The following is a 46493-nucleotide window of genomic DNA, read 5'->3' as shown; positions in this document are numbered from 1 at the left end:
AATCAGACTTATTGAAAAATCTTCTTTTCTATCGACAATTGAAAACAAATATTCATTTAAATAATGTCTGCGTTCTTCTTCATTATTAGAATTTAAAAAATCACTGATTTGTTCAATACTTATATCTTTTGAAACAAGAAAAGCATAAAATATTTTTTCTAAGTTTCTTAATTCATAAATTACATTTGATTTTTGATTTAGTTCATTTCTATATGAAATAACATCTATACCTTTTGTATCTAACTCTACTAAATAATTAACTCTAAAAGCATCAAATAATTGGGTGTAAGCATTTATTACATTGCCATAATTGTGCTCATTTTTTATAAGTTCTTCAAGATTATGAATAGTTTTGAAAGATTCCTCAATGTCATCAGATAAATTACTAGTTAGTTTAATGGTGACCAACTTTTTCAAGTAATCATATATTTCTGAAGAATATAAATCGACTTCATAATTACCCTCTGAATTATTCTTAATAATTCCTTTTTTTTCTAATTCAGAATATTTTTTTAGTTCAATAGAATCGATTAAAGTTTCCCTAGTCTGGAAAATATGTTTGAATAAATTTTCTAACTGTTTTAGTTGTTTCATCTTAAAATTATAAAACCTCAATATCTTTCTAATGTGAAGAGTAATTGTTAAATTAACATTGTTAAAATCAAAAAATATTAAATTTATTTAATTAATATTTACTTCGTATATAAATTATTCCCCTTTTGATTATTGATTGTAAAAGGGTAAATCTAAAAAATCTTCTTTTAAAATATTGTCTTAGTTTGTTCTAATTTTATAAAACTTTTAAATTAGCAATGCTTTTTTACTTTTTTATCCAACTAATGTTTTCCAAACATTGGATTGAGTTCTAACGCAAAGATTTTTTCTAGTATGTAGAGGTATTGGGTTTCATTAAGGTCTAGTTCTAGGATGTTCAAATAAATTTTTTTACCACTATTAATTGCCCATTTATTAAGTTTTAATCCTTGGGTTGATTCTACGCTATATAATCCGTAATGATGGTAGATTCTGCCAGAAATTCTACTAAAAGTTTTCTCCCTTTTATACTTTCCTCCTTGACGTACTCCTAAGTATAATACTTTGCTTAAATTACCATTGATAGGTGGTACTGCGATTAATTCATTTCTTTTGTTAGTAAATAACGTTTTTATTTCTTTTGCTTCTTCTAATGTTTTGCATTCAAACCAATATAAGGTAGGTGAACTAATTTTTTGGAAAAAATTGAACTGCGCTTTGAATTGTTCATCTAAGCTTAAATCTAAGTCTAGTTCTATTTGGGTTGTTTTTACGTTATTAATAGCAACCTCAATTTTTTTTAAATGTGATAGCGCATCCATTTACCTGTTTTTTAAATTTAGTATATCAGTAAAGCCTTCTTTTTTTAAGTGTTCTATGGCCATATAGGTTGTGAATATTGTAGGATTTGGATCTAATTCTGTATTGTTTATATAGGTATTTGCATAAGAAATAACCAGTTTACAAGGATATAATTTATGGTTATGTCGCAAAGCCCAGACTCTTATTTTGCGTTTTGGATTAAAATTAATTTCTGCATCAATTCTTTCGATAGCTTTTAAAATATGTACTTTTTTGATATTGTTTAGTATTGACATTTTTGTTTGAAATTATTTGACTTATTCTACTTTTCTTGCTTTTAAATTTTAATTTATAGTAGTTTTAATCACTGCCATTTAAACCATTATAATTTTATAGGCTTAGTTAAGTATCTCTTTTATACAAATTTAATCAAAGAAAAATGGTTACGATTACGGAAAACCGCAACGGAACTATGAAAAAAAAGTGTATGAGGTAGGGTATTGCTTGATTTTTTTTAAACAGCTGTTGTTTTACCGTTCTTTTTAATCTCTTTTAGTTTCGTGGTAATGACACTAAAAATACCTACAAACACTAAAAATACCATGATTTTAAGGAGTAAAGTAAGGAAATAGTTGGATGGATAAATGTCTAAATCATTATACATGGTCCAGGAACTAGGGAGGTAATCGCGATGAAAACTAGTGATAATAATTACCATTCTTTCAATAGAACACATCAAGAAAATGCTACTTACTAATGGGATAAAACATTTTTTTGAACGATAGGGAATCGTAACAATTGGGTTAGGAATACCCATAATAAGGGTTGTGTCCAAAATGCTACCCAATATTTGCCAAACATTCTGTTTAAAAGTGCGGTTTTGTCTTCTGGGGTTAAAATAGTTAGTTCTACAATTAATCCCGTTATCCATACTATTAAATACACAATTCCTGCAAAGGAAATAAAGGCAGTGGCTTTGTCATCCACTTTTTTGAGGACTGGATTTTTAGTAAAAATCGATACGAATAAATAGAGAAAAGTATATAATCCAAAAGCCGTAAAAAAGTCGATTTGGATTAATTGTAACGTAAAAATTATGTTTTCGGTCATGGGGGGAATTTCATTTTGTTTTTCCTATGAAGATTATGCTGGGTTAAATATAGTCTTTGTTAAACAATTTATGATCTAGTAATTCAATAATCTAAACACTTACTTCCCAATACAAAAATTTAAAAGTGTTTATTTATAAGGGTTAATACGTTTTTAGTTTTAAAAACGTTGCAAAATAATAAAATTTAAAGCAAAATAAAGTAAACTAAAATCAAGAAGTGTAGCTATAAGTTGTAAGCCTTTTATCTCCAGATTTAATTAAAATAGTATTTTCGACTCCCCATTTTAAGTCTCTACTAGCGGTTGCTTCACTTATTTCTTTGAAGTGTATTAGATAGTCTTTTCTACTAAATGGATTCGATTTAATAATTTCTTTGAAGAGGTTAATTCGGTCTATGGCTGTTAAGTTATTATTTTGCGTTTTAAGAAGGTTGTCTAAGGCTTGCAGGAGTATGTTAAGCATAAACTCAATAAAAGGCGTAGAACTTCCTATTTTATCTGATTTCGATAAGACAGCATAATATTCTGCTTGATTATCTTTTATTAAGGCTTCAACAGGTAAATACTCAAAAACGGGATATTGTTGCATCAGTAACAAAGTTTGCCATAATCTTCCCATTCTTCCATTACCATCAATAAACGGATGTATAAACTCAAATTCATAGTGAAATACGCAACTTTTGATTAAGATTAAATCATTGTCTTTATTAAGATATTCAAATAGGTCTTTCATCAATTGGTTTACCATTTTTCCACTTGGAGCAATATGTTCGACTTTTGAACCTTTTACAATCCCAACATTAGTTGTTCTTAATTTACCAGCTTGCTCAATCAAGCCTTCCATTACTATTTGATGCGCTTTTTCTAGGTCTTTTAATTTTAACGGATTAAATGTTTTGAGTTGGTCATATACTTTTATAGCATTTTGTACTTCTAAAATATCCTTTTGAGGTGCTAAAACTCTTTTGTTTTCTAATAAAGAGGTTATTTGTTCTTCTGTAAGGGTATTCCCTTCAATTTCTAAAGAAGACTGAATAGTTTTGATACGGTTTTTCTTTCGTAATTCTGTGGCGGGTTTGTATAAATGGGTTGCGTTAATGGCTCCAATTCGTTCTGATATTGAAGTAATTAATTTTAAAATTTCGGATGTAATTTGATAGGGTGGTTTATACATGATAGTATCATTTGATAGTATCAAAGGTAATAAATGTTATTATTTCCCAATACAAAAGTTTGCAAAGATATTGCCTAACAATTCATCGTTAGTTACCAATAAAACTTTTATTTTTCAGGTTTTTGTTTGGTACTTTTAAAGGTAATTATTTCAATAGATTTCTTACTCTTGTTTACTCTATATACCATATAATTATTCTTGTCTATAATGGCTTTGTGTACATTTTTATTTTTAGAAGAATTGGGAAATAATTTTGGATGAATAATGATTTGACGAATAACCTGATTTATATTTTCTTCTAATTGAATTATTTCATTTATTGTCCAGTTACTTTCTAAGTAATCTAATACGTTTTCTAGCCCTTTTTCGGCTTGTAATGTCCAATAAATTTTTAATGCCATTTTTTAAATTTATTCATTACTTCTGTGTGTGCCGTGAGTTCATTATTATCGGCTTGTTTAAGACCAATTTCAATTTCTTTTTGTTCTTCAATAGATAGTTCGTCAAACCAATCTTTTTGATTTGTTTTTAGAAATAGTTCAAGTTTTTCTAATAGATTTTCGTCAATAGAGCTTAACTCTTGAATGAAATTATATTTTCTTGCTGCTAAATCCATAATTACTTGATTTTTGTCTAAACAAATTTACCATTTTTATTTTAACTCTTTTGCATTACAAAATACTACTTTAGTATGAAACGAGAAGGATTACTTACTTGCCAATACAAAAGTTTGCAAAGATATTGCCTAACAACTCATCGTTAGTGACTTCACCTGTAATTTCTCCAAAATAGTATAGGGCTTGGCGAATATCTATGGCCATCAAATCTGAAGGCAAACCTTGTTGCATGCCCCATTGTACTTTTTGAATTTCTTCTAGGGCTTTGAGTAACGAATCGTAATGACGGGTATTGGTTATAATCGTTTCGTTGTTGCGCAGGGCACCTGTGTTTACAAAGGATAATAGGGTGTTTTTTAACTCATCGATACCTATTTTTTGTTTTGCAGAAATGAATAAACAATTTGAAATTTGAGATTTGATGTTTGACATTAATTCGGTTGGCATCAAATCCATTTTATTGAAAATTGTCAGTAACGTTTTTTGAGGGTATTTGTTTTTAATTTGTTCTATTTCATTTTTAAGTGAATCTAAACTGTTGACTATTAGCGGTGAACTGTCAACTAAAAATAGAACCACTTGCGCTTGTTCGATTTTTTCAAAGGTTTTTTGGATTCCTATGCTTTCTACGACATCTTTTGTTTCGCGTATGCCTGCGGTGTCTATAAAACGAAAGCCTATGCCGTTGATGACTAGTTCGTCTTCGATGGTATCGCGTGTGGTACCGGCAATGTCTGATACTATGGCGCGTTCTTCGTTTAATAGGGCATTTAATAGGGTCGATTTGCCCACATTAGGTTCGCCTACAATGGCTACGGGGATTCCGTTTTTAATCACGTTACCTACAGCAAAGGAGTCGATTAAGCGTTTTAAAACAAATTCGATGCGGTTTAATAAATCTATAAATTGACTTCTATCGGCAAATTCTACGTCTTCTTCGGCAAAATCCAATTCCAATTCAATTAAGGAAGCGAAGTTTAATAATTCCTCGCGTAGTTTTGCTAATTCGTTGCTAAAGCCGCCACGCATTTGTTGCATGGCAATTTGATGACTGGCTTCGTTGTCCGAGGCAATCAAGTCGGCTACGGCTTCGGCCTGTGAAAGGTCCATTTTTCCGTTTAGGAAAGAGCGCAGAGTAAATTCGCCTGCTTGTGCCATTCGAGCGCCTTTGCGAAGTAGGAGCTGGATGATTTGCTGTTGTATGAATGTAGAGCCGTGGCAGGAAATTTCTACGGTATCTTCGCCCGTGTAGGAGTTGGGGCCTTTGAATAAGGAAAGAAGGACTTGATCTAGAATTTTATCTCCATCTACAATATGTCCTAAATGTAGCGTATGGGATTTTTGTTTGGCTAAGTCTTTCTTTTTAATGGATTTAAAAACTTGTTGTGCTTTAACAATTGCCTCTTTACCTGAAATACGGATTACAGCTATGGCTCCCGCTCCTGATGGAGTAGCAAGCGCTACAATAGTGTCTTGATTCATGGATGTCTTAAAAAATTTAGTGGCAAAGTTAACTATATTTTTTAAGAATAAATGAATGCTAATGATCTATTAAAAAAGATGAATTAGATAATTTTTTTTATCACTCTTAATTTGTGTGTATGTTTATTTTGTTCGGCATTGTATATTCCTAAATGGTCTAAGCGATCTATCCTAACTTTTCCACTGGCATGTATGATATAATTGTTTTCCATTATGATTCCTACATGAATAATATTGCCATCTTCGTTGTCAAAAAAGGCTAAATCACCTGGTTCGCTTTCTTCTATAAAACTTAGAGCATCACCTTGTGCGGCTTGTTGGGAAGCATCTCTGAGTAGTTTATAGCCGTTTAATTTATATACCATTTGAGTGAAACCGGAACAATCTATTCCAAAGGGTGTTTTCCCTCCCCATAAGTAGGGACTGTGTAAGTACATAAAGGCTGTATTAATAATTTCGGCTTTTGATTTTTGTCCTGTTACTTTTAATCCTTCAAAATGATAGTTTTCTGTATTTATGGTCGGCAGATCTAAAAAACGTAGAGAGGCTCCAAGCGGAATAGACATTAGTCCCTTTTCAGAAGATGTAACATATTCTATAAAATCGCCATTTAGTAGTAAATCCGAGTTTTCAAGTATTTGATAGGTTTGAGCTGTTATAGGTTTAAATTGTTTATTGTCTACCCATCCTTCATACGCATCAAAGGCTAATTTTATTTTAGACCATTTTGGGGTTTCTTCTAGTATCTGAAAATGCTCACCAAATAAAACTTGTGAAACGAGTTCACTGCGATCACTGGGTTCAAAACGTAAAGGAATATTAGCTAAATTACAAATGCCAAACATTTTATGTATTCTATTTTTTAAATTATGAGTTATGAAAAAATCCTTTTTTAAGGACTTTGCTCATAACTCATAGGGATTTTATTATTAGATTTTTTCTATTACAATAGCAGAGGCTCCTCCTCCACCGTTACAAATGGCTGCTGCTCCTATTTTTGCATTGTTTTGCTCTAATACGTTCAATAAAGTAACAATGATTCTAGCGCCAGAACATCCTAATGGATGACCTAATGAAACGGCTCCTCCATTTATGTTTACTTTTTGATTATCTAATCCTAGTATTTTAGCATTTGCTAATCCTACTACTGAAAAAGCTTCGTTAAATTCAAAAAAGTCTACTTGATCTAAGGTTAGACCTGCTTTGGCTAAGGCTAATGGTAATGCTTTAGCTGGGGCTGTTGTAAACCATTTAGGTTCTTGTGCGGCATCCGCATATCCTTTGATATAGGCTAATGGTTTTAATCCTAATTCATTTGCTTTTTCTTCGCTCATTAAAACTAATGCGGCCGCTCCATCGTTAATTGTTGAAGCGTTTGCAGCTGTAACGGTTCCTTCTTTTGTGAATACAGGGTTTAATGCTGGGATTTTATCTAGTTTTACATTTGTATATTCTTCATCTTTAGAGACTACAATGGGTTCTCCTTTTCTTTGAGGAATTGTAACGGGAATAATTTCGTTATCAAATTTTCCTGCCTCCCAAGCAGAGGCTGATCTTTGATAGGATTGGATCGCAAAATGGTCTTGTTCTTCACGGGTAATATTGTGTTCTGTTGCGCATAAGTCTGCACATACTCCCATAGCATTATTATCGTAAGCGTCTGTTAATCCATCTTTTTGCATTCCATCTATAAATGTGGTAGGACCAAATTTTACACCATTGCGCATGTGTACATAATGAGGAATTAACGACATATTTTCCATTCCTCCTGCCACAATAATATCTGCATCACCACACATAATGGCTTGTGCTCCCATCATAACCGCTTTCATACCTGATGCACATACTTTGTTTACAGTAGTACAAGGAACCTCATTTGTAAGTCCTGCAAATAATGCTGCTTGTCTAGCTGGGGCTTGTCCTACTCCTGCTTGAATAACATTTCCCATATATACCTCATTTACTAAGGCTGGATCTAAATTTATCTTATTTAAAGCACCTTTAATAGCAACAGCACCTAGTTGTGGAGCTGTAACCGTTGATAAAGCCCCCATGAAACTTCCTATTGGTGTACGGGCAGCTGATACTATAACCACTTTTTTCATTACGAATAATTTTCTAAATTAGTTTGTGCGAAAATACTAATTTAAAATAGAAATAATAAACTCTTTTAATGATTATTCACATAAGAAACTTAGGAGTAATTTTTGTTTTATCTTCTTGGATTTTAATTTCTTTTATGATGAGTGTTCTTATTTTTTGATTTCGTTTATTTTTAACCTTACTTTCTGTTGGGAGTATAAAACTAAAAGATTGCTAACATTTTTTACTAGAACTAAACATTTCATGTTTAAGACGTTATGTTTCTAAATCCAATAGTCTTCGTTTTTTTTTAAAAAAAAACGAATAAATACTTGTAAAAACACAATCTTATTATATCTTTGCAACCGCAAAACGAAATAAAAGTTCTTATAAAAATCGTTGGAGAGGTGCCGGAGTGGTAACGGAGCAGATTGCTAATCTGTCATCGGGTAACCGATGCCAGGGTTCGAATCCCTGTCTCTCCGCTTTTAGAAAGCTTTTCGGGGTGTAGCGTAGCCCGGTCATCGCGCCTGGTTTGGGACCAGGAGGTCGCAGGTTCGAATCCTGCCACCCCGACAAAGAAAAGTTAGATTTTATCTAAAGGGTCCAATAGCTCAGCTGGATAGAGCAACTGCCTTCTAAGCAGTAGGTCTCAGGTTCGAATCCTGATTGGATCACAAAATTGACTTAAATAGGTCGAAAGTTCATTAAAATATTTAAAAACTAAGGAGAGGTGCCGGAGTGGTAACGGAGCAGATTGCTAATCTGTCATCGGGTAACCGATGCCAGGGTTCGAATCCCTGTCTCTCCGCTTTTAGAAAGCTTTTCGGGGTGTAGCGTAGCCCGGTCATCGCGCCTGGTTTGGGACCAGGAGGTCGCAGGTTCGAATCCTGCCACCCCGACAAAGAAAAGTTAGATTTTATCTAAAGGGTCCAATAGCTCAGCTGGATAGAGCAACTGCCTTCTAAGCAGTAGGTCTCAGGTTCGAATCCTGATTGGATCACAAAGCAAATGTTTTATTTTATCAAGACTCACAAATCATTCTATTTTAGAGCTGTGGGTCTTTTTTTTTACCCCCTTATCTCTACTAACATTCCAGAATCAAGCCTAAAAGTTTGATTAGATAATACTCATGACTGGTTATTGAAGGAAAAAAAACTCTTTATAAGGTTTATTATTTAAGTTAAACCTGGAGTTATCCTTACTAAATCTTTTAATATATTTTTTTTAGGAGTAAAGTATTAAAAAAGATTGACAACAAAAAAGGAATGCCTGAGTTTTGTTTAATAGTTTGTCTTTTCATTAAGAAAATAGAAGAAAAAAAATACTCCCAACCACCAAGTTTAGTATTTAAGACTCTCCTTTCTACAAAACAATCAACTCTAGACATTCCTAAAATAATACATTCCAAACTCGCATTAGCAAACCTAAAATTAAAAACTAAAAAACTAAAAAACTAAAAAAAACTAAACTTAAGCTTAACGAACAACAATACATAAAGGCCAGAAAAGCTATTCGTATTTTTTTATTTTAGGCGTTATTAATTAGCGATTCAAAAGCAAAATCTATGCTTATTTCAAAATATATTATTTAAATACAATCATAATATCAAATATAGAATAACTTGAACTAGTAAGTTTAGTACTACTCCAATTAATAACCAGAATACACAGTTATTGCACATAGTTATTTTTTTTATAAATTTCATATAGAATTTAAATATTAATACAGAATACACTTCATAGTCCCAACAAGTGTTTTACCTTTTAGCTCTACTTTATTTTCTTTAATACCTTCATATTCCATTCGTTATTTTAGTGTATTCTTTTATTTATTACGGTTTTATTTTCAAAGAAGAAGATTTTTATTTATTTCTTATTCTTAATTGAAACGCCTTTATTCTTTCGTTTTTTACTTAGCAAGATGCTTGCTTTTAAAACTTCTTTTACAGATTACAGGCTGAATTAGTTTATCTCGTTACTAATTATGATCGATTAAATAATAACTCGAAAACTAGTTCTATTTTATCACAGATTTCTTCACTTACATTCCTAAAATGCCAAAAATCAAATATTTTTGATTCTGGTATTTCGGGGTAATAGTTTTGAATAACCGCCTTGAACGCATCAAAACTTCTAAATCCTTTGTTAAAAAAGCACATCAAAAGACTACTTGAACGCTGAATTATCTCAATACGTTTTAATGTAGTTAGTTCTCTCTTCTTCATCGTATTTTTAGAATCAACTGACATAACTTTTGTATATTTGTTTTTAATGTATACACAAACTATTTACATAAGTAGTTTGTGTAAACTATGTGTGAAAATCAGCAATACAATTTACACGCATAAACTAGATGTGAAAATTAGATATACAAATATATAAAATATTTGATACTAAACAAATAAAAAATCAAATAATTTATAAAATAATAAACAATGTTAAAATTAGACAAAAGCATAAGGAAATCTATGACGCCAGAAGAATTAAAGATTGCTCGAAAAAGGAAAGGTTTGACTCAAAAGGAAGTAGCTGATCTAATAGGTGTATCCTTTCAGACGTACAACGGATATGAAAATGGAAAGAAAATTCCAACGACAAAATATCAAATTTTAGAGAATGTCTTATATTCTTTCAATCAGGTGAATGAACCTTCTGCAATCTATTTTACAGAAAATGGTCATGATAAAACTATTAAACATTTGAATGAGTTGATTGTTCAACGTGAGGAAATTTTAAAAATTCTAAATCCAAATTCTCTTGATTACTACCATAATTTAGAAATGATTCAGATGTACAAGGATAGGATTAAATATATTAATGTGGCAAAACAGGAGGGTAGGAAGTAATTTTTTGCCTTATAGTTAACTCCTCCCTCCTATTTCTTTAGGGATGTTTTACTAAGTAGTTTAAAACCAGAGTATTCATTAGGTTTTATACTATTTAAACTTAAAATATACTGGATTAAAAGTAAAGTTCTCGATACGTTTTTTTTTCATTTTAAAAACAGCTCGAACAGACGGTTGAGTATATAATTGAAAATCATCGTTCGTTCGAGCGCGAAGCGCATCGAGAACCAACACTACTATTTGTTGCTTTTGTAGATGTACTATTTTTTTAAAAAAAATTCAAAGTTTAAATGGTATTATACTATAAGATAAAAGGGTAAAGAAGATAAAAATATGTGATTTTTTTCTGTAAGCTATTTATAGTTTTGCAAGATTGGGGGATGGAGTTACTTTCTTAGTCTTAAATTACTTTTTATCTGTAGTAAATTTCTAATGCGTAATCTGGGTTAAAAGTGATGCAGATTAGTAATGGATGGGTTTGTATAATATATCTTTGGAACTTTGGTGGGTATTCTTTTTAGAATTATGGTTCCATGGGGAGTAATGAGTTATTTTTTTACTCGATCTGAATAAATTGTTTTTAATCCTTATCTGTAGACTTTTTACTGTGTCTGTTCCTAAAATATTTTTTAGATGCGTTAGGGTTATTGTAATTTTCTTAAAAACTCAATTGCTCTTTTATTAAATAGATGGGCCTGTTCTACATTTACAACGTGTCCACATTTTTGAATAATGGTTAATTTTGCTGATTTATAATGCAAGTCTGCTACTTTTTTTACGGTTGGTAAAAACATATAATCTTCTTCTCCCATAATATACAGGGTTGGTATATTTAGTTCTACTTGTCTGAACCATCTCAAAACGGGATTTATTTCTGTTGTTAGTCTAAACCATTTTAGAAATTCTTTTTGGTATAATTTTTTTGCTTCATTTATAAACATTAAGCGAGATTGTTTATGATTTTCTTTAGGCATTATAATAAATGCAAATAGTCTATAAAGAACTAAATAAGGCAGTATGTATTTAAAAATATTTCCTAATTGCATTAATATCTGTGAACGAAAATTCATTTTTAGAATTGCGCCTCCCATAATCATACTTTTAACTCTTTCTGGATACATTTCTGCTAATTGTCTAATGACTATAGTTCCTAAGGAAATTCCGATGAAATGGGATGATTGTATCTTTAGAAAATCTATAACTTCTAAGACATCATGAGCTATGGATTTGAAGGTGTATTTTTTAGCGAATCCTGTTTTTTTAGAATCTCCATGTCCTCTTAAATCTAACAGTAGAACATTAAAGTGTTTTTGAAACTCCCTAATCTGTTTAAACCATATTGAAGAACTTCCTCCTGCTCCATGTACAAAAGTAACCCATTGGCTAGTGGAGGTGTTTTCATAAATGGTATAGTGTATCATGTTTTTAATGTAAATATAGAGTTTTAGTGTGAATGTGTATGATGTAAATGCTGTTCACCAATACGCAATCGCAATTTTTTAAAATAATCAAAGGCTTTAACTAGTCTTGAGCCGTACCAAGAAAACATTTCTCCATCAACAAAAACGGTTTTTGCATGATGCGAATACCTCCCTAATTCGAATGCGTGTTCATCTTTAAATGGATAAGGTTCTGATGATAGAAAAATGAGATCAGGATCGCCTTGAATTCGCATTTTTTGCACAACAACTTCTGGGTAACGCTCAGGATATTTTTCATTAGCTGCGTATATGTTTTCTAACTTATTTAATTCTAATAAATGATTGATAAAGGTATTTCTTCCTGCTACCATATAGGGTTTACCCCAGATAAAATAGGCTACTGTTTGCGCTTCGTACTCCTTAATGAAATTAAGAAAGTCTTCTTTTGCAAAATTGATTTTGTTAATCCATTTTTGCGCTTCTGTACGAACATTAAATAGCTTCCCGAAGTCTTCTATCATTTTGTTATTATCCTCAATAGTATAGATATCTGTTACCCAAACTGGGCAAATAGATTCTAGCTGTTGTACTATTTCTAGTGTATTTTCTTCTTTATTACAAATAATCAGATCGGGCTGTAGTGCTTCTATCTTTTCTATTTTTATATTTTTAGTTCCCCCTACGCTAGTCTTAGTGGTTTTAAAATGAAAAGGGTGTACACAAAATTTTGTAATACCTACAATTTTTTCTTCTAATCCTAAATCGTATAATAATTCTGTTTGCGAAGGTACTAAAGAAACTATTCTTTTAGGAGTTGTTTCTAATTTGTGTTGATTTCCTATTTGATCTGTATAAATCATTTGTTTCTGTTTATTATTCAATGCTTTATTTTATCACTCTAGATCTTATAATGCAGCATTTGAATTTAAAATATCTTCCATTTCTTTTTGTAATTTCAGGGCTTCTTGTCTTGCTTTTAGATAAAAGTCTTCATTAGTAGAAGCGTATATGATTCCTCGAGAAGAGTTTACTAGGAGTCCTACTTTGTCGTTCATTCCGTATTTACAAACTTCTTGTAGGCTTCCTCCTTGTGCCCCTACCCCTGGGACTAATAAGAAGTTGTTGGGTATTATTTTTCTAATTTCTTTAAAATATTCTGCTTTAGTTGCTCCCACTACGTACATTAAGTTTTGAGAATTTTTCCAAGTTTTAGAAGTTTCTATTACTTGTTTGTATAATTCTTTTCCGTTGACACTTAATGTTTGAAAATCAAAGGCTCCTTCATTAGATGTTAGAGCTAACATAATTGTATGTTTGCCATCAAATGATAAAAAGGGTTCTACTGAATCCTTTCCCATATAAGGCGCTACTGTAACTGAATCAAATTGTAAGTCTTGAAAAAATGCTTTAGCATACATATAAGAAGTATTACCTATATCGCCTCTTTTAGCATCTGCAATGGTAAAAATTTCAGGGTATTTTTCATTGATATATTGAATTGTTTTTTCGAGTGCAACCCACCCTTTAATTCCGTAGGCTTCAAAGAAAGCTATATTAGGTTTGTAGGCTATGCATAAATCGTGTGTAGCGTCTATAATGGCTTTATTAAATTCAAAAATAGGGTCTTCTTTTGTTAATAGGTGCTGTGGAATTTTTTCTAAATCTACATCTAAACCTACGCAAAGGAATGATTTTTTTTGTTGAATTTGTTGGATTAATTGTTGTGTTGTCATCTTTTTGTTTTGTGGTACAAAAATAAAAAAAGGATGTTCAAATTGAACATCCTTTTAAGAAATATATTAATCTTAGAATTGATAGGAAATTCCTCCGTTTAAAATTCCTTTATAACCTAATCCTACTTCTGCGCTGATTCCTAATTTTTTTCCATACCTAAATCCTATCCCTGTGATTTGAAAATTAAATCGGTTTGAATTGTCAAAGGATAATCCTTCTGATGATAATTCATTTGTTTTATTACGTATCAGGGTATATCCTACTCCTAGTCCTGAATATAATCTAAAGTTATCGTTTGACAAATAGTTATAATTAGATTTTAGGGCTAAAGTAATGTCTTCTTCATTTTGCTTATTAATAACTTTTCCATTAGATAGTATGTCTGATTCAAAAGTTTCATAAGCTAGATCCAATCCTAAATTTAATTTATTAAGTATCGCATAATTATATTCTAGGGTAAATACCCCTGTACTGACTTTATTGTCAATTTCTATTGTTCCTAAACTTGCTGGTGCGGTTAGAATATTAGTAACGGTATTAATAATGCCATTTGTAGAAACTATTCCGTAGCTCTTAATTCACTCGTTCCTTTTTCTTGAGCTGTGGTAGAAAAAAATGAGCTTAATAGTACTATTAAGCTCATTTTTTTAAAATTTATTTTTTTCATATTGTTCTTTCGTATGATTTAACAATGAACAATATACGAAAAATAGGTAAATTATTCAATAATTAATTTTACTTCTACTCTTCTATTTAAAGCTTTTCCTGCTTTTGTTTTATTAGAAGCAATTGGTTTTGATTCTCCATAGCCTATAGCTTTTAGTCGTGATTTATCAATACCTTTACTCACTAGATAATTCATAATAGCAGATGCACGAGACTCTGAGAGTTTTTTATTAACTTCTGCTTTCCCAACACTGTCAGTATGTCCTTCTAATGAAAATTTAGCCATAGGGTATTCATTTAACAAGGCTGACATAGCTTCTAAAACTGGATAAGTAGAAGATTGAAAAGTGTTTCTTCCTGCATCAAACAAAATTGTTTTTGCATAATCGTTTAATTTTTTAACAACTGCTTGTGTAACTTCTGGACATCCATTATTTTTTATTGTTCCTGGAACGTTTACACATTTATCGTCTTTATCTAAAACCATGTCTCCATCAGTATCAGGCCAAGGGCAACCGTTGTTTTCAGCAGGACCTACTACTGTTACACATTTATCTTCAGGATCTATAACACCATCATTATCCGTATCTTTATAAGGACATCCACCATTTTCTTTAGGTCCTTTTTCGTTGATACATTGATCTACGTTATCTAATAACCCATCATTATCTGTATCGGGTATTATTGTTTCTTGAACTACAGGTGCTGGCTCAGATTTTTTGATTTCTTTTGGTTCTTTTATGCGTTTTTCTCCTTTATAAATAGGTACCTTTAGACCTACATACGCATCAATTCCTTTAGATTCTGATGATACTAAATTACTTAAAATAGATCCTGAACCTAGGAATAGAGGTCCTAAGCGCAAACTAGTTCCTACATTTAGTCCTCTATATTCTAAATAATTAATAGGTATTGCAAAACTAAACCATTTGCTTTCGTAACGTGGAGTTACAATATAGGTGTTTGCAATTGATGTTGTATTTAGTGCTTTTTTATCATTTAGATTAAAATCTCCATTAATATTTAAATAAAATTTTCTAAAAAAATTCCAATCTATATTAGCATGTAAGGCTGTTGGTAACATTACTTTTTGTGAAGAATAGACTTCTGGGCTTGTATCAAATAGGGCTAATATCTTATCTAAATCGCCTGCTGAATCTACTAATACTTGATTTACGGTGATGCTATTAAATTCGTAATGGTTTTCAGTATTTGTTTTATAATTAATAGACCCTATATCCGTTACAGATGCTCCAAATTTCCATTTATAATTAGGCCCATACTTTTTTTGCTTTTCTTGATTTTTTATTTCAAAAACAACCCCTAAATCAGCTCCAACACCGCTGGAATTTGGATTGTATTTTATTTTTTCATCTACTTTATCAAAATCTCTAGTACCTCCATAAACAAAATCACCTGTAGCTGTAATTTTTTGATTTTTAGTAATATTTTCTGCATCAAAAAATAAGCTTATGTTTTTTCCGTAGGCATACGAGTTAAGAACACCTTGTAAGTATTTTAGAGATAAACCTCCTTTTAATGTATATTGATCGTTATTTAATATAATGGCTCCATAAGACAAACCTAACTCTGCCCAAGCGTTCATCACCATATTAAAATCTCCTTCATCTATGTTGTAGTTTTTGGTGTCTTTAAAATTATTTTCAAATTTATCAAATAAGGTTCCATTTAGCTCATGTACATTAAAATTGGCTCTAGCTCTGGAAAAGAATCCAATAGAGTGTTTTGGTGCAATATTAAACATAAATGAAGGACCTAGTATGTCTGCATTTACCATTATATTATTATTTGATGAAGCAAATTTTTTAGATTGTAAATCTATGTCAAAATCTTTTTTTAAAAGATCTGTAATTTTTACACCAAAATAATCATTGCCCAGCAAGGCACTTCCTGAAACTAGATTTAAATCTAAACGATAAGGAGATCCCACTACAGTAGCTGGATTATAAATCATACCATGTACACCACTATAATTATCGGGTACAAATCCTATATAGGATTGTGCTTCTATTTGTTCTGTACAAAGAAAAAAAGAAAATAATGCTAGAACTTTTTTCATTTAAAATTATTTGATGGTTAATTTTTTTAATCATTAGGGTGTCTGAAAAGTCAAAATCAAGGTCTAGTCTATCACTTCAAAGATAGGAGAAATCACATTATCAGCATTATCTGATTTGTCTGTTCTCTTCGTTCGAGCCTTCCTTTTGGTAGAAATAACAAGATTGTAACCTTTTCGGAGGACCTCATTAATATACTTCTGATTCTTTTAATTTTTCAGTATTGGCTACTAATTGTAATTCGTCTATAAATTTTTGAATTTTTCCGCTCATTACACCATCCATATCAAAAATATCCATTCCTATTCGGTGATCTGTTACTCGTCCTTGCGGAAAGTTATAGGTTCTAATTTTTGCGGAACGGTCACCTGAACTAACTTGTGAATTACGTTTTTTAGCGTCTTCTTCTTGTTTTTTAGCTAGTTCCATTTCATATAAGCGGGAACGTAGTACTGATAAGGCTTTATCTTTATTTTTATGTTGGGATTTTTCGTCTTGACATTGTGCCACTAATCCTGTTGGAATATGTGTCATACGAACGGCTGATTTGGTTGTATTTACGGACTGTCCTCCTGGTCCTGAAGAACAGAATAAATCTATACGCACATCGTTCATATCTATGTGTACATCAAACTCTTCTGCTTCTGGTAACACCATAACAGTAGCTGCTGAAGTATGCACACGTCCTTGAGTTTCTGTTTGAGGTACACGTTGTACACGGTGTACACCTGCTTCATATTTTAAGGTTCCATAAACATCCTCGCCTGTTACTTCAAAAATAATTTCTTTAAATCCGCCAGCTGTTCCTTCGTTTAGATCTACAACAGAGGTTCTCCAACCTCTGGTTTCACAATATCTAGAGTACATTTTATATAAATCTCCTGCAAATAATGAAGCTTCGTCTCCACCTGTTCCCGCACGAATTTCTACCATCACGTTTTTAGCGTCTTCTGGATCTTTAGGAATAAGCATGAACTTAATTTCTTCTTCTAATTGAGGAAGTCTTTGTTGCGCTTCTTCTAATTGCATTTTAGCCATTTCCACCATCTCGGCATCAGAACCATCTGCTAAAATTTCTTTGGCTTCATTAATATTTCCAACAAGATTTACATACTCTTCGCGTTTTTCAACTAAAGCTTTTAAATCTTTATATTCTTTATTTAATTGCACATAACGTTTCTGATCAGCAATAACATCGGGTTGGATGATTAGGTCTGATACTTCGTCAAAACGTTGCTTTACATATTGAAGTCTTTCTAACATATTGTAATTCTTCTATTTTGGATTGCAAAATTACAATTTTTGTTTCAAGAACCAAGAATTAGAGATTCAAGTTTTAGGATCTGGGTTAAATATATCTTTTCTTTATTAAAAAAGATAGACTTGTAGTCTACCTGAATATTATAAAATAGGCATTGTTATTAAAATTAAGATTATAAAAATGATTCCATGATTTTTGTTGCTTCTTTATTGAATGCCATATTTACTTTTATATTTATCGTTTAATTGAGTTTGATGAGATTGTAAAGAAATTTTTCTTCCTTGTATGTAGGCGTACGATAAATTATTGGTGCGCATATCAAGTGCGTCACCTTCTGATACAAATAGAGTAGCATCCTTACCTGTTTCTAGAGAACCACAAAAGGAATCTATTCCTAGGATTTTAGCTGTATTTAGAGTAATTAACTGTAAAGCTTGTTCTTTTGTTAATCCGTATGCTACTGTTGTGCCTGCTAAAAATGGCAAGTTTCTTATATTCATTCGCTCCATATCACCACTATTTTCTAATCCTACTAAAACGCCTTTATCTATTAAAAGTTTTGCTAGTTTAAAAGGCTGATCTATATCATCATGATCTAAATTGGGCAAACTGTGTACTCTTCCTAGTAAAACTCCTATATTATTTTGAACTAAAAGAGGTGCTACTTTATCTGCTTGATACCCTCCTATTATTACGCTTTTTTGTATTTGATTTTCTTTTGCTATTCGAATAGCGTCTATGATTTGTTTTTCTTCGTAGGCATTTATGTATAGTGTTTGGGTTCCGTTAAAAATGCCTCTTAAGGATTCAAAAACAGTATTTTTTTCTATTGGTTCGCTCTTCAAGTAGGCTTTAGCTTGTTTTAAAAAATCAGAAAATTCAGTTACTTGTTTTGAATACTCTTTGTTTACTTCTATAATTCCAGGTTCGGCCCACCATCCTGATTTTTTAAATGTAACTGGAAAATGGCAATGAATTCCATCGTTTTGTTTAATTACCGCATCTTCCCAAGTCCACGCATCCATTTGTACTATAGAAGAAGTTCCTGCTATATACCTTCCTCTAGGGGTGATTTGAGCTGTTAAAACTCCATTAATCCGTGCAGTTTCTGTTATTTTTGATTCTGTATTGTAAGCTATAAGACTCCTTATATTAGGGGTAAAACCTCCTATTTCTCTTTCATCATCGGTAGCCTTTACGGCATCAATTTCAACTAACCCTATAGTGGAATTAGGCGCTATAAAACCAGGGTATAAGTGTTTGCCTTCCGCGTGTATTACCTCATCATAAGAGGTTAAATCAATACGTGTAAGAGAGGCGTCAGCTACTAAATTTAGTTTACCTTCTTTAAATCCTATAGCACTATTTTTTATTAGCTCTCCATTCCCTAAATGAGCTACAGCATTTATAATAAGTATTGATTTGGTTTGTTGAGGAGCTGGTGTTTGTTGAGCATACATTCCTGTTATAAACAATAGGGAACATAGAAATTTTATATATCTTTTCATTTATTGAAATATTTACTGTTTATCATGACGTTTTTTACTCTTCCATTGTATCGCAATGGTAGTGTCTTTTTTCTGTTTTAGCTACTGGTCGTGTAGAGGCTCCTTGATTTTTTTGCTGCAACATTTGATTTATCAACTCTATTTTTTCTAGCTGAATCGACTGTCTGTGTTGCTGGTCTAGTATTCTATCATAATATAAGGTTCCTTCGATTATGGTCTTGTCTACTTTTGCATATACTGATAATGGGTTATCATCCCATAAAACTAGATCTGCGTCTTTACCTATTTTTATACTTCCTATTCTATCATCTAAATGGAGTAATTTAGCTGGATTTAATGTTACCATCTTCCAAGCTTCTTCTTCTGATATACCGCCATATTTAACTATTTTTGCTGCTTCTTGATTTAATCGTCTTGACATTTCGGCATCATCAGAGTTTATTGCTACAAGCACTCCTTGTTTATGAAGAATGGATGCGTTATAGGGAATGGCATCATTTACTTCATATTTATAGGCCCACCAATCGGAAAACCTGGAAGCTCCTGCCCCATGTTTTTTTATTTCATTAGCTACTTTATATCCTTCCAAGATATGAGTAAAGGTATTTATCTTAAAATTAAATTTTTCAGCTACTCGCATTAAAGATAAAATTTCAGACTGAACGTAAGAATGACATGAGATGAATCGTTTTTTATTTAAGATTTCAGCTATTGTTTGTAATTCAAGATCAATACGTGGTTCTTTTAATTTACCTGATTTTCCTTGTGTGTGGTAGAGTTTCCACATTTTATCATATTCTAATGCTCGGGTAAAATAATCTATAAATACTTGTTCTACTCCCATACGGGTTTGTGGAAAACGGGTTGGATTTGAAATTCCCCAATTAGATTGTTTTACATTTTCTCCTAAAGCGAATTTGATAAATTGAGGTGCGTTTTGAAAAATCATTTCATCGGGTGGTAATCCCCATTTCCAACGTACTATAGTTGAACGCCCACCAATAGGATTAGCTGAACCGTGTAGCAATTGAGAGGTAGTTACTCCGCCTGCTAAATTTCTATAAATATTAACATCTTCAGAATTAACTACATCTTCTATTGTTACTTCTGCTGATGAATTATGTCCTCCCTCATTTACCCCATTGGATATTGCTATATGCGAATGCTCGTCTACAATCCCAGTTGTTAAATGTTTGCCTTTTGCATCTATTACTTCAGCTGTCGTCTCATTAATAGACTTTCCAATTGCTACTATTTTTCCATTTTTTATCAAAACATCGGTTTCTGGTAGAATTCCATCTTTTTCATTGGTCCAAACGGTGGCTTTTTTAAACAATAGGATTTTATTTTTTGGTTTTTGAAGATTGCCGTAGGGCAAATTAGGATAGGTTACAGGAAAAATTTTATTTGCCTCTTTTTGGGGTAATTCTTCTTGATTTGGTACAAAAACATCTGTTTGTTTAGCTTCCCAAATAGATTCTAATCCTTGAGCTGTTACTACTTTTCCTGTAATTTTTTTGGTATCTGAAATAAAACCTGTTAGTCTATGAAATTCTGTTTTAGTGGTATCTGCTGTTTGCAATAGGATATTCATCCAATTATCGGATATTGTTAATTTAGAATTTACTTTTTTGTTTTCTTTTGTTTTAATTTCTACTTTAGGAGCATTTATTTCTCCTTCGATTTTCATTTTGTAATTTTCGTCTCTAAAAGTTAGATCATAATTTCCTCTAACATCTTTAGTTTCTAAATTGTTTATTACATACTTTTTACCATTAACCCAATTTTCAAATAAGGTAGTTTTTACATCAAAAATATCTCCTGAAGTAATTAAAAAATTGGCATACGCTCCTATTTTTAAACAACCTACTTGATTGGTTTTTCCTAATAATTTAGCAGGAATGGTAGTTAGTGCTTCTAATGCTATTGTTTTATTTAAGCCATATTTTATAGCTTTTAATAAATTGGTTTTAAAGTCATCTATTTTCTTTAATTTGTCTGTTGTTAAAGCAAAAACTACGTCATTATCAGCTAATATTTTAGGATTTAAGGGGGCTTGATTCCAAAATCGTAAATCAGCCAATTCCATTTGATTGGCTATATAAGGATCTGATACGTCATAAGCTTCAGGAAAATTAATTGGAATAATAAATTTAGAATTATATTTTTTTATTTCGTCAATACGTTCAAATTCATTACCTGACCCTTTAAAGATATAATTAACACCAATTTGTTTTCCTATTTTAGCTATTCGCAAACTGTTTAATTTATCTTCTGTGGCAAAAATTTGAACTAATTTTTCATTTTTTATCAAAGATTCTAAAGAAGTATCTTTATACTCTGAATTTCCTTTTTTATACCAATTAGCATCGTGATACATCTGCTTCAACAGCGCTAATGTTCCCATTAATGAAGATGGATACGCTTGATTAGAAGATGTACTTCTCTTTAAAGAGAAATGATGAGTTATTGTTTTTTCTAAAAAATGATGGGTTTCTTTTTCATTATTCAAAAACACTAAAGCGCCTGTACCCCTAGCAATTCCATCTGGAATATGGGTACATAAAAGACCAAATCCTGCTTTTAAAAATTCTTCTGCTCTTTGGTTGTCATACTTATAAACTTCAAAAGCATTATTTTCTGTTTTAATGTGTTCATTCCAATAATATCCTTTTCTTTGGGTATCATACAAGGGATTATCATTTCTATTGGTATTAGATTTTGTCGTTGTTTCGATTCCAAAATTAGTATACAAATCAATAAATGAGGGATAAATAGTTTTTCCTTTTAAATCAATAGTAATAGTTGAATTAGGAATTAGGCAGTTTTTACCAACTTCTGCTACTTTCCCGTCTTTAATTAATAATATTCCATTTTCTATCACTTCTGAAGGAGTAATATAAATTTTTGCATTAATAAAAGCAGTCAAATTAGAGACTTTATTTTTTACGCTTTCATTATTAGGAAAATACTCTTGCGCATTTATTGTATGCAAAAACACTAAATTTAAGAGTAAAAACGCCTTTATTTTTTTCATCATTGAAGCTTTGTTTTATTCTTGAAAATTAAAAATAATCACTCAATATATTTTATTTTAATTAATTTTTAACAAAAAATTAAGTTAAAAACAAACATTTTTACTCTTTTTTCATTAATTTTATTAAATATAAGCCTTTAAAATAATTTAAGCCATGTTAGTAAAAGTATTTGGAAGCGCTGTTTTTGGCGTAGATGCTACTACTATTACAGTAGAAGTAAACACAGAAAAAGGGATAGGTTATCATCTAGTAGGATTACCCGATAGTACCATCAAGGAAAGTTGCTTTAGGATAGCAGCTGCTCTTAAAAATAATCATTATCAATTTCCAGGAAAAAAAATAATCGTCAATATGGCTCCTGCTGATTTACGTAAGGAAGGATCTGCTTATGACTTAACGATTGCCATTGGCATTCTAGCGGCTTCTGGACAAATCAACAAAGATAAAATAGAGCAATATGTTATAATGGGCGAACTTTCCTTAGATGGAAGTTTGCAACCTATAAAAGGGGCTTTACCTATTGCTATAAAAGCTAGAGAAGAAGGTTTTAAGGGGTTTTTCTTACCTAAACAAAATGCTAACGAAGCCGCTATTGTATCTGATTTAGAAGTATATGGAATTGAAAATGTGAGTGAAATTATTGATTTTTTTGAAAATAAAATACAACTAGAACCTATAAAAATAAACACTCGCGAAGATTTTTTTAAAACTATTGATTTTCCTGAATTTGATTTTGCAGAAGTAAGAGGTCAAGAATCAATTAAAAGGTGTATGGAAATAGCAGCAGCTGGGGGACATAATATTATATTAATTGGTCCACCTGGAGCAGGCAAAACCATGCTAGCGAAACGATTGCCCAGCATTCTACCTCCTATGACGTTAAAAGAGGCATTAGAAACAACGAAAATACATAGCGTTGCAGGAAAATCAAAAGATTCAGGCTTAATCAATCAGCGTCCTTTTAGGGCTCCTCATCATTCTGCCTCAAGTGTTTCTCTTGTAGGTGGAGGTAGTTATCCGCAGCCTGGAGAAATTTCCTTAGCACATAATGGTGTTCTTTTTTTAGATGAACTCCCTGAGTTTAAGAGAGAAGTTTTAGAAGTAATGCGGCAACCATTGGAAGATCGAGAAGTAACTATCGCTAGAGCTAAATTTACAATTACCTACCCTTCTTCCTTTATGCTTGTTGCCAGTATGAATCCTAGTCCGAGTGGCTATTTTCATGATTCCTCTTCTAAATTAAGTTCAAGTTCTAATGAAATGCAACGGTATATGAACAAAATATCAGGTCCTTTATTAGATCGAATAGATCTGCATATAGAGGTAACACCTGTTCCTTTTGAAAAACTTTCAGACAATCGTCCCTCCGAAAGTAGTTTAGAAATTAGAAAAAGAGTCTGTAAAGCACGTGATATTCAGAGTTTAAGGTTTGAAAAATATGATTATTTACATTACAATGCTCAAATGACTACGAAACAAATAAGAGAATATTGTTCTTTAGATGATGATTCTCTTCATTTATTAAAAACAGCAATGGAACGATTAAGTTTATCCGCCAGAGCTTATGATAGGATATTAAAAGTATCTCGTACTATTGCTGATCTTGAAAATTCAGATGATGTACATGCTCATCATATAGCGGAAGCTATTCAATATAGGAGTCTAGATCGAGAAGGTTGGCTTGGCTAGATCCTATAAATTTAAAAAGAGAATATTCAAAAAATATGATATTCTCTTTTTATATAAATCTATAACAACTAAGATTATCCAAAAGTTCAAAACCTTATCCATTTAACTTAATCAACTATCTTTATTTGAATGATTAAAGACATCGTTGAACAAAATAAAAGACAGAAATAAAGTATCTAATTTTTACAATATTATTTATGTGACTAAAGTTTTTCTTTTTGGAAATTTAATTTTTTAAACAATAAAAATTAAACTAATTGTTTTAATGCTATTTCAAAAGCTCTTGCGCTTATATTCTTTTTATCAGAACTTAAATCAAATGTTTTTTGGATAGCTTTTTTAATAACATCTGAAGTATCATTAAAAATAGCTTCGTCTGTCATTTGTACTTTTCGTTCCATAAAGTATGCAAAAACACGAGCCATACCACAATTTGAAATAAAATCAGGAATTAAACTTACTTTGCTATCTGTTTCTTCCATAATAGGACCAAAGAAAATTTCTTTGTCTGCAAAAGGAACATTGGCTCCACAAGAAATTACTTCTAATCCTGAAATAATCATGCTTTCAACCTGTTCTTTTGTGACTAAACGTGATGCAGCACATGGTGCAAAAATATCTGCTCCTATAGACCAAATTTTTTCATTAATTTCAGTAAAAGGAATCATATTATCCGTTACCAGTTTATTCCCTTCTTTATTAAGGAATAATGTTCTGATTTCTTCAAAACTAAAACCATTTTCATTAATAAGCCCCCCTTCTCTATCTATAATACCTACGATTTTAGTCCCCATTTCTGCTAAATAAAAAGCAGCAGCTGACCCTACATTACCAAAACCTTGAACAATGGCTTTTTTACCTACAACACTCCCTCCATAAATATCATAATAATGTCTAACCGCTTGTGCCACTCCATACCCTGTAATCATATCTGCTACAGTGTATTTTTTATGAATATCGGGTGAAAAAGTAGTATTTTCTATCACTTTTACAACTCCTTGGCGTAATTGTCCTATACGGTTTATTTTATCGGCTTCAGTAGGTTTAAAATGCCCATTAAACACTCCTTCTTGTGGATGCCAAACACCACATTCTTCAGTCATTGGTATTACTTCATGAATTTCATCTACATTTAAATCGCCACCTGTTCCATAATAACTTTTCAACAAGGGAGATACCGCTTTGTACCAACGTTGTAGAACTTCTTTTTTTCTAGGATCATTTGGATCAAAATTAATTCCTGACTTTGCTCCACCTATAGCTGGTCCTGAAACTGAAAACTTAACCTCCATTGTTTTAGCTAAGGATAAAACTTCGTTCATATCTAATCCTTTACGCATACGAGTTCCTCCTCCAGCAGCACCTCCACGCAATGAATTAATTACGGTCCATCCTTCTGCCTCTGTTTCTGGATCTTTCCAATGAAATACTACTTCTGGTTCTTTATTTTCAAATTTCTTTAAAAGTTCTTTCATGCTGTTTTATTTAAATTTAGATGTGTATTTTACAAAAAAAGTCGTGCAAATGTAAATATTTTGCACAACTTTTTTAATGACTTATGTTTTTTTAATGTCTTCCTAAAAGCTCGTTCTTTAAATCTTCATCCGCTGGTTCTTGTGATAACCAAATGCCGAAAAGAGCCTTTTTAAAATCTTTCCCTTCTACTTTTCCTTTTAATTTATCATTTTTAGTAACTGAAATAGTTTCATCTTTGGGATTGTATGATAAAATATAAACATCTCCTTTTACTATTTCATCCGAAAGTAATGCTTTAAATTGGTTGATTTTAGGCATCATGACGTTCAATCTTTCTCCACATGATTTTTCAAACCCTTTTTCCATTGCATTGGTTAACTTACGAGACGTAACCATTTTTGAAATAATTTCAATACGGATAGCCATATCGGTCTCACTGTCCATAATTATTTGCGAATCTTGGGATAAAGCGGTTAAATATAACGCTTGTACATATACATCAACCCAAGCTTTTGATCGCGTTCCAAATCCATTTAATTGAATTTTCTTTCCTCCATTCACTTCTATAGTTCTAGGAACAATTACACCATCTGTCTCAAATTGCGTTTGTGCATTAGACAAGAACGTCGTAAGCATAAGAGTCGTAAAAAATAATTTTTTTAGTTTCATATATTTGAATATTTTAGGGTAATACAAATGTATTATATTTAAATATGATTCCAAAAATGAACTTTTTATTGTTATTTTATTCTATAAATAAAACCTGCCGAATGATCTTCAAAAGCTCCAGTAACACTTGACAATACATTTATTTTATTTTCTAATTTTAGAACTCCTAAAAAGGCAAAAATTAGTGCTTCTTTGAACTCAACTATTTTTTTATCAGGTACTATAATTTCTATATTTGGGTTATATTTTCTAATTCTTTCCACTAGATCATCATTATAGGCACCCCCTCCAGTGACTAACATTTTTCCTGATTTTGTTAGCAATATATTTCTAATTTGGATAGCAATATGTTCTGAAAACGTACATAAAGTATCTGGGATACTTAAACTACTAAATTTATTAATTATAGGGATTATGTGGCTTTTTACATATTCAATCCCTAAAGATTTAGGGAAGGGTAATTTATAAAAGTTCAGTTCGTTTAGTTCTGCTAATAAAAGATCATTGATAGACCCCGAAGCGGCCATTTTTCCTTTATCATCAAATTTTTTTCCTGCTTTTTCTGATAAATAGTTTAAAACTGTATTGACTGGAGAAATATCAAAAGCAATTCTTTTTCCTTGCATTTGAAATGAAATATTAGAAAAACCACCTAAGTTTAAACAATATTCGAAATCAGAAAACAAAATTTGGTCTCCTATAGGAACCAAAGGAGCTCCTTGTCCGCCTTTTTTAACATCCTGAACTCTAAAATCGCATACTACCGTTTGTTTGATTAATTGGGCTATTTCTGGTAAATTTCCTATTTGTAAAGTAAAGCCATTTTGTGGTTGATGTAGAATAGTATGTCCATGTGAACAAATGGCATCTAAGTCTTTTAATTGGTGCTTTTCTATAAATTCACTAATTATAGAACTCAGATATATTGTGTATTCTTTATCTAACATTTTCAAATCTTGTGGATTGAAGCTAACAGCAGATTGTAATCTAAATACCCATTCATGATGATAAGGTATGGTTTCCACTTCTAACATTTCAAATTCCCAAGTTTGGTTCTTTTTTTTAAGGAATACATGAGCTAAATCTATCCCATCTAAAGAGGTACCAGACATAACACCTATAACGTTAAAAAACTTATTTTTCATAACTTGCAAAAATAGACAAACTTATTGGTAAATTCGCATAAATAACTATATTTGAAAACTTTTATAAAAACAAAAACACAAAAATACAATGAACTTTAATTTAAGCGAAGAACATTTAATGATTCAGCAAGCAGCAAAAGATTTTGCGCAAACTGAATTATTACCAGGTGTTATAGAAAGAGATGAACATTCTATATTTCCAGCGGAGCAAGTAAAAAAAATGGCAGAACTAGGCTTTTTAGGTATGATGGTTGATCCCAAATACGGAGGAGCAGGTTTAGATAGTGTTTCTTATGTATTAGCTATGGAAGAAATAGCTAAAATAGATGCGTCTGCCGCTGTAATCATGTCCGTAAATAACTCTTTAGTGTGTGCAGGTTTAGAAAAATTTGCTAGTGAAGAGCAAAAGATGAAATATTTAGTTCCTCTTGCTAAAGGAGACGTTATTGGTGCATTTTGTTTATCTGAACCAGAAGCTGGCTCTGATGCTACTTCTCAAAAAACAACAGCAATTGATAAAGGAGATTACTATTTATTAAATGGTACTAAAAACTGGATTACAAATGGTGGTTCAGCTTCTACCTACATCGTTATTGCTCAAACAGATACTGAAAAAGGACATAAAGGAATTAATGCTTTTATTGTTGAAAAAGGTTGGGAAGGATTTTCTATAGGTCCAAAAGAGAAAAAAATGGGAATCAGAGGTTCTGACACACATTCACTTATGTTTTCTGATGTAAAAGTACCTAAAGAAAACCGCATTGGTGAAGATGGTTTCGGTTTTAATTTTGCTATGGCTGTTTTAAATGGGGGTCGTATTGGTATTGCCTCTCAAGCATTAGGTATTGCTTCTGGTGCGTATGAATTAGCTTTAAAATATTCACAAGAACGAGTAGCATTCAAAAAACCAATTTTCCAACATCAGGCTATCGCTTTTAAATTAGCCGATATGGCTACTCAAATTACGGCTGCTAGAATGCTTTGCTTAAAAGCAGCTTGCGAAAAAGATGCTGGACAAGATATATCTCATTCTGGCGCAATGGCTAAATTATTTGCTTCAGAAACAGCCATGAACGTAACAATAGAAGCTGTTCAAATACATGGCGGTAATGGATATGTTAGTGAGTATCATGTAGAAAGAATGATGCGTGATGCTAAAATTACTCAGATCTATGAAGGAACTTCAGAAATTCAGAGAATCGTTATTTCTAGAGGTTTAGTAAAATAAAATCTATAAAACTACGTAAATAAAGTGGGTGTCTAAAAAGTAGTAACTTAACATCTAGTTTGTCAATGGGACGACAGGAGAAGTTACATTATCAGTACTATCTGATTTGCTTCGTTCGATCCTCTCTTGGGGCGAAATGACAAGATTACTACCTTTGGACACCCTCTATCCTTTTTGTATCTACAAATCTTAGCTTTTCGGTTTTGATTCCTAATTCTTTGTATTTTCTGTCCTTACCGTTTAACCCCATTTTCACTAGACTTGAAGTAAGCCGAAAAAACGAATCTATTTTGCTTTATTTTTCTTCAATTTCAAACTTTTACTCAAATTTTCTATGAGTATTTAATGTATTATTTTTTTGTCATAAACAATGTATAATCCCAGATTATGTGTAGACTTTATAACGAAGATAAAAAGGGCTAAGAAGGTAAAATACTCGGGGATTTTTTACCACAGTTGTAGTTTTAGATTGAGGACAAAAATGGAGTCCTTTTTATCTGTAATAAATTTACTGCTTCGCCTGTACACTTCATTCGGGTCTAATATTGTAATCTGGGTTAGTCTTAATTTTGTTTAACACGCTTCTTTGGTAAAAGAAAAAAGTGAAAACCTAAAAAGGTTTTCACTTTTTATCAAGCTAATTTTTTAACATTAAAAAAATTTCATCTTTTAAAAACAATAATTTAGCTTTCAATTCGTGCATGTGTGAATCTGTAGTAGCTTCTGCACCAGAATTGTATCTATGAATTTCATGTTCTATTTCATGGTATTCATCAAATAATTTTCTAAAATGATTATCTGTTGTTTTTAAATCGTGGATTTTTTCGGTGAATTCTGGGAATTCGTTCAGTAGGTTGTGTCTTTCCATTTTTGCTTATATTTAAATTATTAGTATAATTCTATATTTTTACTTGTACTTATTTTTATTATTATTTGCAATGCGGTGTATTTTGAATAAATAAACTCATGGTACTAGGGGAAAAAAAAGGAATATCCAATCCTAGTCCTCTGAAAATAAATAGGACTCCTACTCCAGCTATTGCTATGGGTATTGTTTTTTGAATTTTGTTTCGTACAGGTATTGTTAATAAATTAGAAACATATACCACTGCAGTCATCATAGGAATGGTACCTATTCCGTATAGAGCCATATAGCTCATACTTAAGAAAACCTCTTGCATGGCTATAGCGCCAAAAAGTGCTACGTATACTAATCCGCAAGGTAAAAATCCGTTGAGTATCCCGATCATAAAGATAGATTTATAGGTTCTCTTTTTAAATTGCTGACCTAGTAGTTTTTTTACTCTACTTAACAGTCTAAATACTGGTTTGGAAAAGTTGTATTGGGCGAAGACTTTTTCTGGAACTAAAACTATTACTATCATTAAAACGCCAATAATAATTGACATTTTTTGCTGAAAACCAGCAAGAAAAAGCCCTCTGCCCAACAAACCAAAAAACAATCCTAATAAAATATAGGACATGATTCTTCCTGTGTGATAAATTGTAATTTGTATAATTTTTTTAGCTTGATTTGTTCTGTCAACGGGTAACATCATTGCAATAGGCCCGCACATACCCACACAATGCAAACTGCTAACCAAACCTAATATGAATGCTGAGTATATCATTTTTGATTTAAAGAAATAGATATTTTTTTTGTTTCTTTTTATAAATTAACTTTCTCTTTATTTAAATATCCTTTTTCTTGGTATTTCCAATCAATAGTAATGTCCCAACGACCGCCAATCAGCTTGGTTTTAGGTATGAGCAAATTGGAAGAAGATAACGATATGGGCACATCGAAATCTAATTGCTGATTAGACGGTCTATAAAAGGACACCTTACCTATTATATTTTTATATTCAAATGATTTTGGAAATTTTATTAGAAGTCCTTCGCTTGTAATTTCTAAAAGGACTTTTTCTTTTAAGTTACTGGCATTTTGTTCTTTATCTAATTGATCTTGATATCCTATTTCTTTTTTATAATATTCCTCTGTAACCATTTCATGATCATATTCTTTTGTTCCTTGTACTTTAAATACAAAGTATAATATAAATGTGATAAATAACCCAAATGCTATCACAATTCCTGTTCCCCAATTTGCTCTCATAATTCTATTATTACATACCTGTTTTATATTCTAACCCTAAGAATTAAGAAGTTAAGTTCTATTTTCCTAAAATTCTTTTTCTTAAGGTTTGAAAAGATTACCTTGCTAGTTGCTAATTAAATTTTCTTGGCCCTAAAAAATTACTAGTAGTGGTTTCTATCAAGTTATTATTATTGTAAACTTCTATTTTTATTTTTGTTTTATCACCTTCTAAAAATGCTGGGTGAATTTCTACAAACAAAGTACCTTGAGCTAAATTGTCTTTTCTTACCTGAATACTTTGTTTGCCCACAATTTCTATTTTACCTTCTGGGCTTACTAATTTAAATGTTACGTTTTTAAAATCATTCATGGTTTTATTAACAACTTTGTAAGTAAAAACATTTGTGATATTTTCTCCCTTGTGCTGAAATAATTGCCCTGGCAAACGTAATACTGTAGCTTCTACATCATTTCTTAAAAATAACATCCCTATAAAAATACCTATAAGAATACTTAAAACAGCTACATATCCTTTCATTCGAGTTGTAAAAACAAATTTTTCTTTTTTTACAATTTCATCTTCACTTGCATAGCGTATTAAGTTAATAGGTAGATTTACGCTTTTCATGATGGTATAACACTCATCAATACAAGCGGTACAGTTAACACATTCTAACTGAACTCCGTTTCTAATATCAATCCCTGTAGGACAAACATTTACACATTGATGACAATCAATACAATCTCCTTTACCAGCTAAAGCTCTATCTTCTCCTTTTTTGAATTTTGCTCTTCCTTTTTCGCCCTCTCCTCTTACATGATCATAGGCTACGTTAATGGTTTTATTATCTAATAGTACGCCTTGCATACGACCATAAGGACAAGCTATAATACAAACTTGTTCTCTAAACCATGCAAATACAAAATAAAAAACTGCCGTAAAAATTAAAAGAGCAATTAGAGTACCTGTATTGTGTAGTGGTCCTTGACGTACCATATCTAATACATGATCTCCCCCCATTAGATAAGCTAAAAAAACATTAGCGATAAAGAAAGAAGCTACAAAAAAGACAATCCCTTTTGTTATTCTTTTTCTAATTTTTTCAGCATTCCATTCTTGCTTAGCTAACTTTATTTGAGCTCCTCTATCGCCTTCTATCCAATATTCTATTCGTCGAAAAACCATTTCCATAAAAATAGTTTGAGGACAAATCCAACCACAAAAAATACGTCCAAAAGCAACTGTAAATAATGCTAACCCAACGACCCCAATAATCATAGAGATCACTACTAGGTGAAAATCTTGAGGCCAAAAAGGAAATCCTAAAATGGAAAATTTTCTTTCTATTACATTAAATAATAAAAACTGGCTTCCATTTACTTTTATAAAAGGTGCTGAAAAAAGAAAAACTAATAAGAAGTAACTGACTATTTTTCTTCTATCATAAAATTTCCCACTTGGTTTTTTAGGAAAAATCCAAGCGCGTTTTCCTTCTTTATCAATAGTTGCAATAGTATCTCTAAAACTATCTGATGGTGAATGGCCTGCCATAATTTATTGTTTTTCTATCTTTTTGGATTAAACAAAGTGAAATGAGAAATCTCATAAAACATCTCTTTTTTTTATGAGATTTCTCTCTTTTGTCTAAATAAGACCTAATTTCACTTTAATTATTTAGCTTTTGTTGAATCAACAACTGCTGAGCTTGTTTCTGTAGCCGGTTGTTTAGTAGCTCCCCCTTCTTCCCATACATCTCCTTCAGGAGCCTTAGCTCCAGCAGGATTAGTTCCTTGTAAGCTAAGTACATAACTAGCTATTTTTTGTATATCCGAAGGTTTTATTTGATCTTTCCATGAAATCATACCTTTTCCTGCACGTCCTCCTTCCATAATGGTATTAAATACGTTTTTAATTCCTCCTCCTAAAATCCAATGTTTATCCGTTAAGTTTGGTCCTATAGCACCTCCTCCATCGGCTTTATGACAAGCAATACAATTGGTTTGAAAAATAGCTTTACCTGCATTAATACTTTCCGCGTCTGTTAATAAAGTAACTGTTTCTTTATCCATTAGATCTGGTGCTGTTTTTTTGTATTCTTCTACTTGTACTTTTGCTATAGCCATTTCTTTTTCAAATTCAGCGGTTTGATCATCATGTCCTAGCATGTGGAAACGTACTAAATAAATGAATGCAAACGCAATGGTTCCGTAAAATAAATAGACCCACCAAGGAGGTAAAACATTATCTAATTCTTGAATACCATCATAATTATGGTTCATAATTAACTCATTTTCTTCTTCAACTTTACGAGAACGAGTCAACTTTTGTAAAATTCCTTTGAAGAACTGAGTTTCTGTAAAAGGTAGATTATCTTCTAGTTCTTTTGCTTTTCTTTGTTCATCCGTTAATAAAGTGTCTAAGACTTTGTCAGTTGCATTAAGAACTAGTTCCACAGCTACTAATATTAATAGAAATATTAATAGGATAACATTTAATATGGGATACTTAATAAAAGCTGGACGGTCACCCGAGTCAATAAAGAATTCCATGGCAATGAAAAACATTGCAAAAAATACAGGAATTCTTACATATATAGGAAATATTTTTTTCATAATGCTTAAATTTTATTTTTTAGCAGTACATATCTATTGCCTTTTAATAATCTTATCATCTTTCTATCTATTATAAAAGGCCCTTTTATGTTTTATAAGTTTAAAAATTCGTCTGTAGTACCTTCCGCAAAAGGCAAATTACTCAGTTGATTAATCTTATCTTTTTTATAAGTAAAAACCCAAAAATATAATCCTACAAAAAAGAAGAAAAAGATTAATAATGAAATGATGGGATATATCTCGATACCTACGATATTTTCCATAGTGTGTTTGACAAACTTCAACATAGTCTTTTAATTTTGTGAATTTTTAACCTTAATATCTGTTCCTAAACGTTGTAAATAAGCTATTAGAGCTACAATTTCACGATCTCTCATAGGAACAAATTCTTCTTTACGCATCTTCGCGTTTTTCTCACTTTCTGTGTAACTTTTTACAAAGTCTGGATCGTTTTTCAGATTGGCTTCAATTTTAGTAGACTGCTCAGCAATAGATGCTTTTGCTTTTTTAATATCTTCTTCAGTATAAGGAACACCTAATGTTTTCATTACCTCCATTTTTTTCTCAATTTGAGAATAATCGGCTGGTTTGTTATCAAACAACCATTTATAGGCAGGCATAATGGAACCAGCTGATGTACTTTGAGGATCCCACATGTGATTAAAATGCCAGTTATCATTATATTTTCCTCCTACTCTAAACAAATCGGGTCCTGTACGTTTAGATCCCCATAAGAAAGGATGATCGTACACATATTCACCTGATTTAGAATAGTCCCCATAACGTGCAACTTCTGAACGGAAAGGACGAATCATTTGAGAGTGACATCCTACACATCCTTCACGAATATATAGGTCACGTCCTTCTAATTCTAAAGGTGTATAGGGTTTAACACTTGAAATGGTTGGAATATTAGATTTTACAACAATCGTTGGAATAATTTGTATAATCCCTCCTATCAGAATTGCAATTGTAGCTAAAACGGTTAATTGAACCGGTTTTCTTTCTAACCAAGCATGAAATTTTTCGTTTTTCAAACGATATGGAGCAATAGTACTTAATGCTGGTGCTTCTGCTAATTCATCTTCAACTGATTGTCCGTTAGCAACCGTTTTGTACGCATTATAAACCATTACTAACATACCTAATAAATACATGGTTCCACCTATAGCTCGGATAGCATACATAGGCATAATTTGAGTAACTGTTTCTAAGAAATTACCATAGACTAATGAGCCGTCGGGATTAAACTGTTTCCACATAGAAGCTTGTGTAAAACCAGCTACATACATTGGTAGAGTATACATGATGATCCCTAATGTTCCTATCCAAAAATGGAAATTAGCTAGTTTTTGAGAATATAATTGTGTTTTAGTTAATCTAGGTAATAACCAATAAATAATACCAAAAGTCATAAAACCATTCCAAGCTAAAGCTCCAACGTGTACGTGTGCTACAATCCAATCTGTAAAATGTGCGATAGCATTTACATTTTTTAATGATAACATAGGACCTTCAAAAGTTGCCATACCATAGCCTGTAAGTGCCACTACAAAGAATTTCAATACTACATCCGTACGTACTTTGTCCCAAACACCTCTTAAAGTTAAAAGCCCGTTAATCATACCTCCCCAAGAGGGCGCAATTAGCATTACTGAAAATACTACCCCTAAGTTTTGCGCCCAATCGGGCAAAGCGGTATATAACAAATGGTGAGGCCCCGCCCAGATATATAAGAAAATTAAAGACCAAAAGTGAATAATTGATAACCTATAAGAGTATACAGGTCTGTTAGCTGCTTTTGGCATAAAGTAATACATTAATCCTAAGAAAGGTGTTGTCAAGAAAAACGCAACTGCGTTATGCCCATACCACCATTGAACTAATGCGTCTTGAACCCCTGCATAAACAGAGTATGATTTTAACCCATTAACAGGTAATTCTAAACTATTAAAGATATGTAGTACTGCTACTGTTACAAAAGTGGCTATATAAAACCAAATGGCTACATACAGGTGTCTTTCCCTACGACGTAAAATAGTCATGATCATGTTAACACCAAATACTACCCAAATTAATGCTATAGCAATATCTATTGGCCACTCTAACTCAGCATATTCTTTAGAGGTAGTATAACCTAAAGGCAAAGAAATGGCTGCAGCAACAATAATTAACTGCCATCCCCAGAAATTTAAGTTCGTTAAAAAATCGCTATACATTCTGGTTTTTAATAATCGTTGAATAGAGTAATAATAACCAGCAAACATTGCGTTACCCACAAAGGCAAAAATTACTGCATTTGTATGCAAAGGGCGTAAACGTCCGTAGCTCAACCACGAAATACCATCTGTAATATTAGGGAATAAATACATTGTTGCTAACAATAGCCCTACTAACATACCTACTACCCCAAAAACTATGGTTGCGTATATGAACTTGTTTACAATTTTGTTGTCATAATAAAATTGTTGCATTTCCATAATTAAATTTGATTTTCTGAATTTATATTTGTTTTGGGTTTACTATTTTTTAACTCATCTTCGAATAGCATACGTACCGAAGGAGTATAATCATCGTCAAACTGACCACTCCTTACCGCCCTAATAAAAATATAGAGAAAGGTAACAGCCAATACGATGCTGATACAGATTAACAAATAAATAATACTCATACCTTTATTTTTACACTTCAAAGTTACCTTGACTATATGGGATAAAATATGACTTTTATCATACTCTCCTTTTTGTTTAACATTTATACTATCTTTTATTTTAAGTATCTTAAAATAAAAGATTTAAAATGCTTTTTTAGACGCATAAAAATTACTCATCAATGTTACAAAACTCACAATAGTAACAGTACTCAAAGGCATTATAATAGCCGCTATGATAGGTAACAAATTACCTGTTACAGCATAACTTAAGCCGACAACATTATATAGGAGCGATAATCCGAAACTCATATAAATAGTTTTCATCGCATTTTTTGAATACTTCATAAAAAAATCAATCTTTGAAAATTGGGTAGCATCCAAAATCCCATCACAGGCAGGAGAAAACACATTTACATTTTCTGAAATAGCAATTCCTATATTACTTTGAGCCAATGCTCCTGCATCGTTTAACCCATCTCCTACCATCATTACATTCTTGCCGTTTTTTTGAAGATTTTCTATATATTGTAATTTTTCTTCTGGTTTTTGATTGAATACTAAATTTGTAGAAGAGGGTAACATTTTTTCTAAAATCTTCCTTTCTCCATCATTATCACCTGATAAAACAACCAATTGGTATTTTTTTGATAAATTTTCAAACAATTGTTCTAATCCTTCACGATACTGATTATTAAACACATAACTTCCTTTATATACCCCGTTAATTGCAACGTGAACCTTCGTTTTCTTATGAGTATTTTCACTCATGTGTTGTAAAAATTGTGAAGAACCTAATTTAACTGAATGGTCGTTCAATTCTGCAAAAATTCCTTTTCCTGTTATTTCTTCAAAATGAGTAATTTCTATTTTTTCTTGAGTTGGAATAAAATCATACAACCTTCGGCTTAAAGGATGATTAGAAGTGCGAAGTACATTTTTTAAAAGTCTTAATTCATCTGCATTTAATTCACTTCCTTCATAGGTTATAGATGTTTTTTTGTTCGTTGTAATGGTTCCTGTCTTATCAAAAACGATTGTATCTACTTTTGCTAATTGTTCTATAACCGTAGCATTTTTCAAATAGAATTTTCTATATCCCATTATGCGAAGGACATTTCCTAATGTAAAAGGAGCGGTTAATGCTAATGCACACGGACAAGCCACAATTAGAATTGCTGTAAAAACATTACATGCTGTAGAAACATCTTGAAATATCCAAAAAACAAAAGACACAAAAGCCAACAACAATAAAGCAGGTGTAAAATACTTACTAATTGTATCTGTAATTGTTTTGTATTTTTGTTCTACTCGTTTTTGAAAAACATCATTACTCCATAATTGCGTTAAGTAACTTTGTGAAACCGAATGCAAGACTTCTATTTCTATAACTTTTCCTATTTGTTTTCCTCCTGCATATACCTTGTCCCCTGATTTTTTCTTCATTGGTACCGCCTCTCCCGTAACAAAACTATAATCAATAGATGCCTCTGACGAAATTAGAATACCATCTACGGGTATTAATTCTTGGTTTCTAATTAATAGTCTATCCCCTTTTATAATATCATATACTTGAATGGGTTCTTCTAATCCATCTGTTGTAATTTTAGTAACGGCTATAGGGAAATAGGATTTATAATCACGCTCAAAAGACAAAAAATTATATGTTTTTTGTTGAAATAGTCGACCTAACAACATGAAAAAGATCAACCCACACATACTATCAAAAAAGCCTTGTCCATAATCAAAAATTATATCTATTGTGCTTCGTACAAACATTACTATAATTCCTAAAGCAATAGGAATGTCTATATTTAGCATTTTTGATTGGATGCTTTTCCAGGCAGATACATAATACCCTGAGGCAGAATAAAAAAAAGGAGGTAATGATAACGCAAAAATCAACCATCTAAAAAATCCCTTATATTGCTCAATCCAAAACTCTCCTACTTCAAAATATTCTGGAAAAGAAAGTAACATGATGTTACCAAAAGAAAAAAATGCAATCCCTATTTTGTAAATTAAAGTTCTATCTACTTGTTGTTTTTTATTTTCGTAATTTTCTAGACTGATATAGGGTTCATACCCAATTTTGCTAAGTATTTCAACTATACCTTTTAAATTGGTCATATCTGGACTATACGTAATTCTAACTTTCTTTTGATGAAAATTAACTTGGGAACTAGCTATTCCTTGAATTAATTTTTGAAGATTTTCTAAAATCCAGATACAAGAACTACAGTGTATATGTGGTATATATAATGTAACTATATGGGTTCCTTTCTCTTCAAATTCTAATAATTTAGAAACAATTTTTTCGTCATTTAAAAAATCATATTTCCCCTTAATATCTTGCGGTGCGGCACCTGGTGACTGTTCGAAATCATAATAACAAATCAAATCATTTTGACTAAAAATCTCATATACTGTTTTACAGCCCACACAGCAAAAAGACTTATCTTCAAAAACAATTTTTTCCTTTTCTACAATATCGTTTCCACAATGAAAACAATTTATTTTATCCATAAATTAATTTGCTCTTTTAAACCTTAAACAAAATTCCTTTGTTATTGATAATTTTACTATGATATTTATCATACTTTGAATATCTTTGAATGCTGAATTTTGTGTTTATGAGCAAATGTGAACAATGTATCGTTAGGCAATTCAGTTCTTTGAAGGCCCTAACAAAGGACGAATTATTACGAATGGCCGAATGCAAAACGTCATACACCATTAAAAAAGGGGAACCTATCTTTGAAGAAGGTGAAATGACTAACGGAGTCTTTTGTATAAAAGATGGTATTTGCAAAATGACCAAACTGAGTACTAATGGTAAAGATCAAATTGTAAAACTGGTAAAAGCAGGTGAACTTTTAGGACAACGATCAATGATAAGCGAAGAACCCGCTAATTTGAGTGCTGTTGCCTTAGAAGATATGGAAGTGTGTTTTGTACCTAAAAGTGAAATTTTAAAATTTTTTAATCAAAACAATCAGTTTTCTATGAATGTAATGAAGACTATTTGTGGCGATTTAAAAGAGGCTGATGATCACATGGTATCAATGGCTCAAAAAAGCGTAAAAGAACGTTTAGCCGAAACGCTCATTTATTTGGAGGAAACCTTTGGCAACAATGAGGACGGTTCACTCCGTATCCAACTCTCTCGTGAAGAATTAGCTGGTATAATAGGTACTGCCACCGAAAGTTGCATCAGGCTCCTTTCTGAATTAAACAAACAAGAATTAATCAGCATATCAGGAAAAAAAATTGCCATTAAAAATAAAAACCAATTACGAAAAATGGCCGAGTAATTTTTAAAATTATTAATCATTTATACATTCTTTTTCTTTAAAATCTAAATTTTAAATCATCTTTTCATATAATTCAGGATTTATAGTTATTTCAGTCTATTGTAGAAGCCAACCTCTTGATTCAAATACGATCTAGTAAAAATTTAGATACTCATTAATAAGTACTTATTCTGTATCTACTAATAGAAATTCTAACAATATGTTTTTCAAACACCCCTATTATAGCATCCCTTTTTATAGTATAAGAACAAACAAAAAGTCTCAAATAATTTAGTTCAATAATCCCTAATTACATTATGTGACTCCTTTATGTAATTTCCTCGTTTGGGGTAACAATCAAACAATGGATTAGTTTCTTACTATTTTATTATAAATAAATTTGTTTCCTTCGTCATCACTACAACCAGAAAAAGAATATATGATAAAATTCTCCTGTCTTTTTAAAAGTAGCTACCCTCATCCTAGAAATAATCCAATTACAAAATAAAAGAACAAACCCTATTTTGTGCTATTTCACTCAAAACAGGGTTTTAAATTCAAAAAAAATAAAAACTTAATACTAGGAAACTTTTTGCATTTTTACTATTCTTCTAAACTTACTTTTATAATATAAATAAAAGAGTATTTACCATACAAAAACCAATCTAGCAACTCATTAAAAAACACTTTAAAATTAAGTTATTTTATTAAAATCTTTTTTCTAATGGTGTACTGATCTGATTTTATATCTAACAAATAAACTCCTTTAGGATTATCTGAAATATTAATTTCATCATTAGATGTTAATGATTGGAATGCTTTTTCAAAAACTAATTTACCTGAAATATTATATACAGCCATTTTTAAAGGTTCCTGAATATTAACATTTAGTCTAAAAATACCATTAGAAGGATTAGGAAAAACACCTCCTTTATTTACATCCAATTGATGATCTTCTACGGCAAGCGTTCCACTTGGTAAAGCGACTCTCCATATTCCTCTTCCATAAGTAGAAGCCGTTAAATTGTTCTCAGAAGTATTAATTTTTAACTCTGTTACCTTAACTCTAGGCAAACCATTGCTAAAAAGACTCCAAGAATTCGACTCTTCATCAAAATAATACACTCCTAAATTTGTCCCTACATAAACAGAATTCTTTTGATTTCCTTGTGCAGCTATACAATAACTAACCGAATAAGGTAAATTATAAGTTATATTTATCCAAGTCTTTCCTGAGTCGGCTGTTTTATACACTTTTGTACCATATATTATATAGAAAATATTAGGATTTACAGGATTAAAACAAATCGCCACCAAAGTTTTAGTAAACATTCCTGGAGCAGGAGGAAGATCAATAACCCTGGGAACCAAATTACCTGAATTATCTCTGTTTTCATCTGTATAAATTAATTCATCAAAATTAGGATTAGCAGTACTTTTTCTATAATATAACAACCTATTAGGGTATAATGGATTAACTTTCATGTTTCTTATGTTATATCCATTAGAATTATTAGTCCTTGGTTGCCAAACTTTTTTATTCACTAATTCCTCTACTTCTTTCCATCCTCCATAAATGTTCCCTGCACTAGAAATTTCAAGTGGAGTAAGCCACTCTCCTGGTGAATGACTTGTGATAAAAGAGCCATAATCATCTGAATTAAAATTATATTCATACAAAAATCCACCATTTTGTGTAAAACCGTATGCTAAATTAGGCATTGCAGGATTTATTGCCGTATCTAAACCATCTCCTCCATGAAAATTTACCCAAGCATCATTATCTGATATAAAACCTCCATTATCTTGTAAGCCTCCTACTAATTTAGAATTTGTAGATGGAGCAGTATCTATTTTATAAAACTGACTTATTTGTAAACCAAAGGATCTATTCACAAAAGTATTACCATTGTCTTTAGAAATATAAATTCCACCATCCGAACACACATACACATTAGATCCTACCGTCCTTATATTATGAATATCCCCATGTGTATATCTAGGACTAGTATCATCTGTCCAATAATTCAACCTGGTAAAAGTTGTTCCTCCATCATTTGATCCCCATAAATTTAGGCATCCTGTATAGATTAAATCTTTATTAGTTTGCGATACTGCCAATGCTAAATCATAATAACTTTGATAAACCTCTAATATGTTCGTTTTATCATTTTTAAGCGTAAACGTTTCTCCTGAATCAACTGATAAATAAACCCCTTTAAATCCGTTTAAACTTCCAGATGTATTGGCTCCTAACAAATACAAATAATTAGAGTCCGCTTGAGTAGTTGCCATAAGCATTTTTTTTACTCGCACAAAACTTTTCTTTAATTCCCAAGTCAAACCATTATCAATACTTTTATAAATAAAAGTATCATTCCCATTTGAAGTAGAAGCATACACAATATTAGAATCATTGGTATTAAAAAGGAGTTGATAAACAACTTCTTGATCCGAAGTTTGCTCAAAAGTAAGCCCTCCATCCTGCGAACGATACACCCCAGAATTTGTCCCTACAATTACAACATTACTATTATTAGGATCTATCAATATTGTTCTTCCATAATTTATATCTGTTAACCCCATTTTTACCCAAGTTTCACCTGCATCATTTGATTTGTAAAGACCATCAAATTCTACATCCGTTCCATCAGCATCTCCTGTCATTGCATAGATTACATTCGTATTATTAGGATCTATTGCTAATCCTGAAATACCTATTGAATCTATAAAATCAGTTTTAGGAGACCAACTTAACCCTCCATCTATAGATTTCCAAACACCTCCTGTAGCTGCTCCTACATAAATTATATTTTCATTAGTAGGATCCGTAACAGAACAGTTTAGTCTACCTAGACCTGAACTACGAGACCCTTTACTCGTATATGTAAAAGGCCCTGCGGGTGTCCATAAATTATTTAATGATTTTTCATAAACTTGATCATTAAGAACTGGACTCTCCCTAAATGCCTTTTTCATTTCCCTAACACCTTTCGAGTTAGGTAGATAACCATTTTCATCTACTTCAAAACTCGAAATATACTTCCATCTTTGGTATACTTTCCATCCACTCCCTTTCGCATTAATATCACGATTTTTAAAAGATTCTTCAACTCTTCTATTAATTTCATCAAATCTAATAGCCTTATCTTCTATTGACTTATATAGCTTTTGATTAAAAATAAAAGACTGCGAATAAAAATTAAAATTAAAAAACAGCAAAACTGTTATTAAATAGGTCTTCATAATCTTACTTGTTATTTTTCTACAAATCAACTTTAAATAATAACAATTAACCAAAAAAACCGATGAAATGCAGTAAAAACACTTTTAAGTGTTTTAAAAATCTTATTTCATTTTTCAAAAAGTAAGTATTACATTTGCCATGACAAACACAACAACACACAACAATGATTCATTTTTTTGGTAACGCAACCAACACTGTATTTGCTGTACAAACGCAAAACGAATTATCGACTGAAGACATTACAAAATTAAACTGGCTTTTTGGCGACGCACATAAAATAGAAAAATCCGTATTAGCGGATTTTTTTGTTGGTCCCCGCGCGGCTATGGTAACTCCGTGGAGCACAAACGCCGTTGAAATCACTCAAAACATGGGTATTTCTGGAATTATTCGCATTGAAGAGTTCCAAAAAGTTACTCCAGATTTTTCGGATTTCGACCCTATGCTGTCTCAAAAATATTCGGAGTTAAATCAAGAAATTTATACCATTAATATTCAACCGGAGCCCATTCTGGAAATTGAAGATATTGAAGCTTATAACCAACAAGAAGGTTTGGCTTTAAGCCCAGAAGAGGTGGAATATTTACATAATCTTTCAACTAAAATTGGAAGAAAACTAACTGATTCTGAAATTTTTGCTTTCTCACAAGCCAATTCAGAACACTGCCGTCACAAAATTTTCAACGGAACTTTTGTCATTGATGGCGAAGAACAACCTACTTCCCTATTCAAATTAATTAAAAAAACTTCTGAAACACATCCTAACGAGATTGTTTCAGCCTATAAAGACAACGTAGCTTTTGTAAAAGGACCTACTGCCGTTCAGTTTGCCCCAAAAAGTGCTGACAAACCTGATTTTTACCAAGAAAAGGAATTCGAATCGGTATTATCCTTAAAAGCTGAAACCCACAACTTCCCTACTACGGTAGAACCTTTCAACGGTGCCGCTACAGGTTCAGGAGGTGAAATTCGTGACCGTTTAGCAGGTGGACAAGGTTCATTACCCTTAGCTGGTACAGCGGTGTACATGACTTCTTACTCTCGTTTAGAAGAAAATCGCCCTTGGGAAAATGCAATGGACGAAAGAGCTTGGTTGTACCAAACTCCTATGGATATTTTAATCAAAGCGTCTAACGGGGCTTCTGATTTTGGTAATAAATTTGGTCAACCGCTTATTACGGGTTCAATTTTAACTTTTGAACACGAAGAAGAGGCTCGCAAATTAGGTTTCGACAAAGTAATTATGCAAGCGGGTGGTATTGGCTACGGAAAATTAGAACAAGCTAAAAAACACGAACCTAAAGCAGGCGATAAAATCGTTATTTTAGGGGGTGAAAACTATAGAATTGGTATGGGAGGTGCTGCGGTATCTTCTGCTGATACAGGGGCTTTCGGTTCAGGTATCGAATTAAACGCCATTCAACGTTCGAATCCTGAAATGCAAAAACGTGCGGCTAATGCCATTCGTGGATTAGTTGAAAGTGACAATAACCCTATTGTTTCGATTCACGACCACGGAGCTGGTGGACACTTAAACTGTTTATCAGAATTAGTAGAAGCTACTGGTGGACATATCGATTTAGATAAATTACCTGTGGGTGACCCTACCCTTTCGGCAAAGGAAATCATCGGTAATGAATCTCAAGAACGTATGGGATTAGTCATTGGTGAAAAAGATATCGAAACTCTAAACCGTATTGCAGAAAGAGAGCGTTCGCCTATGTACACTGTGGGTGATGTAACGAATGATCATCGTTTTACTTTCGAATCGAAAACAACAGGGGCAAAACCAATGGATTATGCTTTAGAAGATTTCTTTGGTAGTTCACCTAAAACGATTATGACGGATAAAAAGATTAATCGTAACTATTCAAATCCTGATTATACTGTTGCTGATATTCCAAACTACTTAAATCAAATGCTACAGTTGGAAGCAGTAGCGTGCAAAGACTGGTTAACCAATAAAGTTGACCGTTGTGTAGGTGGTCGAGTTGCGAAACAACAATGTGCAGGTCCGTTACAATTACCATTGAATAATGTTGGGGTAATGGCATTAGACTATAAAGGAAAAGAAGGTATTGCGACTTCAATAGGACACGCTCCAGTAGCCGCAATTGTAGATCCAGTGGCAGGTTCAAAAAATGCCATTGGTGAAGCATTATCCAACTTAGTTTGGGCTCCTTTAAAAGACGGATTACAATCGGTTTCTTTATCAGCGAACTGGATGTGGCCTTGTAAAAATGAAGGTGAAGATGCTCGTTTATATGAAGCAGTAAAAGGTTGTTCGGATTTTGCTATCGAATTAGGCATCAATATCCCAACGGGTAAAGACTCGCTTTCAATGAAGCAAAAATACCCTAATGATGAAGTAATTGCACCCGGAACGGTAATTATTTCGGCTATGGGAAGCTGTTCAAACATTACTAAAGTAGTTGAACCTGTACTTAAGAAAAACGGCGGTAACATTTACTATATCAACCTTTCACAAGATAATTTCAAATTAGGCGGTTCTTCTTTCTACCAAATTTTAAATAAAATTGGTAATGAAGTACCAACGATGAAAGATGCCGTTTATGTGCGTAAAGCATTCAACGAAATCCAAAACCAAATCAAAGAGAGAAACATTAGTGCGGGACACGATGTAGGTAGCGGTGGTTTAATCACTACTTTACTTGAAATGTGTTTTGCTGATGTAAATGTGGGTGCAACCATTGATTTGACGATATTAAACGAAGTCGATACGGTAAAAGCGTTATTCAACGAAAACATTGGGTTGGTATTCCAGTCTAATTTAGGAGATGATGCCATAGATTTAGCTTTTGCAAAACGCAATGTAAAGGTATTCAAAATTGGAACCGTTACTGAAGGAAACACCGTTTCAATCAAAAACTTCAATGACCAATTCCATTTTGATGTAGCGCAATTAAGAGACACCTGGTACAAAACTTCCTTCCTTTTAGATTCGAAACAATCTAAAAACGGAATGGCTCAAGAAAGATACAATAACTATAAAAATCAACCTTTACAGTTTGTATTCCCTGAAAATTTCAGCGGTAAGATTGCTTCATATCCTCGCAATGACAGACCGAAGGCGGCCATCATCCGTGAAAAAGGAAGTAATTCCGAGCGTGAAATGGCCAATGCGATGTACTTAGCTGGTTTTGATGTAAAAGACGTGCACATGACCGACTTAATTTCGGGTCGTGAAACTCTTGAAGATATCCAATTTATTGGAGCTGTGGGTGGTTTCTCTAACTCAGATGTATTAGGTTCAGCAAAAGGTTGGGCTGGTGCTTTCTTATACAATGAAAAAGCAAATACCGCTTTACAAAACTTCTTTAAGAGAGAAGATACTTTGTCGGTTGGAATTTGCAACGGTTGTCAGTTGTTAATGGAATTAGAATTGATCAATCCAGAACACGAAGTACACGGCAAAATGCACCATAACACTTCTAACAAACACGAGAGTGGCTTTACTTCAGTTAAAATTCAAAAGAATAACTCCGTGATGTTATCTTCTTTAGAAGGATTGACTTTAGGAGTTTGGATTTCGCACGGTGAAGGTAAATTCAAATTACCATACAGTGAGGATAAATACAACATTGTAGGTAAATATGCTTACGAAGGTTATCCAGCTAACCCAAATGGTTCCGACTATAACACTGCCATGATGTGCGACACTACAGGACGCCATTTAGTAATGATGCCACATATTGAGCGTTCGATCTTCCCTTGGAACTGGGCACATTACCCAGACCGCGAGCAAAAAGATGAAGTTTCGCCTTGGTTAGAAGCTTTTGTTAATGCCAGAAAATGGATTGAGAATCAAAATAAATAAAAGGAAAGCGGTTGTAAGACCGCTTTTTTTGTGGGAGATTTTTTATATTTGGTAAATGCGAATAAAAAATAGTATATTTTTTAAAATTAAAAGATAAATGAATCAATATGAAAAACTCTTAACGACAGAAAACTTTGAATTAGCTTTTTATAGATTAAAAAATGCACAAAGAAACTTATATAAGAGTATATAT

At 32.0% G+C, this 46493-nt stretch carries 38 protein-coding genes and 6 tRNA genes; 11 read left to right on the top strand and 33 right to left on the bottom strand.

All coding sequences use genetic code 11. The annotated features are described in order from the left end of the window. The 11 genes from B0A78_RS10965 to B0A78_RS10920 all read right to left on the bottom strand — a co-directional run. The coding region (locus B0A78_RS10965) for a hypothetical protein (protein WP_133065787.1) at positions 1 to 594 on the bottom strand (594 nt) is incomplete at its 3' end. A 242-nt stretch (positions 595 to 836) separates the two neighbouring features. Beyond that, a complete protein-coding gene (locus B0A78_RS10960; RefSeq protein WP_065213489.1) occupies positions 837 to 1355 on the bottom strand; it encodes a hypothetical protein in 519 nt (172 codons plus the stop codon). Next, complete coding sequence (locus B0A78_RS10955) at positions 1356 to 1631, bottom strand: hypothetical protein (protein ID WP_065213488.1); 276 nt, start codon at positions 1629 to 1631, stop codon at positions 1356 to 1358. It lies immediately after the preceding gene. Positions 1632 to 1849: 218 nt separating this feature from the next. Beyond that, positions 1850 to 2053 (bottom strand): hypothetical protein, encoded by a 204-nt coding sequence (locus B0A78_RS14330; protein ID WP_123907291.1) that lies wholly within the window; start codon positions 2051 to 2053, stop codon positions 1850 to 1852. 35 nt (positions 2054 to 2088) lie between these two features. Then, positions 2089 to 2322, bottom strand: a complete 234-nt coding sequence (locus tag B0A78_RS10950) for a hypothetical protein (RefSeq protein ID WP_123906921.1) — start codon at positions 2320 to 2322, stop codon at positions 2089 to 2091. 334 nt (positions 2323 to 2656) lie between these two features. Further along, positions 2657 to 3619, bottom strand: coding sequence for a Fic family protein (locus tag B0A78_RS10945; RefSeq protein WP_081279013.1), 963 nt, complete (start codon positions 3617 to 3619; stop codon positions 2657 to 2659). 107 nt (positions 3620 to 3726) lie between these two features. Beyond that, positions 3727 to 4020 carry a type II toxin-antitoxin system RelE/ParE family toxin gene (locus tag B0A78_RS10940; RefSeq protein WP_014165373.1) on the bottom strand — a complete coding sequence of 98 codons (294 nt, stop codon included), beginning with the start codon at positions 4018 to 4020 and terminating at the stop codon, positions 3727 to 3729. Then, positions 4011 to 4235, bottom strand: coding sequence for a hypothetical protein (locus tag B0A78_RS10935; RefSeq protein WP_065213484.1), 225 nt, complete (start codon positions 4233 to 4235; stop codon positions 4011 to 4013). Before B0A78_RS10935 ends, B0A78_RS10940 begins: the two co-directional genes overlap by 10 nt. Before the next feature lie 94 nt (positions 4236 to 4329). Next, a complete protein-coding gene (gene mnmE, locus B0A78_RS10930; protein WP_097609674.1) occupies positions 4330 to 5718 on the bottom strand; it encodes a tRNA uridine-5-carboxymethylaminomethyl(34) synthesis GTPase MnmE in 1389 nt (462 codons plus the stop codon). Between the two features lie 83 nt (positions 5719 to 5801). Further along, positions 5802 to 6563, bottom strand: coding sequence for a C40 family peptidase (locus B0A78_RS10925; RefSeq protein WP_014165376.1), 762 nt, complete (start codon positions 6561 to 6563; stop codon positions 5802 to 5804). An 84-nt stretch (positions 6564 to 6647) separates the two neighbouring features. Next, complete coding sequence (locus tag B0A78_RS10920; protein ID WP_014165377.1) at positions 6648 to 7823, bottom strand: acetyl-CoA C-acyltransferase; 1176 nt, start codon at positions 7821 to 7823, stop codon at positions 6648 to 6650. Between the two features lie 378 nt (positions 7824 to 8201). Between B0A78_RS10920 and B0A78_RS10915 the strand changes: the two genes are divergently transcribed. The 6 genes from B0A78_RS10915 (at position 8202) to B0A78_RS10890 (ending at position 8803) form a co-directional block, all read left to right on the top strand. Continuing rightward, positions 8202 to 8285: transfer RNA gene (locus tag B0A78_RS10915), tRNA-Ser, on the top strand. Positions 8286 to 8301: 16 nt separating this feature from the next. After that, a tRNA-Pro gene (locus tag B0A78_RS10910) sits at positions 8302 to 8376 on the top strand. Between the two features lie 27 nt (positions 8377 to 8403). Next, positions 8404 to 8477: transfer RNA gene (locus tag B0A78_RS10905), tRNA-Arg, on the top strand. A 50-nt stretch (positions 8478 to 8527) separates the two neighbouring features. Then, positions 8528 to 8611: transfer RNA gene (locus B0A78_RS10900), tRNA-Ser, on the top strand. Between the two features lie 16 nt (positions 8612 to 8627). Then, a tRNA-Pro gene (locus B0A78_RS10895) sits at positions 8628 to 8702 on the top strand. 27 nt (positions 8703 to 8729) lie between these two features. Further along, positions 8730 to 8803 (top strand) — tRNA-Arg (locus B0A78_RS10890). A gap of 981 nt (positions 8804 to 9784) precedes the next feature. Here the strand turns inward: B0A78_RS10890 and B0A78_RS10885 are convergent. Then, positions 9785 to 10051 (bottom strand): hypothetical protein, encoded by a 267-nt coding sequence (locus B0A78_RS10885; protein WP_014165379.1) that lies wholly within the window; start codon positions 10049 to 10051, stop codon positions 9785 to 9787. Between the two features lie 219 nt (positions 10052 to 10270). On the opposite strand from B0A78_RS10885, the gene B0A78_RS10880 reads away from it, so the two are divergent. Next, positions 10271 to 10648 (top strand): helix-turn-helix domain-containing protein, encoded by a 378-nt coding sequence (locus B0A78_RS10880; RefSeq protein ID WP_186809003.1) that lies wholly within the window; start codon positions 10271 to 10273, stop codon positions 10646 to 10648. Between the two features lie 644 nt (positions 10649 to 11292). Here B0A78_RS10880 and B0A78_RS10875 read toward each other — a convergent pair. The 8 genes from B0A78_RS10875 to B0A78_RS10840 all read right to left on the bottom strand — a co-directional run bounded on the left by B0A78_RS10875 (position 11293) and on the right by B0A78_RS10840 (position 22356). After that, positions 11293 to 12069, bottom strand: coding sequence for an alpha/beta fold hydrolase (locus tag B0A78_RS10875; RefSeq protein ID WP_077225151.1), 777 nt, complete (start codon positions 12067 to 12069; stop codon positions 11293 to 11295). A gap of 23 nt (positions 12070 to 12092) precedes the next feature. Further along, complete coding sequence (locus B0A78_RS10870; protein ID WP_014165382.1) at positions 12093 to 12929, bottom strand: ABC transporter substrate-binding protein; 837 nt, start codon at positions 12927 to 12929, stop codon at positions 12093 to 12095. Positions 12930 to 12974: 45 nt separating this feature from the next. After that, positions 12975 to 13802 (bottom strand): orotidine-5'-phosphate decarboxylase, encoded by an 828-nt coding sequence (pyrF, locus tag B0A78_RS10865; RefSeq protein ID WP_014165383.1) that lies wholly within the window; start codon positions 13800 to 13802, stop codon positions 12975 to 12977. Positions 13803 to 13874: 72 nt separating this feature from the next. Then, positions 13875 to 14216: a hypothetical protein gene (locus B0A78_RS10860; RefSeq protein WP_014165384.1), complete on the bottom strand. Its 342-nt coding sequence runs from the start codon at positions 14214 to 14216 to the stop codon at positions 13875 to 13877. Between the two features lie 305 nt (positions 14217 to 14521). After that, positions 14522 to 16549 carry a DUF5723 family protein gene (locus B0A78_RS10855; protein WP_097609673.1) on the bottom strand — a complete coding sequence of 676 codons (2028 nt, stop codon included), beginning with the start codon at positions 16547 to 16549 and terminating at the stop codon, positions 14522 to 14524. A 187-nt stretch (positions 16550 to 16736) separates the two neighbouring features. Further along, positions 16737 to 17810 carry a peptide chain release factor 1 gene (gene prfA / locus B0A78_RS10850; protein WP_077225147.1) on the bottom strand — a complete coding sequence of 358 codons (1074 nt, stop codon included), beginning with the start codon at positions 17808 to 17810 and terminating at the stop codon, positions 16737 to 16739. A 204-nt stretch (positions 17811 to 18014) separates the two neighbouring features. After that, a complete protein-coding gene (locus B0A78_RS10845) occupies positions 18015 to 19316 on the bottom strand; it encodes an amidohydrolase family protein (RefSeq protein WP_249030959.1) in 1302 nt (433 codons plus the stop codon). A gap of 34 nt (positions 19317 to 19350) precedes the next feature. Next, positions 19351 to 22356 (bottom strand): amidohydrolase family protein, encoded by a 3006-nt coding sequence (locus B0A78_RS10840; RefSeq protein WP_097609671.1) that lies wholly within the window; start codon positions 22354 to 22356, stop codon positions 19351 to 19353. Between the two features lie 151 nt (positions 22357 to 22507). Between B0A78_RS10840 and B0A78_RS10835 the strand changes: the two genes are divergently transcribed. Beyond that, complete coding sequence (locus B0A78_RS10835) at positions 22508 to 24043, top strand: YifB family Mg chelatase-like AAA ATPase (RefSeq protein WP_065213476.1); 1536 nt, start codon at positions 22508 to 22510, stop codon at positions 24041 to 24043. Positions 24044 to 24291: 248 nt separating this feature from the next. Here the strand turns inward: B0A78_RS10835 and B0A78_RS10830 are convergent, their stop codons facing one another. The 3 genes from B0A78_RS10830 to B0A78_RS10820 all read right to left on the bottom strand — a co-directional run bounded on the left by B0A78_RS10830 (position 24292) and on the right by B0A78_RS10820 (position 27333). Next, positions 24292 to 25518, bottom strand: a complete 1227-nt coding sequence (locus tag B0A78_RS10830; RefSeq protein WP_077225143.1) for a Glu/Leu/Phe/Val dehydrogenase dimerization domain-containing protein — start codon at positions 25516 to 25518, stop codon at positions 24292 to 24294. Between the two features lie 91 nt (positions 25519 to 25609). After that, positions 25610 to 26188 carry a chalcone isomerase family protein gene (locus B0A78_RS10825; protein WP_065213474.1) on the bottom strand — a complete coding sequence of 193 codons (579 nt, stop codon included), beginning with the start codon at positions 26186 to 26188 and terminating at the stop codon, positions 25610 to 25612. 71 nt (positions 26189 to 26259) lie between these two features. Further along, positions 26260 to 27333, bottom strand: a complete 1074-nt coding sequence (locus B0A78_RS10820) for an anhydro-N-acetylmuramic acid kinase (protein WP_014165392.1) — start codon at positions 27331 to 27333, stop codon at positions 26260 to 26262. Positions 27334 to 27421: 88 nt separating this feature from the next. Between B0A78_RS10820 and B0A78_RS10815 the strand changes: the two genes are divergently transcribed. Next, positions 27422 to 28561 (top strand): acyl-CoA dehydrogenase, encoded by a 1140-nt coding sequence (locus tag B0A78_RS10815; RefSeq protein WP_014165393.1) that lies wholly within the window; start codon positions 27422 to 27424, stop codon positions 28559 to 28561. Between the two features lie 637 nt (positions 28562 to 29198). Here the strand turns inward: B0A78_RS10815 and B0A78_RS10810 are convergent. The 9 genes from B0A78_RS10810 to B0A78_RS10770 form a co-directional block, all read right to left on the bottom strand. Beyond that, on the bottom strand, positions 29199 to 29429 hold the full coding sequence (locus B0A78_RS10810) for a YdcH family protein (protein ID WP_014165394.1): 231 nt from the start codon (positions 29427 to 29429) through the stop codon (positions 29199 to 29201). Between the two features lie 61 nt (positions 29430 to 29490). Next, a complete protein-coding gene (locus B0A78_RS10805) occupies positions 29491 to 30192 on the bottom strand; it encodes a sulfite exporter TauE/SafE family protein (RefSeq protein ID WP_041253212.1) in 702 nt (233 codons plus the stop codon). A gap of 38 nt (positions 30193 to 30230) precedes the next feature. Then, positions 30231 to 30677 (bottom strand): FixH family protein, encoded by a 447-nt coding sequence (locus tag B0A78_RS10800; protein ID WP_014165396.1) that lies wholly within the window; start codon positions 30675 to 30677, stop codon positions 30231 to 30233. Positions 30678 to 30789: 112 nt separating this feature from the next. Continuing rightward, entirely contained in the window at positions 30790 to 32211 is a 1422-nt protein-coding gene (ccoG, locus tag B0A78_RS10795; RefSeq protein ID WP_097609670.1) for a cytochrome c oxidase accessory protein CcoG, read from the bottom strand. 119 nt (positions 32212 to 32330) lie between these two features. Then, complete coding sequence (locus B0A78_RS10790; RefSeq protein WP_065213472.1) at positions 32331 to 33272, bottom strand: cbb3-type cytochrome c oxidase N-terminal domain-containing protein; 942 nt, start codon at positions 33270 to 33272, stop codon at positions 32331 to 32333. A 92-nt stretch (positions 33273 to 33364) separates the two neighbouring features. After that, positions 33365 to 33559: a cytochrome c oxidase subunit IV gene (locus tag B0A78_RS10785; protein ID WP_041253213.1), complete on the bottom strand. Its 195-nt coding sequence runs from the start codon at positions 33557 to 33559 to the stop codon at positions 33365 to 33367. A 6-nt stretch (positions 33560 to 33565) separates the two neighbouring features. After that, positions 33566 to 35752, bottom strand: coding sequence for a cytochrome-c oxidase, cbb3-type subunit I (gene ccoN / locus B0A78_RS10780; protein WP_065213471.1), 2187 nt, complete (start codon positions 35750 to 35752; stop codon positions 33566 to 33568). A 2-nt stretch (positions 35753 to 35754) separates the two neighbouring features. After that, entirely contained in the window at positions 35755 to 35943 is a 189-nt protein-coding gene (gene ccoS / locus B0A78_RS10775) for a cbb3-type cytochrome oxidase assembly protein CcoS (protein WP_014165402.1), read from the bottom strand. A 123-nt stretch (positions 35944 to 36066) separates the two neighbouring features. Next, positions 36067 to 38448 (bottom strand): heavy metal translocating P-type ATPase metal-binding domain-containing protein, encoded by a 2382-nt coding sequence (locus B0A78_RS10770; protein WP_065213470.1) that lies wholly within the window; start codon positions 38446 to 38448, stop codon positions 36067 to 36069. Positions 38449 to 38555: 107 nt separating this feature from the next. On the opposite strand from B0A78_RS10770, the gene B0A78_RS10765 reads away from it, so the two are divergent. Beyond that, a complete protein-coding gene (locus B0A78_RS10765; RefSeq protein WP_014165404.1) occupies positions 38556 to 39236 on the top strand; it encodes a Crp/Fnr family transcriptional regulator in 681 nt (226 codons plus the stop codon). Between the two features lie 678 nt (positions 39237 to 39914). Here the strand turns inward: B0A78_RS10765 and B0A78_RS10760 are convergent. Then, complete coding sequence (locus B0A78_RS10760) at positions 39915 to 42461, bottom strand: T9SS type A sorting domain-containing protein (protein WP_097609669.1); 2547 nt, start codon at positions 42459 to 42461, stop codon at positions 39915 to 39917. 164 nt (positions 42462 to 42625) lie between these two features. Here B0A78_RS10760 and purL point away from each other — a divergent pair, with 164 nt between their 5' ends. After that, positions 42626 to 46300, top strand: a complete 3675-nt coding sequence (purL, locus tag B0A78_RS10755) for a phosphoribosylformylglycinamidine synthase (protein ID WP_097609668.1) — start codon at positions 42626 to 42628, stop codon at positions 46298 to 46300. The last annotated feature ends 193 nt before the right edge of the window (positions 46301 to 46493 follow it).

Origin of the sequence: Flavobacterium columnare NBRC 100251 = ATCC 23463 (assembly GCF_002530675.1) — a bacterium.
Taxonomy (GTDB): domain Bacteria; phylum Bacteroidota; class Bacteroidia; order Flavobacteriales; family Flavobacteriaceae; genus Flavobacterium; species Flavobacterium columnare.
Note: the sequence above shows the minus strand (reverse complement) of the source record. Positions and strands in the feature narration are given on the sequence as shown.

Bases quoted from the DNA above. Each gene is read 5' to 3' on its own strand.
- B0A78_RS10855 (WP_097609673.1), bottom strand. From the start codon at position 16,549: ATGAAAAAAGTTCTAGCATTATTTTCTTTTTTTCTTTGTACAGAACAA.
- B0A78_RS10805 (WP_041253212.1), bottom strand. From the start codon at position 30,192: ATGATATACTCAGCATTCATATTAGGTTTGGTTAGCAGTTTGCATTGT.
- B0A78_RS10935 (WP_065213484.1), bottom strand. From the start codon at position 4,235: ATGGATTTAGCAGCAAGAAAATATAATTTCATTCAAGAGTTAAGCTCT.
- B0A78_RS10835 (WP_065213476.1), top strand. From the start codon at position 22,508: ATGTTAGTAAAAGTATTTGGAAGCGCTGTTTTTGGCGTAGATGCTACT.
- B0A78_RS10765 (WP_014165404.1), top strand. From the start codon at position 38,556: ATGAGCAAATGTGAACAATGTATCGTTAGGCAATTCAGTTCTTTGAAG.
- B0A78_RS10940 (WP_014165373.1), bottom strand. From the start codon at position 4,020: ATGGCATTAAAAATTTATTGGACATTACAAGCCGAAAAAGGGCTAGAA.
- B0A78_RS10760 (WP_097609669.1), bottom strand. From the start codon at position 42,461: ATGAAGACCTATTTAATAACAGTTTTGCTGTTTTTTAATTTTAATTTT.
- B0A78_RS10770 (WP_065213470.1), bottom strand. From the start codon at position 38,448: ATGGATAAAATAAATTGTTTTCATTGTGGAAACGATATTGTAGAAAAG.
- B0A78_RS10875 (WP_077225151.1), bottom strand. From the start codon at position 12,069: ATGATACACTATACCATTTATGAAAACACCTCCACTAGCCAATGGGTT.
- prfA (WP_077225147.1), bottom strand. From the start codon at position 17,810: ATGTTAGAAAGACTTCAATATGTAAAGCAACGTTTTGACGAAGTATCA.
- B0A78_RS10925 (WP_014165376.1), bottom strand. From the start codon at position 6,563: ATGTTTGGCATTTGTAATTTAGCTAATATTCCTTTACGTTTTGAACCC.
- ccoN (WP_065213471.1), bottom strand. From the start codon at position 35,752: ATGGAAATGCAACAATTTTATTATGACAACAAAATTGTAAACAAGTTC.
- B0A78_RS10810 (WP_014165394.1), bottom strand. From the start codon at position 29,429: ATGGAAAGACACAACCTACTGAACGAATTCCCAGAATTCACCGAAAAA.
- B0A78_RS10790 (WP_065213472.1), bottom strand. From the start codon at position 33,272: ATGAAAAAAATATTTCCTATATATGTAAGAATTCCTGTATTTTTTGCA.
- B0A78_RS10800 (WP_014165396.1), bottom strand. From the start codon at position 30,677: ATGAGAGCAAATTGGGGAACAGGAATTGTGATAGCATTTGGGTTATTT.
- B0A78_RS14330 (WP_123907291.1), bottom strand. From the start codon at position 2,053: ATGGTAATTATTATCACTAGTTTTCATCGCGATTACCTCCCTAGTTCC.
- B0A78_RS10820 (WP_014165392.1), bottom strand. From the start codon at position 27,333: ATGAAAAATAAGTTTTTTAACGTTATAGGTGTTATGTCTGGTACCTCT.
- B0A78_RS10825 (WP_065213474.1), bottom strand. From the start codon at position 26,188: ATGAAACTAAAAAAATTATTTTTTACGACTCTTATGCTTACGACGTTC.
- B0A78_RS10840 (WP_097609671.1), bottom strand. From the start codon at position 22,356: ATGATGAAAAAAATAAAGGCGTTTTTACTCTTAAATTTAGTGTTTTTG.
- B0A78_RS10845 (WP_249030959.1), bottom strand. From the start codon at position 19,316: ATGAAAAGATATATAAAATTTCTATGTTCCCTATTGTTTATAACAGGA.
- B0A78_RS10830 (WP_077225143.1), bottom strand. From the start codon at position 25,518: ATGAAAGAACTTTTAAAGAAATTTGAAAATAAAGAACCAGAAGTAGTA.
- B0A78_RS10885 (WP_014165379.1), bottom strand. From the start codon at position 10,051: ATGTCAGTTGATTCTAAAAATACGATGAAGAAGAGAGAACTAACTACA.
- B0A78_RS10920 (WP_014165377.1), bottom strand. From the start codon at position 7,823: ATGAAAAAAGTGGTTATAGTATCAGCTGCCCGTACACCAATAGGAAGT.
- B0A78_RS10870 (WP_014165382.1), bottom strand. From the start codon at position 12,929: ATGATTTATACAGATCAAATAGGAAATCAACACAAATTAGAAACAACT.
- B0A78_RS10955 (WP_065213488.1), bottom strand. From the start codon at position 1,631: ATGTCAATACTAAACAATATCAAAAAAGTACATATTTTAAAAGCTATC.
- B0A78_RS10785 (WP_041253213.1), bottom strand. From the start codon at position 33,559: ATGTTGAAGTTTGTCAAACACACTATGGAAAATATCGTAGGTATCGAG.
- B0A78_RS10880 (WP_186809003.1), top strand. From the start codon at position 10,271: ATGACGCCAGAAGAATTAAAGATTGCTCGAAAAAGGAAAGGTTTGACT.
- pyrF (WP_014165383.1), bottom strand. From the start codon at position 13,802: ATGACAACACAACAATTAATCCAACAAATTCAACAAAAAAAATCATTC.
- mnmE (WP_097609674.1), bottom strand. From the start codon at position 5,718: ATGAATCAAGACACTATTGTAGCGCTTGCTACTCCATCAGGAGCGGGA.
- ccoG (WP_097609670.1), bottom strand. From the start codon at position 32,211: ATGGCAGGCCATTCACCATCAGATAGTTTTAGAGATACTATTGCAACT.
- purL (WP_097609668.1), top strand. From the start codon at position 42,626: ATGATTCATTTTTTTGGTAACGCAACCAACACTGTATTTGCTGTACAA.
- ccoS (WP_014165402.1), bottom strand. From the start codon at position 35,943: ATGAGTATTATTTATTTGTTAATCTGTATCAGCATCGTATTGGCTGTT.
- B0A78_RS10815 (WP_014165393.1), top strand. From the start codon at position 27,422: ATGAACTTTAATTTAAGCGAAGAACATTTAATGATTCAGCAAGCAGCA.
- B0A78_RS10945 (WP_081279013.1), bottom strand. From the start codon at position 3,619: ATGTATAAACCACCCTATCAAATTACATCCGAAATTTTAAAATTAATT.
- B0A78_RS10960 (WP_065213489.1), bottom strand. From the start codon at position 1,355: ATGGATGCGCTATCACATTTAAAAAAAATTGAGGTTGCTATTAATAAC.